The organism is Methylobacterium sp. GXS13 (assembly GCF_001455965.1).
Classification (GTDB): domain Bacteria; phylum Pseudomonadota; class Alphaproteobacteria; order Rhizobiales; family Beijerinckiaceae; genus Methylobacterium.
On sequence record NZ_LKKO01000036.1, the window covers coordinates 167,623 to 224,157 of the forward strand.

General features: G+C 69.6%; 50 protein-coding genes, 1 pseudogene and 1 other annotated feature (2 of these 52 cut by a window edge). Of the genes and pseudogenes, 33 read left to right on the top strand and 18 right to left on the bottom strand.

Translation table 11 applies throughout. The annotated features are described in order from the left end of the window. Together AO398_RS13910 and secG are read right to left on the bottom strand one after the other, a co-directional pair. Positions 1-918: the 5' portion of a CTP synthase gene (locus tag AO398_RS13910; protein WP_058192697.1), read on the bottom strand. 711 nt of this gene lie to the left of the window's left edge; only the first 918 of its 1,629 coding nucleotides appear in the window; the start codon lies at positions 916-918; its stop codon lies off the left edge, out of view. Positions 919-1,264: 346 nt separating this feature from the next. Further along, positions 1,265-1,666: a preprotein translocase subunit SecG gene (gene secG, locus AO398_RS13915; protein ID WP_058192698.1), complete on the bottom strand. Its 402-nt coding sequence runs from the start codon at positions 1,664-1,666 to the stop codon at positions 1,265-1,267. A gap of 261 nt (positions 1,667-1,927) precedes the next feature. Here secG and AO398_RS13920 point away from each other — a divergent pair, with 261 nt between their 5' ends. Next, the gene (locus tag AO398_RS13920; protein ID WP_058192699.1) at positions 1,928-2,398 is read left to right on the top strand and encodes a nuclear transport factor 2 family protein; all 471 of its coding nucleotides are present in this window, start codon (positions 1,928-1,930) and stop codon (positions 2,396-2,398) included. Between the two features lie 116 nt (positions 2,399-2,514). Here AO398_RS13920 and ppk2 read toward each other — a convergent pair whose 3' ends face one another. Together ppk2 and tpiA are read right to left on the bottom strand one after the other, a co-directional pair. Continuing rightward, the gene (ppk2, locus tag AO398_RS13925; RefSeq protein ID WP_201025761.1) at positions 2,515-3,426 is read right to left on the bottom strand and encodes a polyphosphate kinase 2; all 912 of its coding nucleotides are present in this window, start codon (positions 3,424-3,426) and stop codon (positions 2,515-2,517) included. Positions 3,427-3,595: 169 nt separating this feature from the next. Next, the gene (gene tpiA / locus AO398_RS13930) at positions 3,596-4,357 is read right to left on the bottom strand and encodes a triose-phosphate isomerase (RefSeq protein ID WP_058192700.1); all 762 of its coding nucleotides are present in this window, start codon (positions 4,355-4,357) and stop codon (positions 3,596-3,598) included. 196 nt (positions 4,358-4,553) lie between these two features. Here tpiA and AO398_RS13935 point away from each other — a divergent pair, with 196 nt between their 5' ends. The 7 genes from AO398_RS13935 (at position 4,554) to glp (ending at position 12,384) form a co-directional block, all read left to right on the top strand. Further along, on the top strand, positions 4,554-6,455 hold the full coding sequence (locus AO398_RS13935) for a peptidylprolyl isomerase (protein WP_058192701.1): 1,902 nt from the start codon (positions 4,554-4,556) through the stop codon (positions 6,453-6,455). A 5-nt stretch (positions 6,456-6,460) separates the two neighbouring features. Then, the gene (trpE, locus tag AO398_RS13940) at positions 6,461-7,981 is read left to right on the top strand and encodes an anthranilate synthase component I (protein ID WP_058192702.1); all 1,521 of its coding nucleotides are present in this window, start codon (positions 6,461-6,463) and stop codon (positions 7,979-7,981) included. 63 nt (positions 7,982-8,044) lie between these two features. Further along, positions 8,045-8,659, top strand: a complete 615-nt coding sequence (locus AO398_RS13945; protein WP_058192767.1) for an aminodeoxychorismate/anthranilate synthase component II — start codon at positions 8,045-8,047, stop codon at positions 8,657-8,659. Between the two features lie 35 nt (positions 8,660-8,694). Continuing rightward, entirely contained in the window at positions 8,695-9,732 is a 1,038-nt protein-coding gene (gene trpD / locus AO398_RS13950) for an anthranilate phosphoribosyltransferase (RefSeq protein ID WP_058192703.1), read from the top strand. After that, complete coding sequence (gene trpC / locus AO398_RS13955) at positions 9,729-10,664, top strand: indole-3-glycerol phosphate synthase TrpC (RefSeq protein WP_058192704.1); 936 nt, start codon at positions 9,729-9,731, stop codon at positions 10,662-10,664. Before trpD ends, trpC begins: the two co-directional genes overlap by 4 nt. 2 nt (positions 10,665-10,666) lie before the next feature. Next, positions 10,667-11,158 (top strand): cyclic pyranopterin monophosphate synthase MoaC, encoded by a 492-nt coding sequence (moaC, locus tag AO398_RS13960; RefSeq protein ID WP_058192705.1) that lies wholly within the window; start codon positions 10,667-10,669, stop codon positions 11,156-11,158. Continuing rightward, positions 11,155-12,384, top strand: coding sequence for a gephyrin-like molybdotransferase Glp (gene glp, locus AO398_RS13965; RefSeq protein WP_058192706.1), 1,230 nt, complete (start codon positions 11,155-11,157; stop codon positions 12,382-12,384). Before moaC ends, glp begins: the two co-directional genes overlap by 4 nt. Positions 12,385-12,388: 4 nt before the next feature. On the opposite strand, the gene AO398_RS13970 is transcribed toward glp, so the two are convergent. Further along, positions 12,389-14,167, bottom strand: coding sequence for a hypothetical protein (locus AO398_RS13970; RefSeq protein WP_058192707.1), 1,779 nt, complete (start codon positions 14,165-14,167; stop codon positions 12,389-12,391). A gap of 161 nt (positions 14,168-14,328) precedes the next feature. On the opposite strand from AO398_RS13970, the gene AO398_RS13975 reads away from it, so the two are divergent. From AO398_RS13975 to AO398_RS13985, 3 genes are all read left to right on the top strand, one after another. Next, positions 14,329-15,831: an NAD(P)/FAD-dependent oxidoreductase gene (locus AO398_RS13975; RefSeq protein WP_058192708.1), complete on the top strand. Its 1,503-nt coding sequence runs from the start codon at positions 14,329-14,331 to the stop codon at positions 15,829-15,831. Positions 15,832-15,943: 112 nt separating this feature from the next. Next, positions 15,944-17,227, top strand: coding sequence for a PQQ-dependent sugar dehydrogenase (locus tag AO398_RS13980; protein ID WP_058192709.1), 1,284 nt, complete (start codon positions 15,944-15,946; stop codon positions 17,225-17,227). Positions 17,228-17,375: 148 nt separating this feature from the next. After that, on the top strand, positions 17,376-17,693 hold the full coding sequence (locus AO398_RS13985; RefSeq protein WP_058192710.1) for a cytochrome c: 318 nt from the start codon (positions 17,376-17,378) through the stop codon (positions 17,691-17,693). Positions 17,694-17,924: 231 nt separating this feature from the next. Here AO398_RS13985 and lepA read toward each other — a convergent pair whose 3' ends face one another. The 3 genes from lepA to AO398_RS14000 all read right to left on the bottom strand — a co-directional run bounded on the left by lepA (position 17,925) and on the right by AO398_RS14000 (position 21,102). After that, positions 17,925-19,727, bottom strand: a complete 1,803-nt coding sequence (gene lepA, locus AO398_RS13990; protein ID WP_058192768.1) for a translation elongation factor 4 — start codon at positions 19,725-19,727, stop codon at positions 17,925-17,927. Positions 19,728-20,049: 322 nt separating this feature from the next. After that, positions 20,050-20,286, bottom strand: a complete 237-nt coding sequence (locus tag AO398_RS13995; RefSeq protein WP_244498771.1) for a hypothetical protein — start codon at positions 20,284-20,286, stop codon at positions 20,050-20,052. A 21-nt stretch (positions 20,287-20,307) separates the two neighbouring features. Further along, positions 20,308-21,102, bottom strand: a complete 795-nt coding sequence (locus AO398_RS14000) for a DUF2470 domain-containing protein (RefSeq protein ID WP_058192711.1) — start codon at positions 21,100-21,102, stop codon at positions 20,308-20,310. Positions 21,103-21,391: 289 nt separating this feature from the next. On the opposite strand from AO398_RS14000, the gene AO398_RS14005 reads away from it, so the two are divergent. The 4 genes from AO398_RS14005 (at position 21,392) to AO398_RS14020 (ending at position 24,937) form a co-directional block, all read left to right on the top strand. Further along, positions 21,392-22,102 carry a response regulator transcription factor gene (locus tag AO398_RS14005; protein ID WP_058192712.1) on the top strand — a complete coding sequence of 237 codons (711 nt, stop codon included), beginning with the start codon at positions 21,392-21,394 and terminating at the stop codon, positions 22,100-22,102. Positions 22,103-22,151: 49 nt separating this feature from the next. Further along, positions 22,152-23,921 (top strand): sensor histidine kinase, encoded by a 1,770-nt coding sequence (locus AO398_RS14010; RefSeq protein ID WP_058192770.1) that lies wholly within the window; start codon positions 22,152-22,154, stop codon positions 23,919-23,921. Then, positions 23,921-24,361, top strand: a complete 441-nt coding sequence (locus tag AO398_RS14015; RefSeq protein WP_058192713.1) for an HPr kinase/phosphatase C-terminal domain-containing protein — start codon at positions 23,921-23,923, stop codon at positions 24,359-24,361. Before AO398_RS14010 ends, AO398_RS14015 begins: the two co-directional genes overlap by 1 nt. A gap of 174 nt (positions 24,362-24,535) precedes the next feature. Then, on the top strand, positions 24,536-24,937 hold the full coding sequence (locus AO398_RS14020) for a PTS sugar transporter subunit IIA (protein WP_007561549.1): 402 nt from the start codon (positions 24,536-24,538) through the stop codon (positions 24,935-24,937). Between the two features lie 7 nt (positions 24,938-24,944). On the opposite strand, the gene AO398_RS14025 is transcribed toward AO398_RS14020, so the two are convergent. The 7 genes from AO398_RS14025 to AO398_RS14055 all read right to left on the bottom strand — a co-directional run bounded on the left by AO398_RS14025 (position 24,945) and on the right by AO398_RS14055 (position 32,810). Then, complete coding sequence (locus AO398_RS14025) at positions 24,945-25,769, bottom strand: DMT family transporter (RefSeq protein WP_152997517.1); 825 nt, start codon at positions 25,767-25,769, stop codon at positions 24,945-24,947. Between the two features lie 62 nt (positions 25,770-25,831). Further along, on the bottom strand, positions 25,832-27,145 hold the full coding sequence (gene hslU / locus AO398_RS14030) for an ATP-dependent protease ATPase subunit HslU (RefSeq protein ID WP_058192715.1): 1,314 nt from the start codon (positions 27,143-27,145) through the stop codon (positions 25,832-25,834). Between the two features lie 116 nt (positions 27,146-27,261). Beyond that, positions 27,262-28,758: a SulP family inorganic anion transporter gene (locus tag AO398_RS14035; protein ID WP_058192771.1), complete on the bottom strand. Its 1,497-nt coding sequence runs from the start codon at positions 28,756-28,758 to the stop codon at positions 27,262-27,264. Positions 28,759-28,822: 64 nt separating this feature from the next. Beyond that, positions 28,823-28,878 (bottom strand) — a sequence feature (sul1 is cis-regulatory element that is thought to sense ions involved in sulfur or methionine metabolism; They are found in Alphaproteobacteria). Positions 28,879-28,931: 53 nt separating this feature from the next. Then, a complete protein-coding gene (locus tag AO398_RS14040) occupies positions 28,932-30,602 on the bottom strand; it encodes a HAMP domain-containing methyl-accepting chemotaxis protein (protein WP_058192716.1) in 1,671 nt (556 codons plus the stop codon). Between the two features lie 129 nt (positions 30,603-30,731). Continuing rightward, the gene (gene hslV / locus AO398_RS14045) at positions 30,732-31,262 is read right to left on the bottom strand and encodes an ATP-dependent protease subunit HslV (RefSeq protein ID WP_058192772.1); all 531 of its coding nucleotides are present in this window, start codon (positions 31,260-31,262) and stop codon (positions 30,732-30,734) included. Positions 31,263-31,373: 111 nt separating this feature from the next. Beyond that, positions 31,374-32,126, bottom strand: coding sequence for a GDSL-type esterase/lipase family protein (locus AO398_RS14050; RefSeq protein ID WP_058192717.1), 753 nt, complete (start codon positions 32,124-32,126; stop codon positions 31,374-31,376). Between the two features lie 234 nt (positions 32,127-32,360). Further along, a complete protein-coding gene (locus AO398_RS14055) occupies positions 32,361-32,810 on the bottom strand; it encodes a hypothetical protein (protein WP_058192718.1) in 450 nt (149 codons plus the stop codon). A 306-nt stretch (positions 32,811-33,116) separates the two neighbouring features. On the opposite strand from AO398_RS14055, the gene AO398_RS14060 reads away from it, so the two are divergent. The 3 genes from AO398_RS14060 to AO398_RS14070 all read left to right on the top strand — a co-directional run bounded on the left by AO398_RS14060 (position 33,117) and on the right by AO398_RS14070 (position 35,065). Continuing rightward, entirely contained in the window at positions 33,117-34,343 is a 1,227-nt protein-coding gene (locus tag AO398_RS14060) for an MSMEG_0565 family glycosyltransferase (RefSeq protein WP_058192719.1), read from the top strand. After that, positions 34,336-34,614 (top strand): MSMEG_0570 family nitrogen starvation response protein, encoded by a 279-nt coding sequence (locus AO398_RS14065; protein WP_058192720.1) that lies wholly within the window; start codon positions 34,336-34,338, stop codon positions 34,612-34,614. Before AO398_RS14060 ends, AO398_RS14065 begins: the two co-directional genes overlap by 8 nt. 151 nt (positions 34,615-34,765) lie before the next feature. Next, positions 34,766-35,065 carry a hypothetical protein gene (locus AO398_RS14070; protein WP_058192721.1) on the top strand — a complete coding sequence of 100 codons (300 nt, stop codon included), beginning with the start codon at positions 34,766-34,768 and terminating at the stop codon, positions 35,063-35,065. A 16-nt stretch (positions 35,066-35,081) separates the two neighbouring features. On the opposite strand, the gene selB is transcribed toward AO398_RS14070, so the two are convergent. Beyond that, positions 35,082-37,028: a selenocysteine-specific translation elongation factor gene (gene selB / locus AO398_RS14075; RefSeq protein ID WP_058192722.1), complete on the bottom strand. Its 1,947-nt coding sequence runs from the start codon at positions 37,026-37,028 to the stop codon at positions 35,082-35,084. Between the two features lie 325 nt (positions 37,029-37,353). Between selB and AO398_RS14080 the strand changes: the two genes are divergently transcribed. The 11 genes and pseudogenes from AO398_RS14080 (at position 37,354) to AO398_RS14130 (ending at position 48,934) form a co-directional block, all read left to right on the top strand. Further along, entirely contained in the window at positions 37,354-38,868 is a 1,515-nt protein-coding gene (locus AO398_RS14080; RefSeq protein WP_082643274.1) for a CYTH and CHAD domain-containing protein, read from the top strand. A gap of 129 nt (positions 38,869-38,997) precedes the next feature. Further along, a pseudogene (locus tag AO398_RS14085) lies at positions 38,998-40,157 on the top strand (carboxylate-amine ligase). A 244-nt stretch (positions 40,158-40,401) separates the two neighbouring features. Next, complete coding sequence (locus AO398_RS14090; RefSeq protein WP_058192723.1) at positions 40,402-40,863, top strand: tellurite resistance TerB family protein; 462 nt, start codon at positions 40,402-40,404, stop codon at positions 40,861-40,863. A 100-nt stretch (positions 40,864-40,963) separates the two neighbouring features. Next, positions 40,964-42,244 carry a Zn-dependent hydrolase gene (locus tag AO398_RS14095; RefSeq protein WP_058192724.1) on the top strand — a complete coding sequence of 427 codons (1,281 nt, stop codon included), beginning with the start codon at positions 40,964-40,966 and terminating at the stop codon, positions 42,242-42,244. Then, positions 42,241-43,473, top strand: a complete 1,233-nt coding sequence (locus AO398_RS14100) for an allantoate amidohydrolase (RefSeq protein ID WP_058192725.1) — start codon at positions 42,241-42,243, stop codon at positions 43,471-43,473. Before AO398_RS14095 ends, AO398_RS14100 begins: the two co-directional genes overlap by 4 nt. A gap of 56 nt (positions 43,474-43,529) precedes the next feature. Then, the gene (locus tag AO398_RS14105) at positions 43,530-44,813 is read left to right on the top strand and encodes a beta-ketoacyl-ACP synthase (protein ID WP_058192726.1); all 1,284 of its coding nucleotides are present in this window, start codon (positions 43,530-43,532) and stop codon (positions 44,811-44,813) included. Continuing rightward, a complete protein-coding gene (locus tag AO398_RS14110) occupies positions 44,810-45,568 on the top strand; it encodes an SDR family NAD(P)-dependent oxidoreductase (RefSeq protein ID WP_082643275.1) in 759 nt (252 codons plus the stop codon). Before AO398_RS14105 ends, AO398_RS14110 begins: the two co-directional genes overlap by 4 nt. A gap of 110 nt (positions 45,569-45,678) precedes the next feature. Beyond that, positions 45,679-45,966 carry a hypothetical protein gene (locus AO398_RS14115; RefSeq protein ID WP_058192728.1) on the top strand — a complete coding sequence of 96 codons (288 nt, stop codon included), beginning with the start codon at positions 45,679-45,681 and terminating at the stop codon, positions 45,964-45,966. A gap of 11 nt (positions 45,967-45,977) precedes the next feature. Continuing rightward, positions 45,978-47,000: a zinc-binding dehydrogenase gene (locus AO398_RS14120; RefSeq protein ID WP_058192729.1), complete on the top strand. Its 1,023-nt coding sequence runs from the start codon at positions 45,978-45,980 to the stop codon at positions 46,998-47,000. Between the two features lie 136 nt (positions 47,001-47,136). Continuing rightward, positions 47,137-48,153, top strand: a complete 1,017-nt coding sequence (locus AO398_RS14125; RefSeq protein ID WP_058192730.1) for a lipid A biosynthesis lauroyl acyltransferase — start codon at positions 47,137-47,139, stop codon at positions 48,151-48,153. Positions 48,154-48,160: 7 nt separating this feature from the next. Then, positions 48,161-48,934, top strand: coding sequence for a DUF1223 domain-containing protein (locus tag AO398_RS14130; protein WP_058192731.1), 774 nt, complete (start codon positions 48,161-48,163; stop codon positions 48,932-48,934). Between the two features lie 10 nt (positions 48,935-48,944). Here AO398_RS14130 and AO398_RS14135 read toward each other — a convergent pair whose 3' ends face one another. After that, positions 48,945-49,160: a hypothetical protein gene (locus AO398_RS14135; protein WP_244498772.1), complete on the bottom strand. Its 216-nt coding sequence runs from the start codon at positions 49,158-49,160 to the stop codon at positions 48,945-48,947. Positions 49,161-49,347: 187 nt separating this feature from the next. Between AO398_RS14135 and AO398_RS14140 the strand changes: the two genes are divergently transcribed. Continuing rightward, positions 49,348-50,064, top strand: a complete 717-nt coding sequence (locus AO398_RS14140) for a DUF1194 domain-containing protein (protein ID WP_058192733.1) — start codon at positions 49,348-49,350, stop codon at positions 50,062-50,064. Positions 50,065-50,201: 137 nt separating this feature from the next. After that, positions 50,202-51,725: an altronate dehydratase family protein gene (locus AO398_RS14145; RefSeq protein WP_058192774.1), complete on the top strand. Its 1,524-nt coding sequence runs from the start codon at positions 50,202-50,204 to the stop codon at positions 51,723-51,725. Positions 51,726-51,869: 144 nt separating this feature from the next. On the opposite strand, the gene AO398_RS14150 is transcribed toward AO398_RS14145, so the two are convergent. After that, on the bottom strand, positions 51,870-53,039 hold the full coding sequence (locus tag AO398_RS14150; RefSeq protein ID WP_244498773.1) for a saccharopine dehydrogenase NADP-binding domain-containing protein: 1,170 nt from the start codon (positions 53,037-53,039) through the stop codon (positions 51,870-51,872). A 139-nt stretch (positions 53,040-53,178) separates the two neighbouring features. Between AO398_RS14150 and AO398_RS14155 the strand changes: the two genes are divergently transcribed. Further along, positions 53,179-53,955, top strand: coding sequence for a hypothetical protein (locus AO398_RS14155; protein ID WP_058192735.1), 777 nt, complete (start codon positions 53,179-53,181; stop codon positions 53,953-53,955). Between the two features lie 157 nt (positions 53,956-54,112). Continuing rightward, positions 54,113-56,535, top strand: partial view of a trifunctional transcriptional regulator/proline dehydrogenase/L-glutamate gamma-semialdehyde dehydrogenase gene (putA, locus tag AO398_RS14160; protein WP_058192736.1) — the 5' portion only. Its footprint extends 1,264 nt past the window's final position; only the first 2,423 of its 3,687 coding nucleotides appear in the window; its start codon is at positions 54,113-54,115; its stop codon lies off the right edge, out of view.

Here is a 56,535-nt window from a genome sequence, read left to right on the forward strand (position 1 = left end):
CTTGTAGGCGTCCTTCAGCCCCGTGTACTTGCCCACGATGGCGATGGAGACCTCGCCCTCGGGATTGCGCACCCGGTCGGAGATGGTGGTCCAGCGGCCGAGATCCGGCTCCTCGCCGTGCTCCAGGCCGAAATGGCCGAGCACCTCCCGATCGAGTCCCGCCTTCCGATAGGAGAGCGGCACCTCGTAGATCGAGGCGACGTCGAGCGCCTCGATCACCGCGGTCTCGCGGACGTTGCAGAACAGGGCGAGCTTGCGCCGCTCCTCGACGGGGATCGGCCGGTCGCAGCGGCAGAGCAGGATGTCGGGCTGGATGCCGATCGAGCGCAGCTCCTTCACGGAGTGCTGCGTCGGCTTGGTCTTCAGCTCGCCCGCCGACGGGATGTAGGGCAGCAGCGTCAGGTGGACGTAGGCGCAGGTGCCCCGGGGCAGTTCCTGGCCGAGCTGGCGGATCGCCTCGAAAAACGGCAGCCCCTCGATGTCGCCGACCGTGCCGCCGATCTCGACGAGGACGAAGTCGAACGTGTCGTTGCCGTCGAGGACGAAGTCCTTGATCGCGTTGGTGACGTGCGGGATCACCTGGATCGTGGCGCCGAGATAGTCGCCCCGCCGTTCCTTGGCGATGATGTCCTGGTAGATCCTGCCGGTGGTGATGTTGTCGGCCCGGCTCGCCGGCACGCCGGTGAAGCGCTCATAATGGCCGAGATCCAGGTCGGTCTCGGCCCCGTCGTCCGTGACGAAGACCTCGCCGTGCTGGGTCGGGCTCATCGTGCCCGGATCGACGTTCAGGTAGGGGTCAAGCTTGCGCATCCGGACCCGATAGCCCCGTGCCTGGAGCACGGCGGCGAGCGCCGCGGACGCGAGTCCCTTACCGAGAGAGGAAACCACGCCGCCGGTGATGAAAACGTACCGCGTCATGGGCCTCGGTCCATAAAGAAGGCGTTGGCATTTGCCAAACGGCAAGCCTGCCGGCGATGAAATGTCTGGGGATCGGGCGGGCGCGGGGAACGGCCTGCCAGGATGGACCGGAGCCAAGCCGACTCGTCGGCCCTGCACGCATCCGCCGCCCGTCCTCTTGCTGCCCCCCGGCCCCGATGTCACGCGCGTCCAGCGCAGACCCTGGATGCCTGATGCAGCATCTGCGCTGAATCTTAAATTCGCGTCGCCCTGTTCCGAACGTCGGCGGCCGCCGTTCGGGACGATGCCCGGGAATTAACCCGGCATCCGTTTCAGCCGTGCGCGCCCGAATGGGGCGCGCGGTGCGTCAGCGCGACTGCGGCGCTTCGGGCACGGCCGGCTGGGCCGGAGCGGTCGCGGGCGCCCGGTCCTGCTGCTGGCGCAGGGTGTCGAGCAGATTGTCTGCCCCGGTCGGCTGCTTGGCCGGCTGGCCGGCGGGCGTCGACGCGCCAGTGTCGAGGATCGACTTCGGCGCCGCCGAGCGGTGCGACATCACGGCGAGCAGCATGCTGGTGGCGAAGAACAGGGCGGCCAGGATTGCGGTCGCGCGCGTCAGCGCGTTGGCCTGGCCGCGGCCGGTCATGAAGCCGCCGACGCCACCACCGCCGCCACCGCCGAGGCCCAGCCCGCCCTCGGAGCGCTGCAGCAGCACGACGCCGATCAGCGCCAGGACGATGATGAGGTGGACGACGATCAGGACGGTCTGCATCGGTGTTCCGGAATCTGGTTCGGCTTCGCGCGTCGGTCCTGACAGGCCGGTCCGGCGGCGGGCGCGGGGCGGCCGGTGCCAAGCATTCGACTTGGTACGCCGGTCGCAAATCTGCGCCGGCCATACACCACTCGCCGGCTGCCGCCAACTTGACGATCGCCCCCCGGCTGTTCCCGACAGCCCTCGCGCCCGAGTGCCCGTCGTGTTCTTTCGGCGGGAAGGGTGGCTCACCGAACACGCCGCCCGCCCGGGAGGCTCGTCATGACCATCTCACGCCGTTCGGCGCTCGCCGCCGCGTTCGCCATCGCTGCCGCCGCGCCGATCCTGATACATGCGGGGCCCGTCATCGCAGCCAAACCGGGCGACTCCGCCCTGGGCACCGACGTCGAAGCGGCAGTGGACAACCTGACCAAGGCCCTGCTCGCCGCGGATGGCACCGCCCTGGACGCGCTCACCCTCGACGGCTTGAGCTACGGCCATTCCAGCGGCGTGGTGCAGGACAAGGCCGCCTTCATCGAGGCGTTGACCAGCGGCCGTTCGCGCTTCCCGAGCATCACCCTGTCGGATCGCTCGGCCTCGGTGATCGGCGACGACGCCATCGTCCGCCACGTCTTCACGGGCGAGACCATCTCGGGCGGCAAGACCGCACCGGTCCATATCGGCGTGCTGCAGGTCTGGCGCCGGGACGGCTCCCGCTGGCGGTTGATGGCGCGCCAGGCATTCAAGCTCTGACGCGCTTCAGGGCTTCGTCCCGAAATATGGCCACCGGCTTTCGGAGTGGACGATGCGCGTTAAAAAAAGCGCGCATCGTGCCGGATCCAAGGCCCGGCACGATGGACTGAGCGCGGTCAGTTGCGCGACGGAACGAGCATCTCCGGCGGGGTCGGCGAGCGGATATAATCCGCGTGGCGCACCCGTTCGGGCAGATGGACATGCGGATGCTCGACCTCTTGGTAGGGGATCTGTTCGAGCAGGTGGCTGATGCAGTTCAGGCGGGCGCGCTTCTTGTCCACCGCCTCGACCACCCACCAGGGCGCCTCGGGGATGTGCGTGCGCGCCAGCATGTCCTCCTTGGCGCGGGTGTAGTCTTCCCAGCGCCGGCGGGACTCGACATCCATCGGCGAGAGCTTCCACTGCTTGAGCGGGTCGGCGATGCGCATGTTGAAGCGCAGGGCCTGCTCCTCATCGGTGATCGAGAACCAGTACTTCAGAAGCACGATGCCCGAGCGGACGAGCATGCGCTCGAACTCCGGCACGGAGCGGAAGAACTCCTCCACGTCGGACTCGGAGCAGAAGCCCATCACGCGCTCGACGCCTGCGCGATTGTACCAGGAGCGGTCGAACAGCACGATCTCGCCGCCGGCGGGCAGGTGAGCGACGTAGCGTTGGAAGTACCATTGCGTGCGCTCGCGCTCGCTCGGGGCGGGCAAGGCGGCGACGCGGCAGACACGCGGGTTCAGCCGTTGGGTGATCCGCTTGATCGCGCCGCCCTTGCCGGCCGAATCACGCCCCTCGAACAGAACGACGACCCGCAGCTTGTTGTGCTGGACCCAGTCCTGCAGCCGGACCAGCTCGTGCTGAAGGCGCAGCAGTTCACGGAAGTAATGCCTGCGGTCCTGTCCGGATTCCGTCTGACCTCCGAGGCTCTCGAGACGGTCGTCCTCGAAGCCGAGCTCCATCTCCTCGTCGTAACTATCGAGAATTTCGCGGCGGATCATCTCCACCATCGTGGGGTCCGCGGAGGCGTGGTCGATCGTCATGTCGGGCTTCTTGGTCGGATGTCGTCACGACCTTAAAAGCAGGATCGTGTGACAGATCCGAGAAGCCCGCGCGCATCGTACCGGAACCGGGACCATGCGTTGACTTTCCAGATTGGCATGATCCCTTTCCGGACGCCGAAAACCACCGTTCGGGATCATGCTTCCAGGCTCACGCGTAGGCGGCGCAGATCCCCAGAAAGTCCTCGGCCACGAGGCTGGCGCCGCCGACCAGGGCGCCGTCGACATTCTCCACCGCCATCAAATCGCGGGCGTTGCTGGGCTTCACCGAGCCGCCGTAGAGGATGCGGATCCGGTGGGCCTCGTCGCCGACGAGCTTGTCGAGCATTTCCCGCAGCGAGGCGTGGACCTCGGCGATGTCGCGCGGCGTCGGGGTGCGGCCTGAGCCGATCGCCCAGACCGGCTCATAGGCGATCACCGTGTCGGCCGCGGTCGCGCCCTTCGGAAGGCCGATAGCGAGCTGGGCGCGGACGATGTCGAGGGCGCGGCCCTGCTCACGCTCCTCGATGGTCTCGCCGACGCAGATGATCCCGCACAGGCCGGCGCGGCGGGCGCCGAGCGCCTTGGCGTGAACGCCGTCATCGGTCTCGTGGTGGTAGGCGCGACGCTCGGAATGGCCGACGATCACGTATTTGGCGCCGAGATCGGCCAGCATCTCGGCCGAGATGGATCCCGTGAAGGCGCCGCTCGGCCGGGCATGCAGGTTCTGCCCGCCGATGGCGATCGGGGACCCGGCGGTCGCCGCCACGCAGGAGCCGATGAGCGTCGCGGGCGGGCAGATCAGCACGTCGACACGGGCGGCGAGTTCCGGCGTGAGACCGTCGCGGATCGCTTCGGCCACATTGATCGATGCCCGCGTCCCGTTCATCTTCCAGTTGCCGGCGACCAGCGGCTTCCGCCCCGTCTGCGTCATCCCTAGCCCTCGCCTCACCCCTGCGCCGCCTCGGTTTTCCGGGGTCGGCGGGGCCTACCAGAGCGAGCTTGGGCGCGCAAACCATCCGAAAGGGTGAGCCTTTGCCTGCGGGCGCGAATGGTCTATCGCGGTCGCCTTTCAGGGATGGCATCGGCCCGGCGACGGGTCGGGTGCCGAAGGTATCCGATCACAGATCATGCTTCAGGGCATCCGCAACGCCAGCCAGCATTGGTTCGGCAAGATCGTCTTGACGATCATCTTCGCGCTGCTGATCGCGGGCGTGGGGATCTTCGGCGTGGAGGAGTTCTTCCGCGGCGGCTCCAGCAGCAACGTCGCGACGGTGGGCAGCACGCCGATCACCGCCGAGCAGGTGCGCCAAGCCTACCAGAACCAGATGCAGCGCTATCAGGCGCAGCTGAAGCGTGCGCTCACCCCCGACCAGGCCCGCATGCTCGGCCTCGACCGGGCCGTGATGTCGCAGCTGATCACCGAAGCCGCCCTCGACCAGAAGACGCATGATCTCGGCCTCGGTGTGCCGGATGCCTCGGTGATCCGGGCGATCCACGACGAGAAGAGCTTCCAGAACGCCCAGGGCCAGTTCGAGCCGCAGCTGTTCTACCAGACCCTTCAGCGGGCCGGATTGAACGAGGGCATGTTCGTGCGCGAGCAGCGCGCCGTGATCGCCCGGCTGCAGCTCGCCGAGGCCGTGTCGTCCGACCTGCACGTGCCGGTGGCGATGCGCGAGGCGGTCCACCGCTACGCCACCGAGCGTCGCTCGGCCGCCTACGTGATGCTCACGCCCTCCGTGGCCGGGGAGATTCCGGCCCCGACCGAGGACGAGCTGAAGACCTGGTACGAGGCCAACAAGTCGGGCTTCCGGGCGCCCGAATTCCGCGCCGCCACCCTGTTGGTGGTCGATCCCGAGGCGATGGCCAAGCCCGACGCGATCACTGATGCGGATGCCAAGGCCGCCTACGAGCTGAACAAGGGCCGCTACGGCAGCCCGGAGAAGCGCACGATCCAGCAGGTCGTGTTCCCGGACGCGGCCTCCGCGGAGGCCGCCCGCAAGGCGATCGAGGACGGCTCGAAGACCTTCGAGGCGGTCGCCGAGGCGCGCAGCACCGGCGGCACCGACCTGACGCTGGGCACGCTGACCAAGGCCGAGTTGTTCGACAAGGTCGTGGCCGATGCCGCCTTCGCGCTGCCCGAAGGCGGCGTGAGCCAGCCGGTCCAGGGCCGCTTCGGCACCGTGCTGCTGCGCGTGACCAAGATCGAGCCTGGCACCGTCAAGCCGTTCGAGGCGGTCGAGGGCGAGATCCGCAAGAGCCTCGCGCTCACCCGGGCCCGCGACGCCATGGAGACGACCCGCGACGCCATCGAGGACCAGCGTGCCGGCGCCAAGCCGCTGGCGGACATCGCGGCCGAGCGCGGCCTCAAGCTCGTGACCGTCAAGGCGGTCGATCCCCAGGGCAAGGCCCCGGACGGGCAGCGTGTCGCCGATATTCCCGATCCGGATACCACCCTGCCGGCCCTGTTCCGCGCCGAGATCGGCGGCGACAACGAGCCGCTGCGCACCAAGTCCGGCGGCTATGTCTGGTACGATGTCACCGGCATCGACGCCGCGCACGACAAGCCCCTCGACGAGGTCCGGGACGGCGTGAAGGCCGGGTGGACCACCGCCGAGATCGCCAAGCGCCTCCAGGCCAAGGGCCGCGAGCTGGTCGAGAAGCTCAACGGCGGCGCGACCATCGAGTCAGTCGCCCAGGAGGTCGGTGTCAACACGCAGGAGGCGCAGGATCTCTCCCGCAACCAGGCGAAGGACATGCTCACCGCCGACGACGTGAACCTGATCTTCGCCACCCCGGTCGGCAAGGCCGGCACTGCGGCAGCGGGCGATTCGCGGGCGGTGTTCAAGGTGACGAGCGCGACGATGCCGGCCTTCGTCGCCGATACGCAGGCCGACAAGACGATCACCAAGAACTTCCAGTCCGCGCTGGCCGACGACGTGCTGTCCCAGTACATTTCGGAGGTCCAGAAGAACGGCGGCGTGAAGATCGACCAGACGGCCCTGCGCCGCGCCATCGGCGGAGAGTATTGAGGGCCATGGCCGAGGCGCCTGACTACGCGGCGTTTGCCGGACGCTACGAGGCCGGGCAACCGAGCCTCGTGGAGCTGAGCCTCGTGGCCGATCTCGAGACCCCGGTCGCGGCCTTCCTCAAGCTGCGCGCCCGGCATGCCGGGCCGGCCTTCCTGCTCGAATCGGTGGAGGGCGGCGCCGTGCGTGGCCGCTACTCCATGATCGGGCTGGATCCGGATCTGATCTGGCGCTGCCGCGACGGCGCCCCCGCCATCGCCCGCGGCGCCGATCTCGACGCCTTCCAGGCGGACGACCGGGCGCCGCTGGCCAGCCTCCGCGCCTTGATCGCCGAGAGCGCGATCGGTGAATCCGACGGGCAGGACCTGCCCCCGATGGCTGCCGGCCTGTTCGGCTATCTCGGCTACGACATGGTCCGGGCCATGGAGCGGCTGCCCGAGCCGAACCCCGATCCCCTGGGCCTGCCGGACGCGATCCTGATCCGCCCGCGCGTGATGGTGGTGTTCGACTCGATCCGCGATCAGATCACCGTCATCTCACCCGTCCGCCCGGCGCCCGGCGTCACCGCCCGCGCCGCCTACGAGGCGGCCCTCGCGCGTCTCGACCGGGTGGCGGAGGCCCTCGAAGGGCCTTTGCCGGTGGACGCCCGGGTGGACCTCTCGACGGTGGCGCATCCCGAGCCGGTCTCCAACACCTCGCCCGAGGCTTTTGCCGCCATGGTGGCGCGGGCCAAGGAGTACATCGTCGCGGGCGACGTATTCCAGGTGGTGCTGTCCCAACGCTTCTCGGCGCCCTTCACGCTGCCGGCCTTCAGCCTGTACCGGTCGCTCCGGCGCACGAACCCCGCGCCGTTCCTCTGCTATCTCGATTTCGAGGCCTTTCAGATCGTCTGCTCGTCGCCGGAAATCCTGGTGCGGGTCCGCGAGGGCACCGTCACGGTGCGGCCGATCGCCGGAACCCGCCGCCGGGGCGCCACCCCGGCCGAGGATGTGGCTCTGGCCGCCGAGCTGCTCTCCGATCCGAAGGAATGCGCCGAGCACTTGATGCTGCTCGATCTCGGCCGCAACGATGCCGGCCGCGTCTCGAAGATCGGCACCGTGCGGGTGACGGATTCGTTCTTCATCGAGCGCTACAGCCAGGTGATGCACATCGTGTCGAACGTCGAGGGCGATCTCGATCCGCGCCACGATCCCCTCGACGCCCTGGCGGCGGGTTTCCCGGCCGGCACGGTCTCGGGTGCCCCGAAGGTGCGGGCCATGGAGATCATCGACGAGCTGGAGCGCGAGAAACGCGGGCCCTATGCCGGCTGCATCGGCTATTTCGGCGCCCGGGGCGAGATGGATACCTGCATCGTCCTGCGCACCGCCCTGGTGAAGGACGGGCGGATGCACGTCCAGGCCGGTGCCGGCATCGTCTACGATTCCGACCCGGCCTCCGAGCAGCAGGAATGCGTGAACAAGGCCAAGGCGCTGTTCCGGGCCGCCGAGGAGGCGGTGCGGTTCGCTGCCCAGGCCAAGCGCGGGCAGTAGCCCCCGGTTGACCGGAGGGGCACGAGTCGTCACATCGCCCTCATGCCCGAGCGTGCCGCCGCGATGCCCAACGTCCTCGTCATCGACAACTACGATTCCTTCACCTGGAATCTCGTGCACCTGATCGGCCCGCTCTGCGGCGCCGTCGAGGTCGCTCGCAACGATGCGCTGAGCGTCGCCGATATCCGCGCAAAGGCGCCGGACGCGATCGTGCTCTCGCCCGGCCCCTGCACGCCGACCGAGGCCGGCATCTGCCTCGAGGTCGTGCGTGAACTCTCCGATGAGATCCCGATCTTCGGCGTCTGCCTCGGCCTCCAGGCGATCGGCCAGGCCTTCGGCGGCGATGTGATCCGCGCGCCGCTGCCCCTGCACGGCAAGGTCTCGACCATCCGTCACGGGGCCAGTGGCCTGTTCCGGGGTCTCAACGACAGCTTCGAGGCGACGCGCTACCACTCGTTGGTGGTCGATCGTGCGAGCTGCCCGGAGACCCTGCGGGTCACCGCCGAGGCGGACGGCCTGATCATGGGGCTGGAGCACGCCGAGCGGCCGCTGCACGGGGTCCAGTTCCACCCCGAGAGCATCCGGTCTCAGCACGGCACGGAGATCGTGAAGAACTTTCTGGATCTCGCCGCCGCCTGGAACGCGGCGCGTGACAGAGCGCGCCCCGACGTGCATTGACGCCGGACGGCCGGGGCGGCCTTCCGACAGAGCGCATGGACAGTTTCAGACCCCATCTCGCCAAGGTCGCCGGGGGCCTGGCCCTCGACCGCGCGGAAGCGCGTGCGGCCTTCGACGACCTGTTGTCGGGCGAGGTCACCCCCGTCCAGGCGGGCGCCTTCCTGGCCGCCCTCAAGGTGCGCGGCGAGACCGTCGAGGAGATCGTCGGCGCGGCCGAGGCGATGCGCGCCCGCATGACCCGGATCGCGGCGCCCGACAACGCGGTCGACGTGGTCGGCACCGGCGGCGATCATTCCGGCAGCGTCAACGTCTCGACGCTCGCCGCCATCCTGGTCGCCGCCTGCGGCGTGCCGGTGGCCAAGCACGGCAACCGCGCGGCGACCTCCCGCTCCGGCGCCGCCGACGTGCTGGCGGCGCTCGGTGTCCAGCTCGGCCTCGATGCCGAGGGCCAGGCCCGGTGCCTTGCCGAGGCCAATCTCTGCTTCCTGTTCGCCCAGGCCCATCACGGCGCCATGCGCCACGTGGCGGCGGTACGCTCCGAACTGCCGGTGCGGACGATCTTCAACCTGCTGGGCCCGCTCTGCAATCCGGCCGGCGTCGCCTACCAGCTGTTCGGCGTCGCCCAGGAGGCGCTGGCCGAGCCGCTGACGCGGGTGCTCGCCGAGCTCGGCAGCCGCCGGGTCTGGACCGTCCACGGCTCCGACGGGCTGGACGAGATCACCGTCACCGGGCCGACCCGGGTGGTCGCCCTCGACGGCGGACGCCTGTCCCGCTTCACCATCGATCCACAGGAACTCGGCCTGACGCTGCGTGCGCCGGAAGACCTGCGCGGCGGGGATCCCGCCGACAACGCCCGGGCGCTCGAAGCCGTCCTGGCGGGCGCACGCAACGCCTACCGGGACATCGCCGTTCTCAATGCCGGTGCAGCCCTCGTCGTCGCGGGGGCGTCGTCGACCCTGGCGGAGGGGCTCGCGCGGGCGCAGAATGCCGTCGATTCCGGGGCGGCGCGTGACACCCTCGCCCGCCTGGTCCGGGCTTCGAACGATCGCTCGAACGGGCAGGAGTGCCGATGAGCACGCTCACGCAGGAATCGGTGGCCCAGGCGGGTTCTGCCGAGGCGCCGCACGAGCGGCCCAACGTGTTGGCCCGGATCGAGGCCTACAAGCGCCGCGAGATCGCCGAAGCGAAGCTCCGGGTGCCGCTGGCCAAGCTGGAGCGCCGTGCCCTCCAGGCCGAGCCGGTGCGCGGCTTCGCGTCGGCGATCCGGACCCATCTCGCCGCCGGGCGTCCGGCCCTGATCGCCGAGGTGAAGAAGGCCTCGCCGTCTAAGGGGCTGATCCGGGAGGATTTCGCCCCCGCGATGCTGGCGGCGGCCTACGAGGCCGGCGGGGCCACCTGCCTGTCGGTGCTGACCGACGAGCCGTCCTTCCAGGGGCGCCCGGAATACCTGACCGAGGCCCGGGCGGCCTGCAATCTGCCGGTCCTGCGCAAGGACTTTCTATTCGAACCCTACCAGGTCTACGAGGCGCGGGCCTGGGGCGCCGATTGCATCCTCGTCATCATGGCCTGCCTGGATGATGACGAGGCGCAGGCCCTGGTCGCCACCGCCCACGAACTCGGCATGGATGTGCTGGTTGAGGTGCATGACGAGGCCGAGCTGGCCCGGGCGCTGCCGCTAGGTACCGCCCTGATCGGGATCAACAACCGCAATCTCAAGACCTTCGAGGTCTCGTTCGACACCGCGATCCGTCTCGGACCCGGCATTCCGAAGGATCGGATCGCCGTGGCCGAGAGCGGAATCGGCGGCCATGCCGACGTGGAGCGGCTTCGGCAGCACGGCCTCGGGGTGGTGCTGGTCGGTGAAAGCCTCATGCGTCAGGCGGACGTGACCGAAGCCACCCGCGCGCTGCTGTTCGGCGAGGCCGGCGGCCCGGAGCCGGACGCCAAGGCCGGCAAGGCCAAAAAGCAAGACGACAAGAAGCAAGACGACAAGAAGAAGGGCTGAGCATGGAGCCTGGTTCGACGCTCACCCATCTCGACACGAGCGGCGCGGCCAACATGGTCGACGTCACAGACAAGCCCGCCACCGACCGCACCGCCCGGGCAGAGGGCTGCGTCGTGATGCGGCCCGAGACCCTGGCGCTGATCCGCGAGGGCGACGCCAAGAAGGGTGACGTGATCGGCACCGCCCGACTCGCCGGGATCATGGCGGCCAAGCGCACGCATGAGCTGATCCCGCTCTGCCACCCGCTGCTGCTCTCGAAGGTGCGGGTCGAGTGCGAGCTGGACGCGGCGCTGCCGGGTCTTCGCATCGCCGCCGAGGTGCGGGTCCAGGGGCCGACCGGGGTCGAGATGGAGGCGCTGACCGCCGTCTCGGTCGCCTGCCTCACGGTCTACGACATGGTGAAGGCGGTCGATCGGGGCATGCGGATCGAGGGTATCCGGCTGACCGCCAAGGATGGCGGGCGCTCCGGTTCCTACCGGGCACCCGAGGCATGAGCGGCCTGATCCCGGTTGCCGAGGCGCTGGCGCGGGTCCTGGCGAGTGTGCCCGGCCCGGTCGAGGCCGAGACCGTTCCGCTGGCCCAGGCCGCCGGCCGGACGCTGTCAGCCGACGTAACCGCCGCCCGGACGCAGCCGCCATTCCCGGCCTCCGCCATGGACGGCTACGCGGTTCGCTTCGCCGATGCCGCAACAGTCGGCGCGAGCTTGCAGCTCATCGGGACAAGCGCGGCCGGCCACGGCTTCTCCGGCCGGATCGGCCCCAGCGAGGCGGTGCGGATTTTTACCGGCGCGCCGGTCCCGGAGGGCGCCGACGCGATCCTGATCCAGGAGGATGCACAGGCCGAGGGCGACACCGTCCGGGTGATGGAGGCGGTCGAGCAGGACCGCTTCATCCGCCGGGCCGGGCTCGACTTCACCGCCGGCGAGACCCTGTTGGTCGCCGGCATGAATCTCGACGCGCGCCGCCTGGCGCTGGCCGCCGCGGCCGGCCATCCGCGCCTGTCGGTCCGGCGCCGGCCGCGCGTGGCGATCCTCGCCACCGGCGACGAGCTGGTGGAACCCGGCGCCGCGCCGGCCTGGGACCAGATCGTCGCCTCGAACAGCCTGGCACTCGCTGCGCTTGCCGCCGAAGCGGGCGCCGAGGTCATCGATCTCGGCATTGCCGCGGACGATCACGGTGCTCTCGAAGACGCCTTCCGCCGTGCCCGCGAAGCTCAGGCCGATCTGCTGGTGACGCTTGGCGGCGCTTCCGTCGGCGATCACGACCTCGTTCAGGCGGCTCTGGCCAGGGAGGGTCTCGAACTCGGCTTCTGGCGGGTCGCCCTTCGGCCGGGCAAGCCGTTGATGCACGGGCGTCTCGGCGACATGCTGGTGATCGGCCTGCCGGGCAATCCGGTTTCGTCGATCGTCTGCGGGCTGCTGTTCGTGGTGCCGGCGATCCGGGCCCTCCAGGGCGATCCGCAGGCCGGCGCCGACCGCAGCGAGCCGGCCACGCTCGGCCGCGACCTGCCGGCCAATGACGGGCGCGCCGACTACATGCGTGCGAGCCTCACCCTCGAACCCGGCTGCCTGCCGGTGGCGGATCCGGAGAAGCGGCAGGATTCGTCGATGCTGGCGGTGCTCGGCGGCGCCGAAGCGCTGCTCATGCGCGCACCCCACGAGGAAGCCGCCAAAGCCGGCGACCCGTGCCGGATCATTCGGCTGGACCGCCGGCTGATCTGACGGATCACCGCACCACGCGCCAGACCTTCAGGGGGCCAGGCACCGTGACGGGCTCCAGCCGGTCGGTGTGAGCGTCCCCGCGAGTGAGGCGCGTCGCGAAGGCCGGAGTGGCCTGAAGGTCGTCGGCGGGCCGGGACGGGCAGGTCACCAGATAGCGGACCTGGAAGGTATCGAGCACCCGGTCGAGATCCGCCTCGGTTCCGCCGAGGCCCTCGATCGCCGCTGTCAGCCCCGGAATCGCCCGGTGATAGGGCGCGGCGACGATCGTGTGCGGCGTGCGCAGGAGGATCGACGGCCCCAGAAAGATCGGCGCCAGCACGGTTCCAGGCGGAAGCGCCGCCAGGGGCCGCACGGCGGCGTCGCCCTGGCAGGCGATGACCCCCGCCGAATCAGGTGCCGTCCGTGAAGCCGGCGCGATCCAACCGGCGAGTGCCATCGGTGCCAGCCAGACCGTGCTGACCAGGCCGCTGCCGAGAGCGAGAGCGCCCCATCGGCGAACGGCCGTTCCGGGGGCGGCGGCGCGCGTCAGGGCGCGGTCGATCACCGGGGCCGCCACAAGCGGCACGAAGCCCGAGGCGATGTAGAGCCCGCGGAATTGGAAGACCCCGAGGATCAGGCCGGGCCACAGGAACAGCGCCGCGATCGACCAGGCCCGGCGCTGCGGGCCGCGCCAGGCCATCCAGGTCGCGGTCAGGCTCCCGATCAGGACCACCGGATAGAAGACCAGCATCTCCCACCGCCCCTGAGCGACGGATTTGGGCAGCGAGGCCATCTCGTTGACGGTGAGCAGCCAATGGTCCCGGACCAGGGGTGTCATGCCGGGAAACGGCCCCTCCAGGCAGATCGGGAAGGCCAGACCGAAGCCGCCGATCAGAAGGATCCCGCAGAGGATCGCGAGGGCGATCCGCGATCCGGGCGTGCCGAGCCGGCGCCTGAGCGCGGTTGCCGCCAGCGCGAAACCGAAGCCGCCGGCGGCGAGCCACAGCCAAGGCGGCGAGAGCGCGTCGCAGCGCGTCGCGGTCCAGAGGGTGGGGGCGGTCGGCGCAGCGAACAGGAGCGGCGCCGCGACGCCGAGGCCGACGCCGAAGCTGGCAAGGCCGGGGAGGGCGGGGCGGCCGCGCCAGCACCAGTCGCCGACGTAGTACAGGGCGGCGAGCGCCAGGTAGGGCAGCCCCTCCAGCCCCACCGCCAGCGACAGGGCCGCCAGGCCGCCGCCCACGAAGGCCGCTGGGAAACAGCCGCGCATCAGGCAGAAGGCCAGGCCCAGCATCGCCAGGATCTGCACGTTGTGGTGGTCGACCCGCCCCGGCTGGAACTGGATGGCGATCCCGAAGGTCTGCGTCGCCACGAGTACCGCCAGGATCGCCGCCCGGCCCCCGAAGGTTCGCCGCACGCCCCGATAGAGCAGGGTGCAGTACAGGCCGAACAGCAGCACCGGCCAGAACGCGGCGATCAGACCCTCGGCCAGGGGCCGGCCCGCCAGCGGCGTCAGCGCACCGATCAGAGCGGCGATCGGCGCGTCCACGAGGCGCGACCAGTGGCTCGCCACGCCCTCGGGCGCCAGGAAGCGGTACTGGACGTTGTCGTACCAGGGCTGGCCGGCCAGCAGGTCCCGCACCTCGACGAGCCGCATGGCATCGTCGGTATCGGGCACGCGCAGGTGCCGGATCGTGTCCCAGATGTCCTGCGGCGCGTTCAGCGTCGCGAGCGACAGGATGACGAGCAGCCAGAGGAAAGCGCGGGTGTCGATCCGTGCCGGCAAGGTGGCGGCCGCGGGCGGCATCGGTGCGGGTTCCAGACGCGCCGCGATCCGACGCCCGATGTAGCCTGCGCGAACCGGCTTAATGGCCGGTCAATCGACCGTGAGTCGGTTCCTTAACCATCCGTCCTCAATCTCCGCGCGAGCCGGCCGGGATCGGGCCGCGACGGCAGCCGGAGCAGGGGATGAGCCACCACACCGAGACGCTGGTGATCGGCGCGGGGCCCGCTGGCCTCACGGCCGCTTACCTGCTGTCGAAGCAGGGGCGGTCGGTCACCGTGCTGGAGCGCGATCCGGCGCAGGTCGGCGGGATCTCGCGCACCGTCTCGCATAACGGCTACCTGTTCGATATCGGCGGCCACCGGTTCTTCTCGAAGTCGAAGGCGGTGGTCGATCTCTGGGACGAGATCCTGCCCAACGACTTCATCGAGCGCCCGAGGCTGTCGCGGATCTATTATCGCGGCAAATACTACGCCTATCCGCTCAAGGCCTTCGAGGCGCTGCGCAATCTCGGCCTGCTCACCAGCACGGCCTGCGTCGCCTCCTACCTGTATGCCCGTATGAAGCCGGTGCGGGACCCGAAAAACTTCCACGCCTGGGTGCGCAACCAGTTCGGCGAGCGGTTGTTTTCGATCTTCTTCAAGACCTACACCGAGAAGGTCTGGGGCATGTCCTGCGACGCGATCTCGGCCGATTGGGCGGCCCAGCGCATCAAGGGGCTCGATCTCGGCGCGGCGATCCGCGACGGGGTCAAGCGCTCGCTGGGCCTGCGCAAGGCACAGAAGGCCGGCGGCCCGGTGATCAAGACGCTGATCGAGTCGTTCCGCTATCCGCGCCGGGGCCCCGGCATGATGTGGGAGGCCGCCGCCGCCAAGATCCAGGCACAGGGTGGCCGCGTGCTCCTCGACCGCGGCGTCGATTCGCTGAGTTATGATTCCGGCACCGGTATTTGGACGGTGGCGGCCCGCAGCGCCGACGGCAGCCGCGAGACCTTCACGGCCCGGCACGTGATCTCGTCCGCGCCGGTGCGGGAGCTGGTGGATTCGATCCGCCCACGCCCGCTCAGCACCTTCAACGCCCGGGCGCTGAAGTACCGCGACTTCCTCACCGTCGCGCTCATCGCCAAGTCGCAGAAAAACTTCCCGGACAACTGGATCTACATCCACGATCCCTCGGTGCAGGTCGGGCGGGTGCAGAACTTCCGGTCCTGGTCGCCCGAGATGGTGCCGGACGACGACCATACCTGCCTGGGGCTCGAATATTTCTGCTTCGAGGGCGACGGGCTCTGGACTGCCTCGGACGAGGACCTCGTGGCTTTGGCCAAGCGCGAGATCGGCCAGATCGGCCTGATCGACCCGGCCGATGTGGTCGATGCCTGCGTGGTCCGGCAGCCCAAGGCCTATCCGGTCTACGACGAGGATTACGCCGGCCACGTCGTCACCGTGCGCCGCGAACTCGAGCGGGATTTCCCGAGCCTGCACCTCGTCGGCCGCAATGGCATGCACAAGTACAACAACCAGGACCACGCGATGATGACCGCGATGCTGACCGTGGAGAACATCCTCTGCGGCCGGCGCCGGCACGATGTCTGGCAGGTCAACGAGGACGCGGAATACACCGAGTCCGGCGTGTCCGGGGCTCAAGGAGCGCTGGGAAGCGAGCGCCTCGTCCCCCGAAAGGTTGCCTGACACGCGACAGGTGCGGGCGCGCGTCACCGCCGCAACTTGCCCGTTTGCGGGCATCGTCTATGTCCCACGCGGGACCGCCCAGCACCAAGGGCGGCCGGGAGGATGTTTGACGATGCGATCGCTGTTCATCGCTGCGCTCTGGGCGGGTGTCGCCATGCCCGTATTCGCCCTATCGGCCAACGCGCAGGGCGCGGCGCCGGCCGAGACCAAGTCCAAGGCCGACGATCTGGAGAAGCTGCAGAGCTTCCACAGCACCGACACCCAGGCCGCCCCCGAGATTCCGCAGACCGGCCGCCGCGCCGACGCGATCCGCAAGACGCTCGGCAAGATCAAGCTGCCCGAGGGCTTCAAGATCGATCTCTACGCCGTGGTGCCCGATGCCCGGTCCATCGCGGTCGGTCCCAATGCCGGCGTGCTGTTCGTCGGCACCCGCAAGAACAAGGTCTACACGGTCACCGACCGCGACAAGGATCGGGTCGCCGACGAGGTCCGAGCCTTCGCGCCGGGCATCACCTTCAAGATCCCCAACGGCGTCTGCTTCTCGAAGGACGGTGTGCTCACCGTGGTCGAGCAGAACCGGGTGCTCGCCTTCCCGGCCGCGGAGTTCTTCTATGAGAACCCGGACGTCGCCGCCGGCATCCTTGTGAAGGAAGGCGCCTTGATCCCGGCTGCCGAGGAGAGCTTCAACCACACCGCCCGGGTCTGCCGGGTCGGCGCGGATGGGAAGACCTACATCGCGCTCGGCCAGCCCTACAACGTGCCCCCCGCCGACAAGATGGACCTGTACCGGAAGGCCGGCATCGGCGGCGTCATCCGCATCGACGCCGACGGCAAGAACCGCGAGGTTTACGCCACCGGCATCCGCAATTCGGTGGGCATGGATTTCGCCACCGACAAGTCGCTTTGGTTCACCGACAACCAGGTCGACGGCATGGGCGACGACAAGCCGCCGGGCGAGCTGAATCACGCCACCAAGGCCGGCGAGAACTTCGGATTCCCCTGGTACGGCGGCGGCGCCGTCCGCACCGTCGAGTACAAGGACCAGACCCCGCCCGCCGACGCGGTGCCCCCGGTCGCCGAGCTGCCGCCGCACGCGGCCGATCTCGGGATGACCTTCTACAACGGCAAGCAATTCCCGGCCTCGTACAAGGGCGGGATCTTCATCGCCGAGCACGGCTCCTGGAACCGCACCGAGCCGGTGGGCGCCCGGGTGATGTTCGCCCCCATGGGGGCGGACGGGAAGCTCGGCGCCGTCAAGCCCTTCGCGGAAGGCTGGCTGACCGGCGACGGCGAGTATCTCGGCCGCCCGGTGGACGTGGCGGTGATGCTCGACGGCTCGCTGCTGGTCTCGGACGATTCCGCCGGGGCGATCTACCGGATCTCCTACGAGAAGTAAGGGATCGCCTTCCCTCCCCCTTGCGGGGAGGGATCGAGGGTGGGGGTGGTGCAGACGGCACCGCACCGCTCCGTCTTGCACCACCCCCACCTCCAACTCCTCCCCGCAAGGGGGAGGAGCATTCTGTCGCGCAAGCCGAGACCCTCCGATGATCCGCCCGCTTCTCCTTCTCGCCGCCACGCTCGTGCCGCTCTCGGCCCAGGCCGGCGACGCCGCTCTGGGGCGCAAGAAGGCCACCGCCTGCCAGACCTGCCACGGGATGGACGGGCTCTCGAAGCTGCCGGAGGCGCCGAACCTCGCCGGTCAGGTCGAGCCCTACCTCGTGAAGGCGCTCACCGAGTACCGCGACGGCAAGCGGCAGAACGAGATCATGAACGTGGTCGCCAAGGAGCTGTCGGATTCCGACATCGCGAACCTGGCGGCGTATTATTCACGGATCCAGATTGATGTGCTGCCGCCGGGGTAGAGGCCCTTCCCGCGCCCAACTACGTCATTGCGAGCGCAGCGAAGCAACCCAGGGCAGCGCACGATCTCAGAAGGTGGCGTTTCCCTGGGTTGCTTCGCTGCGCTCGCAATGACGGGAAAGGCTCGTTTCAGCTCCAGAACGGGTCATCGTGTCCGAACGCGGAGACTAGACTCCCGCGTGTCTCCCTACCCGCAAGTTAGCGTGGTGAGCACGCATTAAGATTACGACGCCTCAATCGTCCATCTTCAGCGCCGCAATGAACGCCTCCTGCGGGATCTCCACGCGCCCGAACTGGCGCATCTTCTTCTTGCCTTCCTTCTGCTTGTCCAAGAGTTTGCGCTTGCGCGAGATGTCGCCGCCGTAGCACTTGGCGGTGACGTCCTTGGACAGGGCCTTGATCGTCTCGCGGGCGATGATCTTGCCGCCGATCGCCGCCTGGACCGGGATCTGGAACAGGTGGCGGGGGATCAGGTCCTTCAGCTTCTCGCACATGGCCCGGCCGCGCGATTCGGCGCGGGTGCGGTGGACCAGCATGGACAGGGCGTCCACCGGCTCGGCGTTGACCAAGAGCGACATCTTCACGAGGTCGCCCTCGCGGTAGTCGGAGACGTGGTAGTCGAACGAGGCGTAGCCCTTCGAGATCGATTTCAGCCGGTCGTAGAAATCGAACACCACCTCGTTCAGCGGCAGGTCGTAGACCACCATGGCGCGCTTGCCGACGTAGTTGAGGTCGATCTGGACGCCGCGGCGGTCCTGGCAGAGCTTGAGCACGCCGCCGAGATACTCGTCCGGCGTCAGGATCGTGGCGTGGATCCACGGCTCCTCGATCAGCTCGATCTTCATCACGTCCGGCATGTCGGCCGGGTTGTGCAGCTCCTTGAGCGTGCCGTCGCGCATCTTCAGCCGGTAGACGACCGAGGGCGCGGTCGAGATCAGGTCGAGGTTGAACTCGCGCTCCAGCCGCTCCTGGATGATTTCCAGGTGCAGCAGGCCGAGGAAGCCGCAGCGGAAGCCGAAGCCCAAAGCCGCCGAGCTTTCCATCTCGTAGGAGAACGACGCGTCGTTGAGGCGGAGCCGGCCCATGGCCGCGCGCAGGTTCTCGAACTCGGCGGCGTCCACCGGGAACAGGCCGCAGAACACCACCGCCTGGACCTCCTTGAAGCCCGGCAGCATCGAGGTGGTCTGGCGCTTGTCCTCGGTCAGCGTGTCGCCGACGCGGGTGTCGGCGACCTCCTTGATCGAGCCGGTGAAGAAGCCGACCTCGCCGGGGCCGAGCTCGCCGATCTCAGCCATCTTCGGCCGGAACACGCCGATCCGGTCGACGCCGTGGACGGCGTCGGCGCCCATCATCCGGATGGTCATGCCCTTCTTGAGCACGCCGTCGATGATGCGCACCAGCACGACGACGCCGAGATAGGCGTCGTACCAGCTGTCCACCAGCAGGGCCTTGAGCGGCGCGCTCCGGTCGCCCTTGGGCGGCGGCAGGCGGGTCACGATCGCCTCGAGCACCGCCTCGATGTTGAGCCCGGTCTTGGCCGAGATCGGCACGGCGTTGGAGGCGTCGAGGCCGATCACCTCCTCGATCTGCTCTTTCACGCGCTCGGGCTCGGCGGCCGGCAGGTCGACCTTGTTGAGGACCGGGACGATCTCGTGGTTGGCGTCGAGCGCCTGGTAGACGTTGGCCAGGGTCTGCGCCTCGACCCCCTGGGAGGCGTCCACGACCAGCAGCGAGCCTTCGCAGGCGGCGAGCGAACGCGACACCTCGTAGGCGAAGTCCACGTGGCCGGGCGTGTCCATCAAGTTGAGGATGTAATCCTTGCCGTCCTCGGCGCGGTATTCCAGGCGCACGGTCTGCGCCTTGATGGTGATGCCCCGCTCCTTCTCGATATCCATCGAGTCGAGCATCTGCTCGCTCATGTCGCGCAACGCCACGGTGCCGGTGGCCTGGATCAGCCGGTCCGCCAGGGTCGACTTGCCGTGGTCGATATGCGCGACGATCGAGAAGTTGCGGATGTTGTCGATCGGGGTTGTCATCGGCATTCCGTTCGGGCGCGCGACGGCGCGCACCGTCTGACGTATGGGCGTGTTTGGATGGGTCGGCTCACGCGCGAGATAGCAGTGCCGCGGGAACGCGCCAAGCGTGCCAGCCGGCGCGTCGCGCGCTCGCCGCCGGAGTGGACACCGGTTCGGCGCAAGCGGACGCGCCAAATCAGGGACATCGCGTCCGCTCCCGTCGCAACGCGATCGGGAACCACACGGGCGGTCGGGCCGGCAGGAACGATGAGACGGGAGCCGGAACGATCCGGCCCCCGCCTATCGGCAGCGTCCCGCCGGGTCCGGCGGATGTCAGGATCGATCAGCGACCGCGGTCGCGGATCAGGCGCTCGATCTCGGCCTCGCCGTGGGTGCGGGCCTTCGACTCGGTCGGGTGCTTCCGGTCCGAGCGCTGGTGGAGCTTGCCGTGCTTGCGAATGCTCCACTGGTACATCGCGCCGCTCTCGCCGACCGGCTGCACATCGAGGCTGAAAGGATAGGTGTCTGTCTGTGTGTCGCTCATCGCGCGGATATGGTGCACCCCGCCGCAGTTCGCCATGCCCGGGCGCGATCTCCGGCGTTACGTTTGCACCGTACCGACACCGCCGCGCGCCTGTGCGGCCATGGCCACGAGGCTCTTGCGCAGGCCGCCCATATCCGTGACCCGGTCCGGATAGACCACCCGCGCCGTCCGCTCGCCGGCCATCAGGTCCATGCCTTCCGGGTCGAGCCCAGTCAGCCGCCAGGACAGACCGGCATCGCCCCCGGTCGCCGCGGCGGCGTAAAGCGCCAGCGCGTCGGCATGGTCGGCATTCATATGCTCGACCGCCCCGCGTTCACCCACCGCGATGGCTTCGGCGCCCGTCAGATCGAGGAGCAATTCTTCGCGGGTCAGCGTCGCGGCCTTGGCGAAACCACCGTTGAGGTGGCCGGCCTTCGCAGCCAAGGCGAAGAACCCGAAGTCCGGGAAGTCGGCGTAGAGCTTCGCCTTCGGATGGCGGGCCAGGAATCGCGCCCGCGCCCGCGCCTCGTTCGTCTGGACGGCCTCACCCACCACCGTGAGCCGCGGATGCGCCAGCGGGTCACCCTTGCCGCCCTGCGAGAACAGCAGCGAGCAGCGCGGGTCGGCCAGCAGGTTGCGGGTATGCGCCGAAAGCCGCGACAGCAGCATCAATGGCGTGCCGTCTTGGTCCGTGGCGATGGTGACCAGGGAGGCGAACGGCGTCCCATCCTGGTCCAACGTCGCCAGTGCGCCGGACCGGATGCTCCGGAGCAGCATCCGCGACAGCCCGATGGCGTCGAAGGGGGCGTCCGCAGCGGGAAGCGGGCGGGCCGGCTCGCGCTGTTCCGACGCACCTGTGCTCGCCTCTGCCATCGGATCTCTCCCGTTTCGAACCACCGCCACAATCGCGCGCCATGGTAGCGATGCCGTAGCCGGCGCACGAGCGCCACGGCCCGCGTCAGATCGGCCTTTATGGCCAAGCTATGACCGCCGCTCGCTTTTTCCGATCGGCCGTACTAAAGCACCTGTCCCGTTGCGCGAACCGGGCGGCGCCGACACCGGCCTGGTTCGCACGTCCGCCTGCCCCTCGGGGGCCGGGACGAAGCGCGGCCCGTGCGAACAGCCGGGACCGCGCTTGAGCCCGTTCATTCAGGGATCGCGCATGCCAACCATCGCCCTCGTCGACGACGACCGGAATATTCTGACCTCCGTGTCGATCGCGCTTGAGACCGAAGGCTACCGCATCCAGACCTACACCGACGGCGCTTCCGCCCTCGACGGTCTGCGGCACTCCCCGCCGGACCTCGCGATCTTCGACATCAAGATGCCGCGCATGGACGGAATGGAGCTTCTCCGACGCCTGCGGCAGAAATCCGACCTTCCGGTGATCTTTTTGACCTCGAAGGACGAGGAGATCGACGAATTGTTCGGTCTCAAGATGGGCGCGGACGATTTCATCCATAAGCCGTTCTCGCAGCGCCTGCTGGTCGAGCGGGTCAAGGCGGTGCTGCGGCGCTTCGCCAAGGAGCCGGCCGGCGCCACCCCGCGGGGCGAGGCCGAGGTCGCGGCCCGCTCGCTGGAGCGCGGCTCGCTCATGATGGACCCCGAGCGCCACACCTGCACCTGGAAGGGCGAGCCGGTGACGCTCACCGTCACGGAATTCCTGATCCTCCAGGCGCTGGCCCATCGCCCCGGCGTCGTGAAGAGCCGCAACGCCCTGATGGATGCGGCCTATGACGATCAGGTCTATGTCGACGACCGCACCATCGACAGCCACATCAAGCGCCTGCGCAAGAAGTTCAAAGTGACCGATCAGAGCTTCGACATGATCGAGACGCTCTACGGCGTCGGCTACCGGTTCAAGGAGGCGTGATCCAAGGATCCGCTCCGTGACCGGCCGCACCCCCGCTCAAACCGAGGACGTGCAACCGCGCGCCTCGTTCACCCAGCTCCTCTCCCGCCCGCTGACCTGGCCGCGCGCCCTCTGGGACGCGATCGGCCAGCGCGCGTCGTCGAGCCTGACGCGCCGCATCGTCGTGCTCAACCTCGTCGGGCTGATCGCGCTGCTCGTCGGCTTCCTCTACCTGAACCAATTCCGGCAGGGCCTGATCCAGGCTCGGATCCAGAGCCTGGCGATCCAGGGCGAGATCATAGCGGGTGCCATCGCGGCCTCGGCCTCGGTGGACACCGACACGATCCAGATCGACCCCGACAAGCTGCTCCAGCAGCAGGCCGGCGAGTCCGCCGAGGAGGAATCGCAGCCGCTTGCCTTCTCGCTGAACCCCGAGAAGGTGGCGCCGCTGCTCTCGCGCCTGGTGACGCCCACCGGCAACCGCGCCCGGGTCTATGACCAGGAAGGCGGCCTGCTGTTCGACACGCGAACGCTGTTCAAGCGCGGCGACGCCGGCCGCGGCGACCCGATTGCCGCCAAGCCGCACAAGGCCGGCATGCTGGAATCCGCTTTCCAGGCGGTCCAGGCGAAGCTGAGCGTCCTGTTCGGCAGCCGGTCGAGCCAGCCCGAGGAGACGGGGCCGGTGAATGGTCATTCGCTGCGCGAAGTCCAGGCGGCGCTCAACGGCAACCGTGGCAGCCTGGTCCGCCGCAACGCGCTCGGCGAGACCACCGTATCGGTGGCCGTGCCGATCCATCGCGCCGGCTCGGTGCGCGGCGCGCTCCTGATCTCGACGCAGGGCGATGCCATCGACCGGGTGATCGCCTCGGAGCGGTTCGGGCTGCTCCAGGTGTTTCTGGTCGCCTCGGCGGTGATGGTGGTGCTGTCGGCGCCGGTGGCCGGAGCGATCGCGGGCCCGGTCCGGCGCCTCGCGGAGGCCGCCGAGAAGGTGCGGATGGGGATCAAGACCCGGGAAGAGATTCCCGACTTCACACAGCGCACCGACGAGATCGGCCACCTGTCCGGGGCCTTGCGGGACATGACCCAGGCGCTCTACCGGCGCATCGACGCCATCGAGAGCTTTGCCGCGGATGTCAGCCACGAGCTCAAGAATCCGCTGACTTCGCTGCGCAGCGCCGTCGAGACGCTGCCGCTGGCGAAATCGGATGATTCGCGCGGCCGGCTGATGGCGATCATCCAGCACGACGTGAAGCGCCTCGACCGGCTGATCAGCGACATCGCCGACGCCTCCCGCCTCGACGCCGAGCTGGCCCGCGCCGAGGCGCGCCGGGTGGATCTCAAGAAGTTGCTGACGACGGTGGTCTCGGTGGCGAACGAGCGCCGTCGTCCGAAGGATTGTCTGATTCAGCTCGATGTCGAGCCGATCCCGGACCAGGACGCGCCCTTCACGGTGATCGGCCACGACAGCCGGCTGGGCCAGGTCGTCAATAATCTGCTCGATAACGCCCGGTCGTTCTCGCCCACCGAGGCCAAGGTTCGGGTCGCGCTGCGCCGGGTCCGCGGCGAGGTCGAACTGGTCTGCGAGGACGAGGGCCCGGGTATTCCTGAGCACGCCCTGGAGCGGATCTTCGAGCGCTTCTACACCGACCGGCCCGAGCAGGGCTTCGGCCAGAATTCCGGGCTCGGCCTGTCGATCTCCCGCCAGATCGTCCAGGCCCATCGCGGGACGATCCGCGCCGAGAACCGCCCCGGCGCTCCCGACGAGGATGGTGAGCCCACGGTGCGCGGCGCCCGCTTCACCGTCCGTCTGCCCGCAGCGCCACGCCAGCTCCACGCGTGATGCCGAGCCTTCACGCCGCCTGCATCGCCCTGTGCGATGCAGGTATCCTGATTCGCGGCCCATCCGGCTCGGGCAAGTCGAGTCTGGCGGTGCTGCTCGCGTCCGAGGCCGACGGCGCATTCGTGGCGGACGACCGGGTCCTGTGCGACCGGCGCGGCGATCTCCTCTCGGCTCGGGCCCATGAGGCGCTGTGCGGTCAGGTCGAGATCCGCGGCCAGGGGATCCTGTCCGTCGCCGATCTCGGCCTCGCGATCCGCCCCGAGGCGATCGTGCGCCTGACCATCGACCTCGTTGCGGAATCGCCCCGGCTGCCCGAGCCGCCAGCGGATGCCGAAATATTGGGTCTTTCAATACCCCGCCTGATTCTCGACCGGGGCGTGCGGCGTGCCGGATTAGCGCCGCTGCTGATTCGTGCGGCACTGCGGAAGCAGCGGCCGTGACTTCGCAGCCGCACACACCGTTGATTCGCTTTAGGGTGGCGAGACCCCGTAGCGCCCGGGCAGCCAGCATGGCATGATCGCGGCAATGTCCGAGCAAAAACGTCGCGATCGCCTTGTTGGGACCTGTGCATTGCACAACATGGCGGCAGACAGAGGACGTTGGAACACGTGTCGATGATTGGCATGGTGCTCGTCACTCACGGGCTATTGGCGACCGAATTCAAGGCCGCCCTGGAGCACGTGGTCGGCCCGCAGGATCAGATCGAGACGATCACGATCGGGCCGGAAGACGATATGGAATTGCGACGCCGGGACATCATGTCCGCGGTCTGTCGCGTCAACACCGGTGACGGTGTGGTTGTGCTCACCGACATGTTCGGCGGCACGCCCTCGAACCTTGCGCTCTCCTGTATGAATGGCGGCTCGGTCGAGGTGGTGGCGGGAATCAACCTGCCGATGCTGATCAAGCTGGCGAGCGTCCGCGACGAGGAGAATCTCGGCGACGCCGTCCTTCATGCCCAGGAAGCGGGTCGCAAGTACATCAACGTCGCTTCGCGCGTTCTCGCCGGTAAATAACGCGGTTTCAGCCTTCGATGATCGCCGCCTCCGGGAGAGGCCGGCGCGACGTGGCGGTGATGCCCGCGGAGGCTGCGATGACCAGCCCGATCGCGAGCCACTGAATGGCACCGAGCCGCTCGCCCAGCAACGTGAAGCCGAGGCAGGCGGCCACCGCCGGCTCCAGGCTCATCAGCACGCCGAATCTTCTGCGGTCGAGGCGCCGGAGGGCGAACATTTCCAGCGAGTAGGGCAGGGCGCTCGACATCAGCGCCACGGTCAGCCCGGCGACAAGGATTCCCGGCGCGAGCAGATCCAGCCCGGCCTCCGCGAAGCCGAACGGCGCCACCACTACGGCCGCCATCAGCATGCCCAGTGACACGGCCTGGCCGCCATCGATTCGACCTGCCCGCTGACCGAACAGGATGTAGAGCGCCCAGGCCAGGGCCGCCCCGAGGGCGAGGGCGACGCCGAGCGGATCCAGGGGGCTCGTCGGCGAGACCGGCAGGAGAAGCCCCAGCCCGAGCACGGCGACGCCGATCCACAGGAAGTCGGTTATGCGGCGCGATGCGATCAGCGCGATCGCGAGGGGCCCGGCGAACTCGATCGCCACCGCCGGCCCCAGCGGGAGGCGCGCGATCGCCAGGTAGAACAGCAGGTTCATCAGCCCCAGGGTGACGCCGTAGAGCGCGATCCACCCGGCCTCGCGGCGCGCCAGGCTGCGCCGCCACGGACGCCAGACGGCGATCAGCATCAGAGCCGAAAAACCCACGCGCAGGGCCGAGGTCCCGGCCGCACCGACGACCGGGAACAAGCTCTTGGCGACCGTTGCGCCGTATTGCAGCGAGACCATGCCGGTCACCAGTGCGGCGACCGGGAGGAGGACCGAAACCGATCCTCGCCCCGCAATGGCGCTCACAGAATGAACCGGCTCAGATCGGCGTTGGCCGCGAGATCCTCGACCCGGGCCCGCACATAGGCGGCGTCGATCGGGACCGTTTCGCCGGAGCGGTCGGTGGCCGTGAACGAGATCTCGTCGATCACCCGCTCCAGCACGGTCTGCAGGCGGCGGGCGCCAATATTCTCGACGGACGAGTTCACCTCGACGGCGACCCGGGCGAGCGCGTCGACGGCATCGTCCGTGAAGGTGAGCGTCACGCCCTCGGTCTGCATCAACGCGACCGTCTGCTTGAGCAGGCTGGCTTCGGTGGAGGTCAAAATCTGGCGGAAATCGTCCACCGTCAGCGGCTGCAGCTCGACGCGGATCGGCAGGCGGCCCTGAAGCTCGGGGAGGAGATCGGACGGCTTCGAGACGTGGAAGGCGCCCGAGGCGATGAACAGCACGTGGTCGGTCTTCACCGGGCCGTGCTTGGTCGCCACCGTGGTCCCCTCGATCAGCGGCAGCAGGTCGCGCTGCACGCCCTCGCGGGAGACGTCGCCGGAGGAACGGCCCTCGCGGGCGCAGATCTTGTCGATCTCGTCGAGGAACACGATGCCGTTGTTCTCGACCTCGCGGATCGCCTCGCGAATCAGGGCGTCGTCGTCGACCAGCTTGTCGGATTCCTCGGCGAGCAGCGGCGCGTAGGCGTCCCGCACCAGCACCCTGCGCGGCTTGCCGCGCTGGCCGCCCAGCGCCTTGCCCAGCACGTCGCCGATATTGATCGCCCCCATGGAGGCGCCCGGCATGCCGGGAATCTCGAACATCGGCAGGCCGGCGGGGGCACCCGAGGCCAGTTCCAGCTCGACTTCCTTGTCGTCGAGCTCGCTGTCGCGGAGCTTCCGCCGGAAGCTGTCGCGGGTCGCCTGGCTGGCGGTCGGACCGACGAGCGCGTCGAGGATGCGATTCTCGGCGGCGGCCTCCGCCTTGGCCTTCACGGTCTCGCGCTTGGCCTGCCGGGTCAGGCCGATCGCGACCTCCACGAGGTCGCGCACGATCTGCTCGACGTCGCGGCCGACATAGCCGACCTCGGTGAACTTGGTGGCCTCGATCTTCAGGAACGGGGCGTTGGCCAGCCGGGCCAGCCGCCGGGCGATCTCGGTCTTGCCGCAGCCGGTCGGCCCGATCATCAGGATGTTCTTGGGCGCCACCTCCTCGCGGAGCGGGCCGGTCAGCTGCTGGCGGCGCCAGCGGTTGCGCAGCGCGATCGCGACGGCGCGCTTGGCATCCTGCTGCCCGACGATGAAGCGATCGAGCTCGGACACGATCTCACGGGGAGAGAACGTCGTCACCGCTGTGCCATCCTGTGTTTCCCGGCCCAAAGAAACCGTGGGCCAGGGCGGGAATGGGGTCGCGGCGCGCGCGACGCAAGAGGCGGCGCGCGGCGGCAGGTTCGCCGATCGCTCCCTTAGTGCCCGGCCGGCGTCGCCGTTGCGCCGGGCTTGTCGTGCGTTCCGAACCGCTCGACCAGGGTCGCGCTGGCGGCGTTCAGGCCGACGACCTCGACGATCCGCCCGCGGTTGCGCGCCTTCAGGACGACACGGTCGAGGGCCCCCACGGCCGAGATGTCCCAGAAATGCGCGTCCCGCACGTCGATGACGAGACGATCGACCGGCTCCAGCATGTCGATCGCGTCCGAGAAGGTGCCGGCCGAGGCGAAGAACACCTGCCCGGTGACCCGGTAGGTCCGGGTCCGGCCGTCCTCCGAGAGCGTGGAGGTCACCTGGCTGAGCCGCGACACCTTGCCGGCGAAGAACACGCCGGACAGCAGCACGCCGGCCAGAACGCCCTGGGCCAGGTCCTTGGTGGCCACCACGACCAGGACGGTCGCCAGCATCACCGCCGAGGAGGGCAGGGGGTTGGTGCGTAGCTGCGCCAGCGAGCGCCAGGAGAAGGTGTTGAGCGACACCATGATCATCACCGCCGTCAGGGCCGCCACCGGCACCACGGCCAGCAGGTCCTGCAGCGCCACGAGGAGGAGCAGCAGGAAGGCGCCCGCGACCAGCGTCGACAACCGGCCCCGGGCGCCCGAGGAGACGTTGATCACCGATTGCCCGATCATCGCGCAGCCGCCCATGCCGCCGAACACGGCCGACGCCATGTTGGCGACGCCCTGGCCCATGCATTCGCGGTTCTTGTCGCTGCCGGTATCGGTCAGGTCGTCGACGATCTGCGCGGTGAGCAGGCTCTCGAGCAGGCCGACGGCGGCGAGCGTAGCGGCGTAGGGCAGCAGGATCCGCAGGGTCTCGAAGGTGAACGGCACGTCCGGCAGGGCAAAGCTCGGCAGCGTCGAGGGCAGGGCGCCCAGATGCGAGACCGTGCGGACGTCGAGGTGGAAGATCGCCGTCACCGCGGTCAGCACCGCGATCGCCACGAGCGGCGAGGGCACCGCCTTGGTGATCCGGGGGAACCCGTAGATGATCGCGAGCCCGAGGGCGATCAGCCCGTAGGTCGCCGGCGTGACGCCGGTCAGCTCGGGAAGCTGCGCCAGGAAGATCAGGATCGCCAGCGCGTTGACGAAGCCGGTCATCACCGATTGCGAAACGAACCGCATCAGCCGGCCGAGCTTGAGCAGGCCGGCCAGGATCTGGATCACGCCCATGAGGATGGTGGCGGCGAACAGGTATTGCACGCCGTGCTCGCGGACGAGATCGATCATGACCACCGCGGTGGCGGCGGTGGCGGCCGAGATCATCGCCGGCCGGCCGCCCGCGACGGCGATCGTGCAGGCGATGACGACCGAGGCGTAGAGCCCGACCTTGGGATCGACCCCGGCGATGACCGAGAAGCCGATGGCTTCCGGGATCAGCGCCAGGGCGACGACGATCCCCGAGAGGGTATCACCGCGGATGTTGGACACCCACGACCCGAGAGGGCCGGCGGTTCCGGTTGTACTGCGTTGCATGGTGATGAGAATCCGCACGAGACGCACGTCCGCTCGATGGGCGGATGGTGGGGCGTCTCGGATGCGTGGTCCGGCGGATCGGCGGCCGGAAGAGCCACCCGGGCTTTCACCGGGTCCTTGCGAATGCCGCGACCCATACGGGGCATTGCGCTGCGACGCAACATCGGGCTGCGTCAGGCCGCCCGCACCAGCGCCACGAAGCCAGCGACCTCGCTGCCCAGCCCGTCCGATCGGCGGGCGATGTCTGCGGCGGCGTCGAGGACCTGTCCGGCGCTGGCGCCGGTCTCATGGGCAGCGCCGAGCACCAGCGTCATGGTCTCGGTCACCGCGCGGGTGCCGCTGGCCGCCTCGGCGATGCTGCGAGCGATCTCCTGCGTCGCGAGCTGCTGCTCCTCCACGGCCGCAGCGACGCCGATCGCGATCCCGTGGACCTGTTCGATCGTGCCGCCGATCTCCTCGATGGCGGTGACGGCCTCATGCGTTGCCGCGCGCATCGTGGCGATCTGCCCGGCGATCTCGTCCGTCGCCCGGGCGGTCTGGGTCGCCAGCGCTTTCACCTCGGTTGCCACCACCGCAAAGCCGCGCCCGGCCTCACCGGCGCGGGCGGCCTCGATGGTAGCGTTCAACGCGAGCAGGTTGGTCTGCCCGGCGATGGTCGAGATCAGCGATATCACCTGCCCGATGCCGTCGGCGCTGCGGGCGAGCGCCTGGACGCTGGCCCGGGTTCGCCGGGTCGCCTCGACGGCGCCCGCGGCAGCCTCGGAGGTGTGAGAGACCTGAACGCCGATCTCGCTGGCCGTTGCGGCGAGCTCTTCGGTGGCGGCGGCCACGGCCTCGACATTGTGCGCGGTGGTCTCGGCAGCCCGGGTGACGGCCCGGGATTGCTGATCGGTCCGCTCGGCATTGCCGGCCATGGCGGCGGCGGCACGCTCCATGTCGGCGGCTGCGCCAGCGAGGTGGCCGACCAAGCCGCCGATGCTGCCCTCGAACTGGTCAGCCAGCCCCACCATCTCGGCGCGCTTGTCGGTCGTGGCCTGCGCACCAGTGCGCTCGCGCTCCAGTCGGAGATCTTCGGCCTCGCGCATCGTCTTCGCGAAAACCGCCATGCTCGTCCAGATCGCGCCGATCTCGTCGCGCCCAGCCTTGATCGCCGGGAGCGTCAGGTCGCCGCGCGAGAGGCGCTGGATCGCCTCGGAGACGGCCCGCAACGGCCGGGCGATCTGGCGCTGCCCCACCAGGAGACCGAAAGCTCCGCAGGCGACCGTACCCAAGAGAGCGAGCCCGAGCAGCAGGCGCATCCGGGCCTGAAAGAGATTTTGGGTCTCGGCTTTGACCGTGGCCATCTCGGCGCGGCCGCGGCTCACCAGCGCGTCGATGCTGGCCTGAAACGCCTTGCGGTTGGCCCGGTTCACGTCATTGAAGCCCAGATCGGCCGCAGCGCGCGGGCTTATCGTTTCGCCAGCTTGGGCGATCGCAGTTCGCATCGCTCGATAGGCATCGGCGTTGCGCGTCATCGCGTCGAAGAGCGGGCGCTCGTCCGCGGTTACCAGGGGCGCCCAAGCCGCACGGAGCGCATCCATGTCGGCGAGGCCCTTGCGGACACCCGCGGCATATTTCGCCGCCTCCGACGTGTCGGCTGCGGCGTAGACCCCCCGAGAATCCATCGTCACTTCCGCGGCGAGGCGATTGAAGTTCGCCGCGTTGAGCGCACGGGTCGAAGCGCCCTCGACCTGCGCCAGGGAGTCCTCGAAGCTTTGAAGCGTCGCGACGCTGACGCCCGCGACAACCAGTGTCGTCAGACTGCAGGCGCCCACAAAGGCCAGGAGTTTCCCGCCGATATTCATTTTATTTCCAGCCCAAGCCTTGTTGGGCTGAGACTAGGCAGGATTGTTCAATACGGCGTTAATCATCGCCCAAGACCGGTTCATCGCGAACCCCGGGCCAGGGATGCGACCGACGCCGGGCGAGGCGCGCTATGCCTGATCGAGCGCTTCGATGACCAGATTGCCGTTCGTGTAGACGCAGATCTCCGCGGCGATCGCCATGGCCTTGCGCACGATCGCTTCGGCGTCGAGGTCGGTATCCTCCAGCGCGCGGGCAGCCGACAGGGCGTAATTGCCGCCGGAGCCGATCGCCATGACGCCGCTTTCCGGCTCCAACACATCGCCCGAACCCGACAGCAGCAGGCTCACCTCCTTGTCGGCCACCACCATCATCGCCTCCAGGCGGCGCAGGTAGCGGTCGGTCCGCCAATCCTTGGTGAGTTCGACACAGGCCCGGGTGAGCTGGCCGGGATACTGCTCCAGCTTAGCCTCCAGCCGCTCGAACAGCGTGAACGCATCGGCGGTGGCGCCGGCGAAACCGCCGATCACGGAGCCTTTCGCCAAGCGCCGGACCTTGCGGGCATTGCCCTTCACGATGGTCTGGCCGAGGCTGACCTGTCCGTCGCCGCCGACGACGACACGGCCGCCCTTGCGGACCATCAGGATCGTGGTGGCGTGCATCTGGGGCACGGAGCCCCTGTCGTCGTACCTGAAGGCGTCCTGGCTCACGATGGGGCTCCGATCTCGGTCCGGCCGAAATGGGGAGCTTGTCCGGTCGAGTCCAGCGGTCGGCTATTCGTCGACCGCTTCGGTGGTGTGCACCGAGCCCGCATCGGTGAGGATCGAATCGGCCGCCGCCTGTGCCAGGAGGGCGTAGCCGCCATCGGCCATATGCAGACCATCCGAGGCGAAGAGCTGCTTGGCGGTCAGTTTTCCCTCCCGGACCCAGCCGTGCATCAGGTCCGCCCGGCGGATCACCGGCACGTCGAGCTCATCCCCGATCGATCGCACCGCATCGCGGAACCGCGAGGAGCCCGGCGTCGAATCGAGCTTCGGGCACCATTGCGGCTCCATCAGAACCACGTCGATGCCGGCTTCCCGGATCCGCCGGATGGCCGCGGCCGTCGCATCGCGAAAGTGTTCGATGGAGACGCCACGGAGGGGGTCGTTGCTGCCGGTCTGCCAGATGACCAATTGCGGCTCGGCCGCGATCACATCGCGATCCAGGCGCTTCAGCATGTCGTCGACATGCTCGCCGCCGATCCCGCGGTTGATCACCGCGACATCCAGGCCGCGCAGCTTCTTGCGCAGATCGACCTGCAGGCGAGCCGGGTAGGAATGGGCCGGGCTCGACGCGCCGATGCCCTCCGTGGAGGAGGAGCCGAAGGCCACGATCTTGAGCGGTGCGCCGATCGCGATCTGCCGGGCCACGTGCGGAAGATCGGGGCTTTCCCGCAGATCGATGCCGACGAGATCCAGCGAATCGGGCAGCAGATCCGCGTAGGCCAGCACCGCGGTCGGCACCAACAGGAGGCCGCACACCATCAAGACATCGCGCAGACGCCTACGATGCGACTTCGCGGAAGAGACTGCTGTCGGATTCTGGGACACGGGACCGATTGCTCCGCCGCTCGTCGACGACAGATACAATCTGACACAGGGACTTGAAAAGGCCGGTTCCACCCATGCAGTGAAGTCAAAGTGAATTCGTAACGCAAAATTAATTCTGAACGGCTCGAAGGCCGGAACCCTAAGCGATTCCGGCCCCCATCCTCAGCGTCAGCTGGCGGGCGGCGACAGGACCATTTTACCAACGAAGGGTGCGTCGCGCCTGTTGTTGGCGGTGCAGGCGTAGCTGTGCTCGCCCGCATCCAGGGTTCGCAGCTTCAACGTTCCGTGGCCGTTGGCCTTCACGGTGTAGCCCTTCTCGCTCATGACATGGATGAGGTCGCCGTCGGCGTGGAGCAGATGGCCCTGCTCGAACTGCCCCTCCGCCGTGATCGTGACCGGCACATTGGCCTGGCTGACGACCTGCAGCATCACGTCGGTGTTGGCCGGCAGGCGTATCTCGGCCGGCGCACAGACGGGCTTGCCGTCCTGGAGGGTGACGGTCAGCTCGACCGGCGGCAGCGCATCGCTAGCGGGCTTACCCAGCTGGGGATTGTCGGCGGCGCTCGCCGCGGATGTGAGCAGCGTGGCGCATGCGGCGGCGATCAGGATGTTGCGCAAGACTCGGAATCTCCATCGTCTCCCGCGACCAGGGCCCGGGACTCGCTGCGGCAATGATGCGGCGGAGCGGCTGTTCCGATGCGCGACGCCGTGGCTCGAATCCCGAGTCCGGGTGCGGCCGTCCCGGCGTTCGGCGTGGCGGCTGCGCCCAGACCTGACGTTTTATTGCGGATCACGCGCGCCGGTGCCGATTCCGGCACGATCGATGCGAACCGCCCGGCACGGATCCGCGAGAGGGCGGCGGGGATCCAGGGTCGAGGCTTCGCGCGAAGTCCGGGCCGGCGATGCGCCTCGGTGCACCGTCCCATGGTCGACCGTTTGCGCATCGCGATCCTCACGCATTCGACCCAGGCCCGCGGCAGCGTGGTCCACGCCCTGGCGCTCGGCGAGGCCCTGTGCGGTCTCGGTCACGAGGCGGTGGTCCATGCCCCCGATCCCACGGGCCGGGGCTTCTTCCGGAATGCCGGTTGCCCGGTGGTGTCGGTGGCGGCCAAGCCTATTGCCACGCCGGCCCTGGCTGTGTTCCGGTCCCGGATCGCCGATTACCTCTCGCATTTCTCGACGCCGGCGGCCTGCGACTTCGACGTCTTCCATGCCCATTGCGACATCAGCGGCAACGCGCTGGCCACCCTGACGCGCCGGCGCCTGATCCCCGGCTTCGTCCGCACGGTCCATCACATCGACACGGTGTCGGACCCGCAACTCGGCCAGCTGCAGGAGCGCGCGATCCTCGACGCCGGGCGGCTGCTCTGCGTCAGCCGGACCTGGGCCGCGATGCTTGAGGCCGAATACGGGGCGCGGGCCGACGTGGTCGGCAACGGCGTGGATGGCGCGGTCTACACGCCGGAGCCAGCGCCCGGCGATGTCGAGCTCCGCGTCCGCCTGGGGCTTGGGGCCGGTCCCGTTTATCTGAGCGTCGGCGGCTTCGAGGCGCGCAAGAACACCCTGTCGATCATCGAGGCGTTTGCGCGCCTGCGCCGGAACGTCCCCGCCGCGCAGCTGGTCATGGCCGGAACCGCCTCGCTTCTCGATCATGCCGGCTACGAGGCCCGGTGCTGCGCTGCCCTCGAGCGGGAGGGCCTGGAGGTCGGACCCGGCAAGCCGGTGATCCGGACCGGGCCGATCGCCCAGGCCGACATGCCGGGACTCTACCGGATCGCGGATACGCTGGTCTTCCCGTCCCTGAACGAGGGCTACGGCCTGTGCGTCTTGGAAGCGATGGCCTGCGGCACGCCGGTGATCGTCTCGGCGCGACCGCCCTTCACCGAATACCTCGCCCCCGGCGAGGCGCTCTCGGTCGAGCCGGACGACCCCGATGCCATTGCCGCCGCCATGATGGCGAGCTTGGAGCCGTCCCGCCGCGCCCGCCTGCGGGCCAGCGGCCTGGAGGTCGCCCGTGCCCATGCCTGGGAGGCCTGTGCGGCGCGCCATCTGCCGACCTACGCATCCCTGGTGCCCGGACCGGCACCGGTTGCGACGATCGCCACCGGGTCCGCCGCCTGGAACACCACACGGATCCCCGGCGATGCCTGAGATGCGGTTCCACATCCGCTGGCTGGATGGCAGCCGCGACGCCTGCTACTCGCCGACCCTCGTGATCAAGCAGCATCTCGCCGTCGGTCAGGATTACGCCCTCGACGAGTTTCTGGCCCTGACTCGCCTCGCCCTCGGCAGCGCCAGCGCCCGGGTGCAGGAACGCTACGGCTTCCCCTGCGGACGGGCCGAGGCGCAGCTCGCCCGGATCGAGGAGACTGCTCGCCGCCAGGAGCCGGGCACCGTGCATGTCGAGGCGTTCGAGGAGTGATTGTTTCGAGTTGGGCTTGGGGTGATCGCGGGGTGACACGCGCGGAGCAGACTGCCTGTATTCCCGCCAGCGCGTGTCGAACCGACACAGCGCGAATCCCTGGGCCGGGGGCGTTGTCCTGAGGCACGCGCGCAGTGAACCAGGCACACTCATGATCTTCCGGATCGCTACGGCCCTGATGGTGATCGCGGTGCCCGCGGCGGCGCAGACGCGTCCGTCGAGCACCGACATGACCTGCCAGCAGACGGCCCGGCTGGTCCAGGCGCGCGGCGCGCTGGTGCTCGGGACCGGCGGTCAGACCTACGACCGGTTCGTCCGGGACCGCTCGTTCTGCGAGATCACCGAGATCGCCCGGCGGGCGTTCCGCCCGACCCGCGACAACCCGACCTGCCTGATCGGCTATACCTGCTACGAGCCGGGCGCCGACGATTGGCCCGGCGCGGGGTTCTAGTCCCGGCGCAGGCGCCTCACGGCGTGCCGTGTTCCAGCTCGACGATGATCCGCCGGTCCCCGGCTCGGCGGCTGAAGCCGACGGCGTCGAGATGTTCGAGGAGCGGGATCGAGTATTTGCGCGAGATGCCCAGCGCGGCGCCGGCCTCCCGGGCCAGGAAACCGGTCTCCGGGGTCGTGGCGTTCGGAAAGGCGTCCACGAGGCGCGACCTTGCGACCGTCACCGCCTCGCGATGGAACAGTACCGCCCGGCGCTGGACCCGGTCGATGGCGCGGATCACAGTACCGGCGCCGACCAGATAGGTCAGCGCCTCGCGTCGGCGGACATCGCGGCCGACCGCCTCGGCCTCGTCCGGCGGGTTGAGGCCGGCGCGGCGAAACAGCTGTTCAAGCTTGCGGGCGGTCTCGCTCTCGTTCCGGGCCGGATCGAAGTCGGACCGGCGCCACAGGGCGCCGGCCTGGGCCGTGCCGCCGGTGGCGACCAGGTCGCGCAGGACCAGGGCGGTCAGCGCTTCGGGGATCACCAGCAGCTTTGCGAGGCGCTCCAGCGCGATGCCATGCTCCATCGGGTTGTCCCGGTGATGCGTGGACAGAGCCGCGAGCGCGGCGGTACGGAGCGACGCGAAAGCCGGAGCCCCGATGTAGCGGTCGCCGGTTTCCCGGGCGCCCGACGCGGACAGCATCTGTCGGGCTCGTTCGGTCCCGGTGCCGGCGGCACGGGCGATCTCCGTCAGCGTCGCCCCGGCCGCGCCAGCCTGCGCCAAGCGAACCGCCACGGCGTCGGCGGGCTTGCCCGTCGCCAGGGCATTGAGGTCGGCGAGCACGCGGGCATCGTGCCGCCGCCGGCGCCCGCGCGGGCGATCGAGCACCCGGCCGCCCGCGACCGTGGCGGCCGGTGAATCGAGCCGGAGCACGAAGGGCTCCCGGGCCGGCACAGTCACGGGCTCGGCGAGGTGCAACTGTGCCACCGCGCTGGCGCCCGGCTCGAGTGCGTCCCGGTCGAGCAGCCGCAACCGGGCCTCGACCTCGGTGGTGCCGAACAGGAGGCGGCACGCGCTTCCGCCCGCCAATGCGCCGTCCGCGCTCGATGCGGCCGTAAGCGCGACGTCGAGCCATTGCGATGGCACCAGCAGGCCCGGCACCGAGAGGGCGTCCCCGCGAGCGATCTCGTCGAGGCCGACGCCGCGCAGGGCCACGGCAGTCCGCCGTCCCGGCTCGGCGCGCTCGACCGGCCGGCCGTGGATCTGGAGGCTGCGCACCACGGCGCTGCGTCCCCCTGGCACGATCTCGAGGGTGTCGCCCACCGCCAGCGGCCCCCGCCGCAGCGTCCCGGTCACCACCGTGCCGAAGCCCGGCCGGGTGAAGACCCGGTCGACCGGCAGGTAGGGAAATCCGTCATCGACCCCCGGCTCCGCCTCCGCCAGAAGGGCGGCGAGCGCCTGGCCGAGCTCCGGAATTCCGGCTTCCGTCAGCGTCGACGTCGCGATCACCGGTCCGGCGGCGATCCCGGCGCGCGCCGCGGCGGCGGTGATCTCGGCGGCGCGCGCCGCGATCGTCTCGGGGGTGGCCAGATCCGACTTCGTCAGCGCCAGCACGCCGCGGCGGACGCCGATCAGCCGGGCAATCTCCAGATGCTCGACCGTCTGCGGCTTGATGCCCTCGTTGGCATCCACGGCGAGCAGCACGGCGCGCATCCCGGTGGCGCCGGAGACCATGGCCCGGACGAATCGCTCGTGACCGGGCAGGTCGATCAGGTCGATCTCCCCCTGGCCGGAGGCCAGCAGCGCGAAGCCCGGGACGATGGAGACCCCGCGGTCCCGCTCTTCCTTCAGCCTGTCCGTCTCGACTCCCGTGAGGGCCCGGACCAAGGCCGTCTTGCCGTGATCCACATGCCCGATCACACCGACCAGAAGTGTCTTCAAGGGAGCCACCGACCCAACGATTTCCGCGGCGCTACCGTCCACGCAGGGCGCACCGCTGTCTCAGCAAGGGATTCCGTCTCGCTGGCACGGCGTCGTGCGGTTCGCCGCCGTGCGGTCGGAGCCACGGCGCAGGAGGCAGATGGATTGTGGACAATCGGTTTTGCCACGCCATCCCACTTTGGGAAAGGGTAAATTTGGTGCGGTTCACGTCGCACGCCGTCGGACGCGTGCCATCCGGCCGCGGATTTCCTGTCGGTCGCGATTGCCCGAGCGACGGGCGCGGCTCTAGACCGGCTATCGTGGCGGACGGATGCAACCCTGCGGGTCCCCCGTAAGGTTATGGACCGGACGTTTCGAAGAGGAGATCATGAGCGAGATCGATAGCCACGCCGTGGCAGCCCCCCGCGAGATCGAGCTGAAGCTCGAATGTGCGAGCCCCGACCTGACCGCGCTGGCGGCGCATCCGCGGCTCCAGGGGGCCGAGCATGCTGAGCCCGAACTCCTCGTGACCACCTATTACGATACGCCCGCGCAGGATCTGCGCGCCGCCGGGCTGACTCTGCGGGTGCGCAATCAGGGTGGCCGGCACATCCAGACCGTGAAAGCCGGAAGCGGCGGCGTCGGCCTGTTCGATCGGGCCGAGTGGGAGACCGAGATCGCCGGCGAGGCGCCGGATCCGGCGGCCTGGGCCGAGACCGCGGCAGACAAAGTCCTGCGCAAGGCGGACGCGCCCCTGGAACGGCTGTTCTCCACGCGCATCACGCGTCGGGTGATCCCGGTCGAGCAGGGCGCTTCGCGGATCCTCGTGACCCTGGATGAGGGGCGCGTCGAGAGCCCGGTCGGCGATGCGCCGATCTGCGAACTCGAGCTGGAGATCGCCGAGGGCGAGGCCGGCGACCTGTTCGCGCTGGCCCAAATCCTGGCCGAAACCGTGCCGCTGCGCCTGAGCGCCACCGCCAAGAGCGGCCGCGGCTTCGCCCTTGTGGACGGGACCAGCCCGACCGTGGTCAAGGCCGAGCCGGTCGATCTGCCCGAGGAGGCAAGCGCCGGCGAGGTGTTTCGCCGGGTTGCCCGCGCCTGCCTGCGCCATCTGCGCCTGAACGAGACGGCCTTCCTGGCGAGCCACGCGCCCGAGGCTCTGCACCAGATGCGCGTGTCGCTGCGGCGGCTGCGCTCGGCCCTGTCGCTGTTCGCCCCGATGCTGGACGGCGATCCGCGGGCTGTCAGCTTCGGGGACGAGATCAAGCGCGTCACCGAACCCTTCGGACACGCCCGCAACCTCGATGTGTTCCTCGGCGACACCCTGCCGAGCCTGGCCAAGCAGCGACCGGACGACGCGGATCTCGTCGCCGTGCGCGAGCTGGCCGAGGCCGAGCGCGCCAAGGCCTACGAGGGCGTGCTGGCGATCCTGGAAAGCCCGCAATGGCGCGGGCTGATCATCGACGTCGCCGGTTGGATCGAGGCTGGAGCCTGGGCGACGCAGGACCCCGCCGCGGAGGATGGGCGAGCCTTCGCTGCGCAGGTTCTCGATCGGGCCCGCGATCGCCTGAAGAAGCGCGGCCGCGGCCTGAAGAAGCTCGACCCGCATACCCGCCATCGCGCGCGGATTGCCGCGAAGAAGCTCCGTTACGGCGCAGAGTTCTTCGCCGGGCTGTACACGAAGAAGAAGGCTCGCCGCCGCCAGGACAAATTCGGCGCCGCGCTCTCGGACCTGCAGGACCATCTCGGCACGCTGAACGATCTGGAAACCGCGCGGTCGATGATGGAGAGCCTCGGCGGTCCGCCGATGCCGGGTCCGGACGACGAGGGCACCCGGGAGCTGCTCGTTGCGGCCGCCGAGGCGCGGGCCGAACTGCTCGACGTCAAGCCGTTCTGGCGCTGAGGCTGCCCCAGCCGGGCTGCTATCGGCGAAAACGGATCCGTACCGGGTGACCACGATCCGGCACGGATCTCGCGACGCGCCACCGACCGGGATCCGGCCATTCGCCGGAAGACCGGGTGAGGAGCGCGGATGGCCCATGCCTACCGATTCGGGATCGAGGAAGAGTTCTTCCTGGCCGATGCCCGTACCCGCGGCTCGCCGCGCTGAAAGCGTTCCATGCGGCCGTCAAGGCCCGGCTCGACACGGCGGAGCGCGAGCAGCTGCAGAGCCAGATCGAGATCGCCTCGCCCCCGACTGCCGACATCGCCGAGGCGCGGGCACATCTCTCAGGGCTGCGCGCAGGCCTCTCCGAAATCGGTTCTGAACGCGGCATCCTGCCCTTTGCCGCCGGGACGCATCCCACCGCCCGGTGGCGCGACCAGAGCGCAACCGACAAGGCGCGCTATCACGGCATCATGGCCGACCTGCGCATGGTCGGGCAGCGCAATCTCGTCTGCGGCCTGCACGTCCATGTCGAGGTGCCGGATCCCGGCAAGCGCATCGACCTCATGGGGCGACTGCTGCCGTTCCTGCCGGTACTGCTCGCGCTTTCGGCGTCGTCGCCCTTCTGGCAGGGCGAACGGACCGGCATGGCCGGCTACCGGACCCGTGCCTACGCCGAGCTGCCCCGCACCGGCCTGCCCGAGCTGTTCGCCGACCCGGCCGACTATGACCGCTACGTGGACGTGATGACCCGCAGCGGCGCCATCGCCGATGCGACTTTCCTGTGGTGGCAGCTGCGTCCGTCGCTGAAATACCCCACGCTTGAATTGCGCGTGGCCGACAGCTGCACGCGCCTGGACGACGCGATCTGCATCGCCAACCTGTTCCGGTGCCTGGTGCGCCGGGTCGTCCGGGACCGAACGCTCAATGCCGGGCTGACCGCCGCCTCGCGGGGCTTCATCCGGGAGAACCTGTGGCGCGCCGAGCGTGATGGCGTGCAGGCCACGCTGATCGATGAGGCCCGGGAGCAGGCGGTGCCGATGACCCAGATGGTCGAGACGCTTCTCACGGAGACGGCCGAGGATGCCGAGGCCCTCGGCTGCAGCGAGGTCTGCGCGCGGGCTCGGACCATTGCGGCGGAGGGGTCGAGCGCCGACCGTCAGCTCGCGGTCTTCTCGGCGGCCCGCAAGCGCGGCGCTCGGGAACGCGAGGCGCTGTCGGCGGTGGTGGATCATCTCGCCCGAGAGACCGCCGCCGGAACAGGCGACGCGGTTGGGGCCACCCGCGCACCGTCCCGACGGCGTTAGACAGGAACCGGGCCCGCCCGAGGGGGGGATTGGCGAGCCCGGGATCCGTCGGACCGCGCTGGGGACGCGGTTGAATGCGTGATTCACATATGCGTGTTGCCGGAGAATTTCTGGATCACGGCACATCCGGAAATTCGGCTTCGGGTTAAACCCGCGTCGCGTTGACGGGTTGGTCCCCGGCACCTTTCTTCCGCCCGAAGGTCTGCTATCCCTCGCGCTCCGGCGGACACCTCGAATATTCGGCATGAGCCTTCTGAGCGATATTTTCGGCCGTGTCGGCCGCACCGTGACAGCCTATGCGGGTGACAAGGCCCTGATGCTCGCCGCCGTCTCGGCCTCGGCCAACGTGATCGTGGCCGACGGCGAGGTGGCCGGCGAGGAATTCGATGCGGCCCTCCACGGCCTGCGCGCCGATCCAGTCCTGGAGAAGGGCTACGACGCCCTGATGCTGGAGACCGAGCTGTACGAGGGCATCGCCCGGGCGCGCACGCGCCTCGGCCGCGCCGAGAATCTGCGCCACGTCGCGTCCATCGTCGAGCGGCCCGTGAGTCAGCGCGAGAACGTCTTCCTGATCGCCGCCGACGTGGCCGACCAGGACGGGATCAGCGGCATCGAGGCCACGGCTCTCGGGGAGATCGCCGTCGCCTTGCAGGTCGACGGCGACGGGCTGCTGCGCGCCAATCCGGTGCGGCGGCCGCCCGCCTGACCGGACCGACTGGCATCACCGTTGCTCCCGGCCGGCGCATCACCCGATAACGGTGATGGACACTCTTGTCGCACGGCGCCGCGCCGTGAGAGGACCCGCCATGGCCGAAACCAACCCGAGCAAGACCCATAACCTGCGCGCCAACGGTGCGCGGCTCTGGGCCACGATCCTGGAGACGGCCGCGTTCGGCGGCACCCCGGCCGGCGGCATCAACCGGCTGACCCTGTCGGCCGAGGATGGCCGGGTCCGCGACTGGTTCCGGGAAGCCTGCGAGGCGGCGGGGCTCACGGTCTCGGTCGACGCACTCGGCACCCAGTACGCTCTCCGGCCGGGCCGCGACATGAGCCGCAAGCCCGTGGCCTTCGGCTCGCATCTCGACACCCAGCCGACGGGCGGCAAGTTCGATGGCGTGCTCGGCGTACTGGCCGGGCTCGAGGTGATGCGCAGCCTGAACGATGCCGGCCTCGAGACCGAGGCGCCCCTGATGGTGGTCAACTGGACCAACGAGGAGGGCTCGCGCTTCGCCCCCGCCATGATGGCCTCGGCCGCCTATGCGGGCGAATTCACCACGGTGGAGATCCTCGCGAAGCGCGACGCCGCCGGCATCACCGTCGCCGAAGCCCTGGACGCGATCGGCTATCGCGGGGCCGAGGATGTCGGCGCGCGCAAGATCGGCGCCTTCGTCGAGCTGCATATCGAGCAGGGCCCGATCCTGGAGGCCGAGGGCAAGACCATCGGCGTGGTGGAAGGCGGCCAGGGCATCATGTGGTTCGACGGCCTGATCACCGGCTTCGAGAGCCATGCCGGTACGACGCCGATGCCGCGCCGCCGGGACGCGCTGCTGGCATTATCCGAATTCGCCCTCGCGGCGGAGCGGATCGCCCTGGGGCACGCGCCGTCCGCGGTGGCGACGATCGGCGAGGCCCAGATCCTGGCGCCGTCCCGCAACGTCGTGCCGGGCCGCGTCGCCTTCACGGTCGACGTGCGCGATCCCAGCTCGTCGACGCTCGACGCCATGGAGGCGAGCCTAAACGAGGCGGCGACCGAGATCGCCGAGCGCCGCCGGCTGGAGATCGCGCTCACCCGGATCTGGCGCAAGGAGCCGGTGCCGTTCGATCCCGCCATCGTGGCGGCGGTGGATGAGGCCGCCGAAAGCCTCGGGCATGCCCGGCGCCGGATCATTTCGGGGGCCGGGCACGATGCCTGCAACCTCGCCGCCACGGTCCCGACCGCGATGATCTTCGTGCCGTGCAAGGACGGCGTGAGCCACAACGAATCCGAATCCGCCACCCCGGGCGATTGCGCGGCCGGGGCCGACGTCCTGCTGCAGACCGTGCTCCGCCTCGCCAACGCGCCCCGGGCGGAACAGCCCGCGCGATGATCTTCGCCCCGGGCATCCAGGAGCGCCTCGATGCGCTGGCGGCGATCACCGCAGAGCCCGGTGCCATCACCCGCCTCTATCTGACGCCGGAGCAGGCGCGGGCCGAGGTGCTGGTGGCGGGCTGGATGCGCGAGGCGGGCATGACCGTGCGCCAGGACGCCATCGGCAACCTGATCGGCCGGATCGAAGGGCCGGAGCCCGGCGGTCCGGCCCTCGTCGTCGGCTCGCATCTCGACACGGTCCGGAATGCCGGCCGGTACGACGGGCCGTTGGGCGTCATCACCGGGATCGCCTGCGTCGAGGCGCTGGCCCGCGACGGGATCCGTCTCCCGCACGCCCTGGAGGTCGTGGCCTTCGCCGATGAGGAGGGGGTGCGCTTCCCGGCGACCCTGACCGGCAGCCGGGCCTTCGCGGGGCATCTCGATCCGGCTTTGCTCGACGCCGCGGACGCGGACGGCACCACGCTGGCCGCCGCGATGCGGGATTACGGGCTCGATCCCAGCACGATCGCCACCGCGGCGCGCCGTCCGGACGAAATCTTGGGCTACCTCGAACTGCATATCGAGCAGGGGCCGATGCTCGAGACGGCCGATCTGCCGGTGGGCGTCGTGACGGCGATCTCCGGAGCCAGCCGCCTCGAATTCACCCTGACCGGCGAGGCCGGCCATGCCGGCACCGTCGCCATGAGCGCGCGGCGGGATGCCCTGGCGGGCGCAGCCGAATGCGTGCTGGCAGTCGAAGCGCGCTGCAGCGGCGAGGCGCACCTGGTCGGCACCGTTGGCCGCATCGAGGCTCTCCCCGGCGCGGTGAACACGATCCCCGGGCTGGCGCGCTTCTCCCTCGACCTTCGCGCCCCCGACGATGCCCAGCGCCGCGCCGCGCTGGCCGACATCCGGGCGGCCTGCAAGAGCATTGCGGATCGTCGGCACCTCGATCTCGGTATTCGCCTGCTGCACGAGGCCGAGGCGGTGCCGGCCGATCTTGTGTTGACCGCGCTGATCCGCGACGCCGTCACCGCCGAAGGCCTGCCTATTCTCGCCCTGCCGAGCGGAGCCGGCCATGACGGCATGGCCGTGGCGGCCGTCGCGCCGATCGCCATGCTGTTCGTACGCTGCCGGAACGGCATCAGCCACAACCCGGCGGAATTCGCGAGCCTGCCGGATATCGAGACCGGGGCCCGGGTGCTGTTTGCGACGATCAACGGGTTCGGGGCCCGGAGCCGGGTCTGACCTGCGCCCCGTGGACCGGGTGGACGCCAGCAAAAAAAATCCCGTACAGACGCGCCATGAGCGCACGATCCTATCGCGACGCCCGGGGCCGGCCGCTGATCGCGGTGACGGGCATCGGCGTCGTCTCCTCCCTCGGACAAGGTCAGGCCGATACCTGGACGGCGATGAGCGCCGGCCGATCCGGCATCCACGCCATCGCGCGGTTCTCGACCGAGGGCCTTCGCACCCGGATCGCCGGCACGGTCGATTTTCTGAACACGGAACCGCTGGTCGCGCCGCTCCTGTCCGAGCGCTTCGCCGCGGAGGCTGCCGCGGAGGCGGTCGCGCAGGCCGGGATCGGCACGAAGGGCGATTTTCCGGGGGCGCTGTTCATCGCGGTTCCGCCGGTGGAGATGGAATGGCCGCAGCGTCAGGCCTTGGCCGAGGCCGCAGGCGGCGAGGGCGACGTCGATTACGCCGGCCTGCTCCGGGCCGCGGCGACCCGGCGGTTCGATGCCTGGCACGACCTGTTCATCTTCGGCACCGTGGCCGACCGGATCGCCGAAAGGTTCGGCACCAAGGGCTCGCCGATCTCGCTGTCCACCGCCTGCTCCTCCGGCGCCACCGCGATCCAGCTCGGCGTCGAGGCGATCCGCCGGGGCGAGGCTGCCGCGGCGCTCTGCATCGGCACGGACGGCTCGGTGAACCCGGAATCGCTGATTCGATTCTCGCTGCTCTCCGCGCTCTCCACCCGCAACGACGTGCCGGAAGAAGCCTCGAAGCCGTTCTCGAAGGATCGGGACGGCTTCGTGATGGGCGAGGGCGCGGCCGCCCTGGTCCTCGAGGAGGCCGAGGCCGCGGTCGGTCGGGGCGCGAAGATCCTCGGCTACGTGCTCGGCTGTGGTGAGAAAGGTGACGGTTTCCACCGCACCCGATCCAGCCCGGATGGGGCGCCGGTCATCGCGGCGATCCGCGCCAGCCTGGACGATGCCGGGCTGGGCCCCGACGCGATCGACACGATCAACGCCCACGGCACTTCGACCCCGGAGAATGACAAGATGGAGGCCCTGGGGCTCGCCGCAGTGTTCGGCGACCGTGTGCCGTCCCTGCCGGTCACCTCGAACAAGTCGATGATCGGTCACACGCTGACGGCGGCCGGCGCCATCGAGGCGGCGGTGTCGCTGCTGACGATCCGGAACGGTCGCATCCCGCCGACCATCAATCACCGGGTGCCGGACCCGGCGCTCGGCCTCGACGTCGTCGAGACCGCTCGGGACCTGCCGGTGCGCACCGTGCTGTCGAACTCGTTTGGTTTCGGCGGCCAGAACACCTGCCTGGTGTTCGGGGCGGAGCCGGCGTGAGCGCCGCCCGCCGCGTCCTCGTCACCGGTGGAGCCTCGGGCGTCGGCGCGGCGACCGTCCGCGCGCTGGCGGGTTCGGGCTTCGCCGTCGACTTCACCTATCGCTCGTCGATAGAGGCTGCAGAAGGGCTGCTTGCCGACCTGCGCGCAGCGTATCCGGATCGGGCCTTCATCGGGCATGCCCTGGACCTCGCCGACAAGGCCGCCCTCGACGTCTTCTGCGATGCCGCCGAGAATGCCGGCTATTACGGCCTCGTCCACAATGCCGGCCAGCCGAGCGATGCGCTTGCGGCCATGTTCGACCAGGACCGGGCCGAGACGGTCATGCAGATCAACTTCTTTGCGCTGACCCGGCTGGCCAAGGCGCTGGTCCGCCCGATGACCCAGGCGCGGACGGGCCGCATCATCGCGATCGGCTCCGTGGCCGCGCTCCGCGGCAATGCCGGCAACGCCGCCTACGCGGCCACCAAGGGCGCGCTGATCGCCTATTGCCGGACCCTCGCGGTCGAGACCGCCAAGCGCGGAGTCACGGTCAACGTCATCGCCCCGGGCTTCGTCGACACCGCCATGATGGCGCGCTACGCCGCCCACCGGGCCGGGATGGAGCGCCAGATCCCCGCCGGCCGGTTCGCCCAGCCGGAGGATGTCGCCGCGCTCGCCGCCTTCCTGATGGGCGATGGGGCCGCGTACATCACCGGGGCGGTGCTTCCCGTCGACGGCGGCCTGACGGCCATGATGGGCGTCCACCGCACCTGATCTCTTTTGTGTTCGCGTGTCTCCGTCGCAGGCTCACGCCTCTCGCGGCTGCCGTGATAAGTCCGAAGACCTGACTCCCCCCACACGCGCCCTGCTTGAGCGACCCGCCGATGCGCGCCCGACTGATTGTTCTCGCCGGATTGTGCCTTGCGGTGCCCCTTGTCCCGTGCGGCGCCAGCGCCGAACCGGAAGCCTACCGGATTTCGGGGCTGTCCCCCGGCGAGCCCCTCTCGATCCGCGCCGAGCCGGATGCTGCGGCCGAGCAAGTCGGCGAGATCCGTTCCAAGGCTCTGGTCTTCGGCTGCACCAACGATACGCCGAGCCGGACGACTTGGTGCCGGGTCAAGGCGGGACGTGTCGTCGGCTGGGCGCGGCGGCGCTATCTGGCGCCGGAATGACGAAAGACAGCATGAAAGCCCTCCAGCTATTCGGCGACCGCGACCTGCGCCTCACCGAGGTCGAGGCACCCGCCGCCCCGGGTCCGGGCGAGGTGCAGATCCGCATCCGCGTGGTCGGCCTCAACTTCATCGACGTCTGGGGCTTCCGCGGCATGGCCTTCGCCAAGCGCAAGATGCCGCTGATCGTCGGAGCCGAGGCGGCGGGGGTGGTCGAGTCGGTCGGCGCCGATGTCGCGGACGTGGCCGTCGGCGACTCGATCGTTCCCTACGGGGCGATGACCTGCGGGCAGTGCCGCGCCTGCCGCGAGGGCCGCGACAACCTCTGCGAGGACGTGTCCGGGGTCATGGGCTTCCACATCGACGGCTTCGCCCGCGAACTGGTCAACATGCCCGCCCGTCTCGTGGTGAAAGTCCCGGACCGGGTCAGCGACACCGACGCAGCCTGCGCTGGCATCGCCTTCGGCACGGTCCAGCACATGCTGTTCGACAATGCCCGGCTGGAGCCCGGCGAAAGCGTGCTGGTCCATGCCGGCGGGTCCGGTATCGGCACCGCCGCCATCCGCATGGCGAAGGCGATCGGCTGCACCGTCTACACGACGGTCGGCGACGACGAGAAAGGCCGCAAGGCGGCGGAACTCGGCGCCGACCACGTCATCAATTACCGGACCGAGCGGTTCGAGGGCGAGGTCCGGCGGCTGACCAAGCGCAAGGGCGTCGACGTCGTGTTCGAGCATGTCGGCGCCGACACCTGGAACGGCTCGCTGCTCTGCCTGAAGCGCGGCGGGCGGCTGGTGACCTGCGGCTCGACCTCCGGCGTCTCGGCCACCATGAACCTGATGCAGCTGTTCCAGCAGCAATACCGCATCACCGGCTCGTTCGGCTGCTCGCTCGCCAATATCGCGCAGGCCCTCGACAAGATGGCCCAGGGCATTCGCCCGGTCGTGGATACCGTCTACCCCCTCGGCGACTTCACGCAGGGGCTGGAACGGCTCGAATCCCGCAAGGTCTTCGGGAAGATCCTCGTCGGCCTCTGAGCCTTGCCGCACATCGTCCCGGGGGCCGGCGGCCACCTTTCCGGACGATGCGCTATCGCACTGCGGGAAAGATCGGTTAAGCTTCGCCTTTCACGCGAATTGCCGGGTCTGCCCGCTTCGTGCCCGGGAATCCAACGTGTTGCGCCTCGCCCTCATCCTTCGACGGTCCTTCCCGCGGCTGGCGGGCTTTGCCATGATCCCGCTGATCCGCGGCCTGGTCTGGCTGGCGCGCGCCCTCGGGCCGGATCGTTCGACGGCGCTCGGCGCCGCCCTCCTGCGGAATGTCGGGCCGCTGTTGCCGGCGCATCGGACCGCCATGGCGAACCTGCGCGCTGCCTTCCCGGACATGCCGGAGGCGGAACGGAAGCGGATCGCCCTCGAGGCCTGGGACAACCTGGGGCGGACCGGCGCCGAGTACGCTCATCTCGATACGCTGTTCGACTTCGATCCCGACGCAACCGGCCCGATGCGCACGGAGGTCGCGGGAATCGACCACTTCGCCGCTTTGCGCGATGATGGCCAGCCGGGCCTGATCTTCTCCGCGCATCTGGGGAACTGGGAGCTTCCCGCGATCTGCGCCGCACGGTTCGGCCTCGACGCGACCGCCGTGTTCCGGCCGCCGAACAACCCGGCGGCTGCACACCTCGTGCAGGAGGTCCGCCGCCGCTCCATGGGTGGCCTCGCCGCCTCCACCCCGGGGGCCGTCTTCGCCATGCGCGACGTAGTCGAGAATGGCGGCCATCTCGGGCAATTGATCGACCAGCATTTCACCCGGGGCGTGGTGGTCGACTTCATGGGCCGGCCGTGCCTGGCCAACCCGCTTCTGGCCAAGCTCGCCCGGCACTACGATTGCCCGGTGCACGGCGTCCGCGTCATCCGCCTGCCGGAGGGCCGATTCCGCCTGGAACTCACGCCCCCCCTGGATCTGCCGCGCAACGCCGACGGTGTGATCGATGTCGCCGGCGCGATGCAGGCGATGACAAGTGTGGTCGAGGGTTGGGTCCGCGAGAATCCAGGCCAATGGTTGTGGATGCATCGCCGCTGGAGACCGGACATGTTGCCGAAAGCGCGGAATGCTCGGACGACGTCGCAACCAATGGTAGAAAATACTCAAGCCAACGTGATTTCCCAGACGGCATCCCAGACGCTCTGATGGCACCATGATCCTTCGGCCCCGCGCCCGTACCCAGACCGGCGAGATCCGTGCGCTGTGCGCGGCCGCGCTGCTCTGCGTCGTCTCGGCCACCGCTCAGGCGCGGGCGGAGCCGGTCCGCGCCGTGGTGGAGATGTTCACCAGCCAGGGCTGCGGCGCCTGCCGGAGTGCCGACCCGGTCATCCGCGACCTCGCCCGTCAGCCCGGCGTGGTCGCGCTCACCCTGCCGGTGACCTATTGGGATTATCTCGGCTGGAAGGACACCCTGGCCTTGCGGCCGCTGACCGATCGCCAGCGCGCCTATGCGCGGGCGCACGGCGTCCGCCAGGTGTTCACGCCGCAGGTCGTGGTCGACGGCAGCGGCTTCGCGGTGGGCTCGGACCGCATCGCTCTCGAGCGGCTGATGCGCGAGGGGACGCAGCGCGGCGGATTGCCGATCCCGGTCCGCGGCGAGATTCACGGCGACCGCATCACGGTCGAGGTCGGCGCCGCTGCGGATGCCAGGCCCGAGACGCGTGGCGATGTCTGGCTGGTGCCCGTTCTGCGCAGCCGGGCCATCGCGATCCTGGCCGGCGAGAATGGCGGCCGGACCGCTACCTACGTCAATGTGGTGCGCGGCCTGCAGCGCCTCGGTCCCTGGACGGGCCAGTCGACCCGCTTCGATGTGCCCTGCACGCTGGCGGAGATTGCCGACGCCGACAGCTGGGTGATCCTGGTCCAGGGCGCCACGGAGGGCAGACCCGGCCGCATCCTGGGGGCGGCCAAGGGGCCGGGCCTGTAGGGCGTTCGGCTCAGTCCAAGGTGATCGGATCCACCTGCCGCCGGCCCTCCCGGCGATGACGCTCGTTCGACGCCTGCGCCAACTCGCCGAGCTTGGCGTCCAGGCGGTCGGAGCATCGGCCGACCAGGCCGATCATCGCGTCGAGCAGGCTGCTGAACAGCGCGACGCTGCCGATCACGCCGGTGATGATGACGGTCTTGATGATGTGACCGATCCAATGAAACATACGCATCGTCTAGGGAAAGCTTTCGACCTGCGCGGCGCCCGGTGCGTCGCTTCCCGACCGCAGATAGCGTGGCGCGGCCGGTACGCGCTGCGACCGAAGGCGGCATCGAACCGCCCGGGCGGCAGGCTCGTTGCATGCATGGGCCCGTCTGCCGAACCGTGTGGACGCCCGTCATTGAGTGTCGGCCATGCGGCGACGCCAGCTGCTCTCGGGAATGCTCGCCGCCGCGTCCCTGGCGGTTCGCCGGGCTGAAGCGGCCGACCTCGCGGTCGATGTCCTCCTCGTGCTCGCCGTCGATGTCTCGCTGAGCATCAGCGAGGCGCGCTTCGACCTGGAGCGGCATGGCTATGCCGAAGCCTTCGGCGATCCGCGCGTCCTGCGGGCGATCGCCGAGGGCCCTCATGGGCGTATCGCGGTCGCGCTGTTCGATTGGGCAGGCCCGGGGGAGCAGCAGGTCGCGGTCGATTGGATGGTCATCGGAACGGCCGCCAACGCGATCGCCTTCGCGAAAAGACTCGCCGCGGTGTCGCGCCCCTTCTACGGCCGGACCGCCATCGGGTCGGCGATCGGCTTCGCCTCCATGCTGCTGGAGCGATCGCCCTACCGCGCCGACCGGACGGTCATCGACATCTCGGGGGACGGCACCAGCAATTCGGGCCGGTCGATCGCCGAGGCCGGGGACGCGGCCGTCACCGCCGGCACCACCGTCAACGGCATCGTCATCCTCACCGATCCGGCGGGCATGCCGGCGTTCCTGAGGGACCATACCAATCCCGTGGGCGGCTTGGCTGCCTATTACCGGGAGACCGTGATCGGCGGCGAGGGCGCGTTCGTCATGGCGGCCGAGGGATTCGAGGCTTTCGGCCGGGCGCTGATCGCCAAGCTGGTCCGCGAGATCTCCTGACACCGGCCGCCGACATCCGGCCTCCAGCGTCACCCGCGCTGCTCGCGCCCTGCGTATCGGCGCGGTAGGCTCCTCGGGCACGTGCCCGGCGAGGCGCGGCCCAGGGAGGAATGACGATGCCGATCACGGCCGACGCGCTGTCCGCCTATCCCGTCATCGCCCTGCGCCCGGACGACGGCGTGGTGGTCGCCCGGACCGCCATCGAGCCGGGCATGCCGGTGACCCCGGGCGTCACAGCCGCCGAACGGATCCCGCCCGGGCACAAGGTTGCGGTCCGCCCGCACGTGTCCGGTGAGGCCGTGACGAAGTACGGCCAGATCATCGGCTTCGCCAAAGAGGACATCGCCGCCGGCCGGCACGTCCATGTCCACAATCTCGGCATGGGCGAGTTCGCCCGCGACTACGCCTTCGGGGTCGATGCCCGCCCGACCCGGCTGATCACGCCGCCGGCGACCTTCCAGGGCATCCGCCGGTCCGACGGGCGCGTGGCGACGCGCAACTATGTCGGCATCCTCACCTCGGTGAATTGCAGCGCCCATGTCGCCGACCTGATCGCCGACGCGTTCCGGCGCCACCCGATCCTCGGGCTCGATCCGCTCGCCCCCTATCCGAATGTCGACGGCGTGGTCGCGCTGACCCACAAGACCGGCTGCGGCATGGCGATGGGCGAGCCGCTGAAGCTCCTGCGCCGGACGCTCGCGGGCTATGCCCGGCACGTCAACTTCTCGCACATCGTGATGATCGGCCTCGGCTGCGAGGTGAACCAGATCGGCGCTTTCCTGGAAGAGCAGGGCCTGGGCGACCGGATCCGCAGCATGAACATCCAGACGCTGGGGGGCACCCGCAAGACGGTCGAGGCCGGCATCGACTTCGTCACCGGCATCCTGGCCGAGGCCAACGGGGTGTGCCGGGAGACCGTGCCGGCGAGCGAGCTGATCGTCGCCCTGCAATGCGGCGGCTCGGACGGCTATTCCGGGGTCTCGGCCAACCCGGCGTTGGGGATCGCCAGCGACCGCGTGGTCGAGAACGGCGGCACCGTGATCCTGTCCGAGACCACCGAGACCTACGGGGCCGAGCACCTGTTCACCCGGCGCGCGGTGAGCCCTCAGGTCGGCCAGAAGCTCGTCGATCTCATGCGCTGGTGGGAGGCGTATACCCGCCGGGAGGGCTCGGAGATCGACGCCAACCCGTCGCCGGGCAACAAGGCTGGCGGCCTGACCACGATCCTGGAGAAATCGCTCGGCGCCATGGCCAAGGCCGGCAGCACCAACCTGGTCGACGTGGTGCGCTATGCCGACCCGGTGACCGCCAAGGGCTTCGTGTTCATGGACACCCCCGGCTACGACCCGGTCTCGGCGACCGGGCAGGTAGCCGGCGGGGCGAACCTCGTGTGCTTCACCACCGGGCGCGGCAGCGTCTTCGGCTGCAAGCCGTCGCCGTCGATCAAGATCGCCACCAACTCGGCGATGTACCGGCGGCTGGAGGAAGACATGGACGTCAATTGCGGCACCATCCTCGACGCTGAGGAGACGGTCGAGCAGGCGGGCCAACGGATTTTCGAGCTGATCCTGCGGGTGGCGAGCGGCGAGCGGACCAAGAGCGAGCAGTTCGATTTCGGTTCGTCGGAATTCGCGCCCTGGCAACTCGGCGCGACGGTGTGAGGCCGTTGCGATCGCGCAGCGTTTGATGCCTTCGAACGCCGCTCCCCGTCATTGCGAGCGCAGCGAAGCAACCTAGGGACACGCCACATTTGGAGATCGCGCGCAGCCCTGGGTTGCTTCGCTGCACAGCAATGACGGAGAGGATCAGAGATCCGTCCGCACCACGTTCGGAAACCCCAAAATAAAATCCGGTCCGAAGGCGGTGACGGGCGTCTGGAAGCCGGCCGGCACCGCTCCCGACGCGACACGCCGGGCGGTCTCAAGCGCGGTCAGGACCGTCAGCGTGTAGCCCTCGGGGGTCTCCATGCGGCTCGCCGCACGGTTGCCGCTCCCGTCCCAGGCCTCGGCCAGGAAGGTGCTGCGCGCCGTCGCCCGCGCCGTCTCGGAAGGCCCCGGCGGCAGCCGGTCGATGCCGCGGTTGATCAGGCGTTGTACCGTCGGGCCGGCGATGATCCGGCGCAGGCCGGACGGCAGGCCCGCGGCTGCGGCCATGGCCGGGAAGGCCTCGAAATAGACCGCGATGTTGGGCACGCGGGTCGAATACCACGCGCTCGAGACGTCGCCCCAGCCGAGCCCCACGGTGCGCCGGGCGCCACGGCCGAAATCGGCGCTGCCGCGGGGCGGGCTCGGCAATTCGACGATACGGCCGTCTCGGCGGACCCGCGTCCCCCAGGCGATGCCCTCGACCATGGTGCGGGCCGTCCCCCGGCTGAAGCCGCCGAAGCCGCCGATGGAGATCCGCAGATGCGTGGCGCCGGGCAGCCGGTTCGCCACATGGGCGGCGAGGCAATCGCTCGGCACCACATCGAAACCGGCCGCCGGAAGCAGGACGATGCCAGCAGCCTTCGCGTCCGCATCCCGGGCGGCCAGTGATTCGAGCACGTCGATCTCGCCGGTGATGTCGACGTAATGCGCCCCCGCGGCGATGCAGGCCTCGGCCATGGGTTGGGCCGTCTTGGAGAACGGTCCGGCCGCGTGGATCACCGCGGCGATGCCGGTGAGCATCGCGCGCAGCCGGCCCGGATCGTCGAGGGGCGCGGCGCGCCAATCGAGCCCGAGGCGGGCGGCCAGTGGCCGGAGCTTGTCGGGATCACGCCCGGCCAGGACCGGACGCAGGCCTTGCGTACGCGCGTGTTCGGCGAGCAGCGTGCCGGTGTAGCCGGTGGCGCCGTAGATCAGGATCGCGGTCATGGCTGCTTCTGTACCATGGCGGGCGGGCGCATCGGCAGGGGCGGCCTCCGACGGGCGCTCGTCGAACAAGGTTCGTCCCGGCCCCACCGTTGCGCGTCCGGTCTGCCGTGCGCTGCGAGACATGGCGATCTCCGCCGATCCGTTAGATCGGAAGCCTGTGGCGGATTGAGCGTCGCGAAGGCGGTCCTGAGGCAGGATCGGATCGGGATTTGGCGGTCCGAGACGCCGCAAATGGGGCGCGTGGGATGCGTGGGAGCGATCGATGAAGGGGCGTCTTCGGCTTGCGGCGTTCGGGGTCTTGCTCGTCGCCACCGGTGTGCCGGCGAACGCCGCCGACCGGATCGTGCAGATGCAGGCGGCTCAGGTCGGACCGGGCATCGACGCCTTTCCGCAGATCGTCGAGCCGGTCGACGATGCGGAGCGGCGGATCAATGCCGCGCTCAAACGCCTCGACGCACAGGTCCGCAAGGCGGCGAAGAGCTGCAAGGCCGAGGGCGGCGCGAACACTTCGTGGGAGCGGGGCGTCCGCACGGCCATGCACGGTCCCCGCTTCCTCAGCTTCGAAATCAACGACGGCACCTATTGCGGCGGTGCCCATCCGAACACCGGCACGACGGCGATCGTCTACGACCTCGTCACCGGCACGCCGGTGGATTGGACGACGCTGCTGCCACCCGCACTGACCGGCAAGGTCGCGCTCGCGACCCAGGCCGACGAGACCAAAATGGTGACGCTGTCGTCCAAGCGGCTGCACGCCCTGTACCTCAAGGCCTACCGTCCCGAGACCGGCAAGACGAATGCGAACGCGGACGATAAGGCGTGCCGCGATGCGGTGACCGAGACCGTCTCCGGCGAACCGCCCGCCATGACCGTATGGCCCGATGCCGAGGCGGGCGGGCTCGCCGTCCAGTTCGATCTGGCTCATGTGGTGCAAGCCTGCGCCGACACCGTGGTGATCCCGACATCGACGCTGCGTCGCGAAGGCGTCCAGACCGTGCTCACCGATGCGATCGAGGCCGCGCAGGCCAAGCGTCCGTAGGACGCGTCCCGAACGACGCCCCTACTGCGCTGTGCAGGATCGGCTAACCGGCGCCACACCCGGCTCGGGAATCGGCAGACAAGGCCTGAACAAGGACGGCAGACCATGTAGCCTGGGGTGACGGTGTGAGTCGTCGCGCAACCCCGAGAGGCGTACCATGTCCGGATCCGGCCATCCCCACCCGTCCGTCGACGTGGGCGGCCATCCGTTCGCAGCCTTCGCGGCGGAGACCATCCCGCTGTCGCCCCTGCGGGCTGCCATGGTCGCCGCCTGCCGCCGGCCCGAGCCGGACTGTATCGCGCCGCTCCTCGACCGCGCGCGCCTGCCGCCCCAAGCGGCCGCTCGCGTCGCCGAGACCGCCCGGCACCTGGTCGAGACCCTGCGCCGCCAGCCCCGGCACGGCGGCGTCGAAGGGTTGATCCACGAATACGCTCTGTCGAGCCAGGAGGGCGTGGCGCTGATGTGCCTGGCGGAGGCGCTGCTGCGCATCCCCGATGCCGCCACCCGCGACGCGCTGATCCGGGACAAGATCGCCGGCGGCGACTGGGCGGCGCATCTCGGCCACAGCCCGTCGCCTTTCGTGAATGCGGCGACCTGGGGCCTGCTGGTCACCGGAAGGCTCGCGGCGACGCGCAGCGAGACCGGCCTGTCGGCGGCGCTCACCCGGCTAATCGGGCGCGGCGGCGAGCCGCTGATCCGCAAGGCGGTGGACCTCGCCATGCGGCTGATGGGCGAGCAGTTCGTCACCGGGCGCGACATCGCCGAGGCCCTCCGCAACGCGAAGCGCATGGAGGCGAAGGGGTTCACCTATTCCTACGACATGCTCGGCGAGGCGGCCTTCACCTCCGAGGATGCGGAGCGGTATCTACGATCCTACGAAGAGGCGATCCGGGCCATCGGCGAGGCCTCGGCCGGGCGGGGGATCCTTCGGGGGCCCGGCATCTCGATCAAGCTGTCGGCGCTCCATCCGCGCTACACCCGGTCCCAGCGCGGGCGGGTGATGGCCGAGCTGGCGCCCCGGGTCCTCGGCCTCGCGCGCCTCGCCCGGCGCTACGACATCGGCCTCAACATCGACGCCGAGGAGGCGGACCGGCTCGACCTGTCCCTCGACATCCTCGAAACCCTGGCCTTCGATCCGGATCTCGCCGGCTGGGATGGGCTCGGATTCGTCGTACAGGCCTACGGCAAGCGCTGCTCGTTCGCGATCGACGTGCTCGTCGACCCAGCCCGGCGCAGCCGGCGCCGGCTGATGGTCCGCCTGGTGAAGGGGGCCTACTGGGACAGCGAGATCAAGCGCGCGCAGGTGGACGGGCTCGAAGGCTTCCCGGTCTTCACCCGCAAGCTGCATACCGACGTGTCCTACCTCGCTTGCGCGCGGACGCTGCTGGCCGCGCCGGACGCGGTCTTCCCGCAATTCGCCACCCACAACGCCCAGACGCTCGCCAGCATCGTCGAGATGGCGGGGCCGGAATTCTGGGTCGGCCAGTACGAGTTCCAGTGCCTGCATGGGATGGGCGAGCCGCTCTACGAGGCGGTTGTCGGCCCCGACAAGCTCGGCCGGCCGTGTCGGATCTACGCGCCTGTCGGCACCCACGAAACCCTGCTCGCCTATCTGGTCCGGCGGCTCCTGGAGAACGGCGCCAACTCCTCCTTCGTGAATCGCGTCGGCGACGCCTCCGTGCCCGTGGCGGACCTGATCGCCGATCCGGTCGCGGCGGTCGCGGCGATGCCGATCCCGGGCGCACCGCACGCCCGCATCGCGCTGCCCCGCGACCTCTATGGTCCGAGCCGCGCCAATGCCGCCGGCCTCGACCTCGCCGACGAGGCCGCGCTGGCACAGCTCGCCGATCATCTGGCCGAGAGCGGTCGAACGGAATGGCGGGCCGTGCCCTCCGAAGCCGACCCGGATTCGGCCGACGCGCCGGTCCGCAATCCGGCCGACCACCGGGACCGCGTTGGAACGGTCCGGGCCGCATCGCCCGCCGAGATCGACGCTGCGCTCGCCCGGGCGGACGCGTCCGCCGAAGCCTGGGGTGCGACGGCGCCGAAAACCCGCGCCGCCGCGCTGCGCAAGGCCTCCGACGCCCTGGAAGCCCGGATGCCGGCGCTGCTCGGGCTGATCGTGCGCCAGGCCGGAAAGTCCTACGCCAACGCCGTGGCGGAGGTCCGCGAGGCGGTTGATTTCTTGCGCTACTACGCGGCCGAGGCGGAGCGGACGCTCGACGGGACGCAAGCCCCCCTGGGCCCGGTGGTCTGCATCGCGCCCTGGAATTTCCCCCTGGCGATCTTCGTCGGGCAGGTCGCGGCGGCGCTGGCCGCCGGCAACCCGGTCCTGGCCAAGCCCGCCGGCGAGACGCCGCTGATCGCCGCCGAGGCGATCCGGGTGCTGCACGCGGCCGGCGTCCCGGAAGATGCGCTGCAATTCCTGCCCGGGCCGGGCGAGGTCGGCGCGGCGCTCATCGGCGACGCGCGGGTGCAGGGGGTGATGTTCACCGGCTCGACCGCGGTCGCCAAGACCATCCAGCGCCGCCTCGCCGTGCGCCTGACCCGGGACGGCGAGCCGGTCCCGCTCATCGCCGA

Bases quoted from the DNA above. Each gene is read 5' to 3' on its own strand.
- secG (WP_058192698.1), bottom strand. From the start codon at position 1,666: ATGCAGACCGTCCTGATCGTCGTCCACCTCATCATCGTCCTGGCGCTG.
- AO398_RS13920 (WP_058192699.1), top strand. From the start codon at position 1,928: ATGACCATCTCACGCCGTTCGGCGCTCGCCGCCGCGTTCGCCATCGCT.
- ppk2 (WP_201025761.1), bottom strand. From the start codon at position 3,426: ATGACGATCGACCACGCCTCCGCGGACCCCACGATGGTGGAGATGATC.
- tpiA (WP_058192700.1), bottom strand. From the start codon at position 4,357: ATGACGCAGACGGGGCGGAAGCCGCTGGTCGCCGGCAACTGGAAGATG.
- AO398_RS13935 (WP_058192701.1), top strand. From the start codon at position 4,554: ATGCTTCAGGGCATCCGCAACGCCAGCCAGCATTGGTTCGGCAAGATC.
- trpE (WP_058192702.1), top strand. From the start codon at position 6,461: ATGGCCGAGGCGCCTGACTACGCGGCGTTTGCCGGACGCTACGAGGCC.
- AO398_RS13945 (WP_058192767.1), top strand. From the start codon at position 8,045: ATGCCCAACGTCCTCGTCATCGACAACTACGATTCCTTCACCTGGAAT.
- trpD (WP_058192703.1), top strand. From the start codon at position 8,695: ATGGACAGTTTCAGACCCCATCTCGCCAAGGTCGCCGGGGGCCTGGCC.
- trpC (WP_058192704.1), top strand. From the start codon at position 9,729: ATGAGCACGCTCACGCAGGAATCGGTGGCCCAGGCGGGTTCTGCCGAG.
- moaC (WP_058192705.1), top strand. From the start codon at position 10,667: ATGGAGCCTGGTTCGACGCTCACCCATCTCGACACGAGCGGCGCGGCC.
- glp (WP_058192706.1), top strand. From the start codon at position 11,155: ATGAGCGGCCTGATCCCGGTTGCCGAGGCGCTGGCGCGGGTCCTGGCG.
- AO398_RS13970 (WP_058192707.1), bottom strand. From the start codon at position 14,167: ATGCCGCCCGCGGCCGCCACCTTGCCGGCACGGATCGACACCCGCGCT.
- AO398_RS13975 (WP_058192708.1), top strand. From the start codon at position 14,329: ATGAGCCACCACACCGAGACGCTGGTGATCGGCGCGGGGCCCGCTGGC.
- AO398_RS13980 (WP_058192709.1), top strand. From the start codon at position 15,944: ATGCGATCGCTGTTCATCGCTGCGCTCTGGGCGGGTGTCGCCATGCCC.
- AO398_RS13985 (WP_058192710.1), top strand. From the start codon at position 17,376: ATGATCCGCCCGCTTCTCCTTCTCGCCGCCACGCTCGTGCCGCTCTCG.
- lepA (WP_058192768.1), bottom strand. From the start codon at position 19,727: ATGACAACCCCGATCGACAACATCCGCAACTTCTCGATCGTCGCGCAT.
- AO398_RS13995 (WP_244498771.1), bottom strand. From the start codon at position 20,286: ATGGCGAACTGCGGCGGGGTGCACCATATCCGCGCGATGAGCGACACA.
- AO398_RS14000 (WP_058192711.1), bottom strand. From the start codon at position 21,102: ATGGCAGAGGCGAGCACAGGTGCGTCGGAACAGCGCGAGCCGGCCCGC.
- AO398_RS14005 (WP_058192712.1), top strand. From the start codon at position 21,392: ATGCCAACCATCGCCCTCGTCGACGACGACCGGAATATTCTGACCTCC.
- AO398_RS14015 (WP_058192713.1), top strand. From the start codon at position 23,921: ATGCCGAGCCTTCACGCCGCCTGCATCGCCCTGTGCGATGCAGGTATC.
- AO398_RS14020 (WP_007561549.1), top strand. From the start codon at position 24,536: ATGATTGGCATGGTGCTCGTCACTCACGGGCTATTGGCGACCGAATTC.
- AO398_RS14025 (WP_152997517.1), bottom strand. From the start codon at position 25,769: ATGGTCTCGCTGCAATACGGCGCAACGGTCGCCAAGAGCTTGTTCCCG.
- AO398_RS14035 (WP_058192771.1), bottom strand. From the start codon at position 28,758: ATGCAACGCAGTACAACCGGAACCGCCGGCCCTCTCGGGTCGTGGGTG.
- AO398_RS14040 (WP_058192716.1), bottom strand. From the start codon at position 30,602: ATGAATATCGGCGGGAAACTCCTGGCCTTTGTGGGCGCCTGCAGTCTG.
- hslV (WP_058192772.1), bottom strand. From the start codon at position 31,262: ATGCACGCCACCACGATCCTGATGGTCCGCAAGGGCGGCCGTGTCGTC.
- AO398_RS14050 (WP_058192717.1), bottom strand. From the start codon at position 32,126: ATGGTGTGCGGCCTCCTGTTGGTGCCGACCGCGGTGCTGGCCTACGCG.
- AO398_RS14060 (WP_058192719.1), top strand. From the start codon at position 33,117: ATGGTCGACCGTTTGCGCATCGCGATCCTCACGCATTCGACCCAGGCC.
- AO398_RS14065 (WP_058192720.1), top strand. From the start codon at position 34,336: ATGCCTGAGATGCGGTTCCACATCCGCTGGCTGGATGGCAGCCGCGAC.
- AO398_RS14070 (WP_058192721.1), top strand. From the start codon at position 34,766: ATGATCTTCCGGATCGCTACGGCCCTGATGGTGATCGCGGTGCCCGCG.
- AO398_RS14080 (WP_082643274.1), top strand. From the start codon at position 37,354: ATGAGCGAGATCGATAGCCACGCCGTGGCAGCCCCCCGCGAGATCGAG.
- AO398_RS14090 (WP_058192723.1), top strand. From the start codon at position 40,402: ATGAGCCTTCTGAGCGATATTTTCGGCCGTGTCGGCCGCACCGTGACA.
- AO398_RS14095 (WP_058192724.1), top strand. From the start codon at position 40,964: ATGGCCGAAACCAACCCGAGCAAGACCCATAACCTGCGCGCCAACGGT.
- AO398_RS14100 (WP_058192725.1), top strand. From the start codon at position 42,241: ATGATCTTCGCCCCGGGCATCCAGGAGCGCCTCGATGCGCTGGCGGCG.
- AO398_RS14105 (WP_058192726.1), top strand. From the start codon at position 43,530: ATGAGCGCACGATCCTATCGCGACGCCCGGGGCCGGCCGCTGATCGCG.
- AO398_RS14115 (WP_058192728.1), top strand. From the start codon at position 45,679: ATGCGCGCCCGACTGATTGTTCTCGCCGGATTGTGCCTTGCGGTGCCC.
- AO398_RS14120 (WP_058192729.1), top strand. From the start codon at position 45,978: ATGAAAGCCCTCCAGCTATTCGGCGACCGCGACCTGCGCCTCACCGAG.
- AO398_RS14130 (WP_058192731.1), top strand. From the start codon at position 48,161: ATGATCCTTCGGCCCCGCGCCCGTACCCAGACCGGCGAGATCCGTGCG.
- AO398_RS14135 (WP_244498772.1), bottom strand. From the start codon at position 49,160: ATGTTTCATTGGATCGGTCACATCATCAAGACCGTCATCATCACCGGC.
- AO398_RS14140 (WP_058192733.1), top strand. From the start codon at position 49,348: ATGCGGCGACGCCAGCTGCTCTCGGGAATGCTCGCCGCCGCGTCCCTG.
- AO398_RS14150 (WP_244498773.1), bottom strand. From the start codon at position 53,039: ATGTCTCGCAGCGCACGGCAGACCGGACGCGCAACGGTGGGGCCGGGA.
- AO398_RS14155 (WP_058192735.1), top strand. From the start codon at position 53,179: ATGAAGGGGCGTCTTCGGCTTGCGGCGTTCGGGGTCTTGCTCGTCGCC.